The sequence below is a fragment of the Chryseobacterium sp. BIGb0232 genome, assembly GCF_024810195.1.
Classification (GTDB): domain Bacteria; phylum Bacteroidota; class Bacteroidia; order Flavobacteriales; family Weeksellaceae; genus Chryseobacterium; species Chryseobacterium pennae.
Map to the genome: position 1 here is coordinate 115,344 of NZ_JANUEH010000013.1, position 57,671 is coordinate 173,014.

Sequence of the window (57,671 nt, forward strand, 5' to 3'; positions counted from 1 at the left end):
TTCCATCTTACAGTCTGATAATAATTGGGTTCAAAGGACTGAAAGTTATCAATAACCTGACAGCACTTCCAACCTCCCTCTTCCAGCTCCCAGCTTATATATTAAATCTCGCTTAAAGCAGAATTGATGAAGTTTAATTCTTCCTGAGAAAGAGTGATATCCATCGCTTTAGCATTTTCAACAGCTTGCTGGGCATTTCTGGCTCCTGCCAATACTACTGTAATTGCTGGCTGCAGGGTAGTCCATCTTAATACCAATTGAGAAAGACTGGCTCCTTTTTCCTGAGCGATCGGTTCAATTTTTTCTAAGAAAGTTTTTACTTTATTTAAATCAAACTGAGAGAAATATCCGTTTCTGTGGTCGTTGTCTTTTAATTTGTTATCCTTGAAATATTTACCTGTCAAAAGACCTCTTTCCATTGGGCTGTATACGATGATTCCTGAGTTATTTTCTAAAGAATAAGGAACAAGGTCACTCTCGATAGCCCGGTTTAGCATACTGTAAGAAACCTGGTTGCTGGCTAATTTCAACGTTCTGTTAGCTTCCTCCATTTGAGCAACACTATAGTTACTTACTCCGGCAGCACGAACTTTTCCCTGTTGAACTAATAATTCCATAGCTTCCATCGTTTCACTGATTGCTGTTGTGCTATCTGGCCAGTGAAGTTGTAAAAGGTCAATATAATCTGTTCCCAGTCTTTTTAAACTTTCTTCAACTTCTTTGATGATATTTTCTTTAGAAGCGAATTTATAAACAGGAATTGTTTTTCCTTCCTCTTCAGCATCAAAGAAAAATTCTCCTTTTCCGTTGTTGCTTCCGTCCCAAACTAAACCGAATTTAGTTAACAGCTGGATCTTTGAGCGGTCTTTCCCTTTGATGGCTTCACCAATCATTTCTTCACTTAATCCGAAACCGTAAAACGGTGCCGTGTCAATAGAAGTAACTCCATGATCCAGGGATGCATGAATAGAGTTAATAGAATCCTGTTTTTCATTACCACCCCACATATTTCCACCGATGGCAAAAGCTCCGTGCGTAATTGCAGATAGCTCAAGATCAGTGTTTCCTAATTTTCTGTATTCCATTTTTTTGTTTTATTTATTATTGAGTTCTTTTAAAATTGCTTCTCCAACACTCTTGGCAGACTGTGGATTTTGTCCTGTAATTACTCTTTGATCCGTTACCACATGGTTTTGCCAAAGTCCTGACTTTTCAAATTTTGCGCCTCTTTCTTTTAATTTGTTTTCCAGCAAGAAAGGAACTACATCTGTTAATTGTACTGCTGATTCCTCTTCATTGGTAAAAGCATTGATCTTTTTTCCATCTACCAGGTATTTTCCATTATTCAGTTTGATATTAACCAAACCTGCCGGACCGTGGCATACGCCTGCTACAATACCTCCGTTTTCATAAATGGTTGAAGCCATGTTTGCCAGTTCTTTATTATCTGCGAAGTCCCACATCGCTCCATGTCCCCCTGCATAAAAGATGACCGAATAATCTTTTGGATTGACCTGTGATGGCGTTAAAGAATGATCTATTTTGCTTTTATATTCTTTATTTTCCCAAAACTCTTTATTTACAGGGTCTTTTAAATCGAATCCGTCTACTGGTGGAGTTCCGCCTTTCGGACTTACAAAATCAATTTCATAGCCCGCTTTGTGAAGAACTTCCCAAGGATGGGAAACTTCTCCTAAGTAATATCCTGTGTTTTCTCCGGTACTGCCTTTTTTGTCATGGCTGGTGACAACAAACAATATTTTCTTTTTCATAGATTTTTGGTGTTGTGCCTGGATATATCCTATTGTAAAAAGGGTAAGGAATAATAGTGTTAATTTTTTCATTATTAAATAAGATATGTGGTATAAATCTCAGGTTTTTCCTGAAGTTTTTCATCTATCAAAGCTCCGAAAGCTTTAATATAAGGCTGTTCATTATGCTTTGCTAATCCTTCCTCACTTTTCCAGATTTCGTAGAATACAAAATGATTTTTGTCTTCAATCCCCTGATGAAGATTGTACAATTCACAAGCTTCTTCTTTTCTTGTTTCTTTTACCATATTCTGAAGAACTGCCAATACTTCTGCCTGGTGTTCTTCTTTGGCTTTTATAATTGCCGTAAGATGAATTTTCATAACTAAATAAAATTTTCAATTGAGTTGTAGATAGGTTTCCATTGCAGTTCTGTTCTGGCTTTGTCTGCACTACAAATACTATTGGATGCAAAACCGAAATAACCGCCAGCTGGTCCAAAATGATCAACAGCATCCTGTACATTTAAAGATCTGGCGGGCTCCAGGTTATATTTTTTACTGATCACTTCCGCAATATTCCTTAAAGATGATGCTCCGTTTTCAGCATAATAAATGGAACCTCCTTTTGCTTTTTCCAGAGCCAGTACATATAGGTCTGCCAAATCTTCAATGTGTAAGTTGGACCATACATTTTCACCCTCTCCAAAATAAATACCTGCTCCTTTTTCTTTGGAATAATTGATTAAAGCCGGGAGCTGAATACTGTCTTTTTTTAATCCCAGACCTTCCCCGTAAACCATTGTAGGGACAATAACTATACTTCTAATATCTTTTTGAGCAGACTGAAGAACATAATTATTGATAAGTACCCTTGATGCCATTTCCAGTCTTGGTGTTAAAGGAAAATCTTCCTTATAAACGAAATCACTTCTTTTACCGTTTTCTTTACCTCCGAAAATAGCAGATCCTGAAGTAAATATAAATGTTTTATGGCTGCCTTCCAGTGCTTTAATAAAATTATCTACGGCATAGGCATCATCTGCGGAGTCAGCGTTATGAATGACAGCATCGGCATTGTCAACGGCTGTTTTGATAAGATCTTCGTTATGGATATTTCCAATAATAGTCTTTATTCCTAATGATTCCAGTTCCTGTACATGGGCTTCGTTACGGACCAGTCCTGTCACTTCATAATTCCTGTCGAGCAGCTTTTTAGCGACAGTCCCGCCTATATAGCCGGTAATACCTGTTATGAGTACTTTTTTCATGATACTAATTCTGGTTTTAATTCTTTTTCAAAAACGTTTTTCACATGGTCTCTGTAAAGTTTCATATCGCGCTCTATATTGGCGTTTTTTTCCACATCATGGAAGTGGAAGCTATCCATTTTTTCTAAGGATACAAAGGCATTCATTCTATGGAACCCAAATAAAGGACCTTCATCTACACTTTTCTCATCAAAGAATTCTCCTGGAAGTGTAAAAGCTGTTTTAGGGGCATTCCAGCTTGTAGTCAGTATGTATTTTCTTCCGCCTAGCATTCCGCCAGTACCATAATTGATCTCAGGATTGGCAGCATTTCTGCCATCACTCATATAAATCCCTTTGGCATGGCCAGCGGTGAATACTTCATCAATATATTTTTTGAATCCGTTCGGAAGCTGGAACCACCAGATTGGAGTATGGTAAATGATATAATCTGCCCAAACGAATTTTTCTACCTCTTCATGCTTGTCATAACCTTCACTTACGTTGGTAATTTTTACTTCTATATTATCAAATTCTTTAAGAACTGATACCGTATTTTCTGCGATAGTCTGATTATATTTTCCTCCGGAATGTCCGAAATTTTGTCCTCCGTTAATGATTAGTACTTTTTTCATTTTTTTATGATTGTTTAAATTTTACTCTGCAAAGTTAGGAGGGTTGTTTGTATAATAAAAATAATATAAATTATAGTAAAGTATCAGAATATTTATAATTGAATTTATAGGGTGATCAATAGTGAATTCGCTTTGCTTATCAATTTTGATGGCAAACCTCTATTCATTATTCATTTGAAAACAAAAATTGATTGTCAACAAACACTGTTTTATGGTAAAAAGTCATGTCATATCTGAACAGGATTTCCTTTTCGTCTTGTAAATTTGATTAACAAATTGATAGACAATGATACAGATAGCAGTTTTCAGTGATGTACATGGGAATCTTCCGGCATTGGAAGTGGTGTTGAAGGATATTGAACAGAGAGGAATTCATCAGAAGTTTTGCCTGGGAGATCTGGTGGACTTTGCGCCTTGGAGCAATGAAGTTATAGAAAGAATTAAGAGTTTAAATATTCCCTGTCTGCTTGGAAATCATGATGAAAGAATTGCTTTTGATTTACCTGTTTTTCCTTTGCCTAAACATTCTGAAGAAGAAACGGCTGCAAGATTCATTGCGATAGATCATTCTAAAAAATATATTACAGAAGAAAATAAAAAGTTTCTTTCTGAGCTCCCTTTTCATTTAAAACTAAATTATAAAACAGGAAAAACACATTGGAATATTCAGTTGGTACATTCCAGCCTGGAAAGTAATGATACTTATTTGTATGAATCTGAGAACGATGAGGTCTTTATGGATATACTGGAAGATTCAAATGCTGATATGGTCATTATGGGACACACTCATTTATCATTTACAAAACAGTTTGAAAATAAGAAATGGGCAGTTAATTGCGGTTCAGTAGGCCGTTCCAAAGAAAAAAACAGACTGGCTTCTTATCTTGTGCTGACTTTAGATGAAGAAAAGATCATTCCTGAAATTGTACAATTGAACTATCCTCTTGAAGAAACAGCCCGTCAGATCGAGGAAAGCGGGATTCCGGATTATTATGCCTCATTTTTAAGAAATGAAAACATATTAATATTATAATTATTATGTAATTTTGTATCAGAATATTAATAATTAAGTCATGGTCAATTTAGAATGGTATCGTACTTTTAAGGCGATCTATAAAACCGGAACATTGACGGGTGCAGCTGATTCTTTATTCATTTCGCAGCCTGGTGTGAGCTTACATTTAAGTTCATTGGAAGCTTATGTGGGATATAAATTGTTTGACAGAACCGGAAGGAAAATGATTCCAACGGAGAGAGGAAAAGTATTATTCAATGCCGTAGCAGAACCGCTTACCAAGCTGGAAGATGTAGAGAAAAATTTTCAAAAATCTACGGAAAAACATACCCCGACTATCAGTGTGGGAATGTGCTTTGAAACATTTCAGACCACTTTGGAGCAATATGTTTCTTCATTACCCTTCAATCTGATTATCAGCTTTGGAGAATATCCGGAAATGCTGGATCAGCTTGATAAAGGTATTTTGGACCTCATCATTACTCCCAAAAAAGGGTCTTCACCTAATATACACCATGAAGCATTTTCTTCTGAGCAGATCATTTTGGTTGGCGGAAAAGAAGTAGATACAGAAGCGTTCAAAAAAGTTTTAAAAACAAAAGATGGAGAGCAAATCGAGGCGTGGCTGAAGAATGAAAAATGGTATGGAACCACCGGAGATATGGAACACCTTTTCCAATTCTGGACTTTGAATTTTGGTCACAAACCGAATTTTCGACCGAATTATATTGTTCCTAATTTAAATTCAATTATCCGCTGCCTGAAAGGAGGTACAGGATTAGCAGTTGTTCCTGATTTCTTATGCAAGAATGCAATTGAAAACGGAGAGGTGAAGCTGATCTGGGAAGGGAAGAAAAAACTGGAAAATACATTATATTTTGGATGTAGAAAAAAGACCAATTATCAAACAGAGATAGAACATATTAAAGGGTTATTTCGTAAGGTGATGGGCAAAAATTAAATTATTATAATGAAGATAATATTGGAAACCGACCGGCTCTTGTTAAGAGAGTTAACCATAGAAGATGCTTATCATTTTTATGAACTTAATGTAAACCCTAATGTAATACAATATACTGGTGATTCACCTTTTGAGAATGCGGAGGAAGCACTTGTTTTTCTGCAAAACTACAAAGATTATCGTGAGAACGGATATGGAAGATGGGCTGTTATAGATAAATCAAACACTGAGTTTCTGGGATGGTGTGGATTAAAATATGATATATCTAAGGATGAAACAGATATCGGGTTCAGGTTTTTTGAAAGGAACTGGAACAGAGGATTGGCAACAGAAAGTGCCGCAGCCTGTCTGAAATACGGATTTGATCAGCTACATCTTAAAAAGATTGTTGGAAGAGCAATGTCAGAAAATATAGCTTCTATAAAAGTATTACAGAAGCTAGGCCTTAGCTTCGATAAAGAATTTGATTTTGACGGACATAAAGGAGTAATTTATAGCATTGAAAAATCAAAACAAAGTATATACTAAAATAATCATATCCCTCATCTGTAAACCATTTTCATAAATTGGAGATGGGTAATTTTTAATAAAAAAATCTTTACGTATCCCTGTTTTTATGAAACCGTTTCTCTCATAAAACCTGATCTGTTGAAATCCCGTATCTGAAGTTCCGACACTCAGAATTTCATAATGATTGTCAATAGCAATTTCTTTGGCTTTGTTTATTAAAATACTTCCGATTCCTTTGCTTCTGTAACTTTCAATTACTGCAATATTTTTAATCTCAAGTTCAGTATCACTGTTTTGATATAAAGCCATAACAGCAATATTTTGAGTTCCATCATGCAAAAGATAAACATCACATTTGAAAATGTATTGATCGATGGCTTCAGTGGTTTCATCGGCCAGCAATAACAATTCATAAGGGATCTCTGGTTCTTCGGTTATTTTGTTAAAAGTGTACTGTTCCATCTTCAGGTTCATGTAAATGATTTGGTAACCATTATTTTCACAAAAATAAGGAAAATAGAGACTTGAATCCAGTCATAGATAGAATTGTAAATGGGTTTGAGATTGGAAATAGCAAGGACTCAAAGAATTTTAAATAATATGTTGTTTTCAAGGAGCAAGAAAACCGAAGATTTCCAGCAAGGATAAAGCTTCTAATATTTTGCCACGAATGCACGAATTTCTTTTACATTTCCACAAGATCCTTGTGTATATGATTATAATTTTTGAACCACATACATATAGACTTTAACGTGAAGCTATGTACAATTTTATTCGTGCATCCGAGGCCATTATTCAACAGCATTCAATTTTATCGAAGATAAAATCCTGGCTCTTAAAAGCATGTTGAAAAGAAAAAACGTCTTCGCGCCTTAGTGTTTTCTAACCTGTCATAAACACTCGTTAAATAACATTTTTTTAACAAAAACAGTAAAATTGGTAGGCAAAATTTCCGTTTTTTTGTCGCAAATTTGTTTAATCACTTAATTTTAATGATTAAAATAAAAATTTATGCAAAAGAAAACCTACACAGGACAACCTGTAGTAACTTTAAATAACGGAGTAGATATTCCTGCTTTAGGCTTTGGAGTATGGCAAATGGAAGACCTGAAAGAATGTGAAAATGCTGTCATCAAAGCTATTCAGACAGGATACAGAATGATTGATACTGCTGCCATTTATCAGAACGAAACTGCTGTAGGAACAGCGGTGAAAAATAGTGGAGTAGATAGGGATGATTTATTTATCACTTCTAAAGTCTGGGTACAGGATCATGGGTATGAAAAAGCAAAACTTGCATTTCAGAGAACCTTAGACAGATTACAAATGGATTATTTGGATATGTATCTTATCCACTGGCCATACGGTGATTTTATCGGAACGTGGAAGGCTTTGGAGGAGCTGTGTCAGGAAGGGAAAATCAAAGCGATCGGTGTTTGTAATTTTACTGTTGAAAAACTTGAGGAATTAAAAGCGAACTCAACTGGTCTTCCGGTCATCAACCAGATTGAGCTGCATCCGGTTTTCCAGCAAAAGGAATTACAGGTGTATGACAGAGAAAATAATATTATTACCCAGCCTTGGAGCCCGCTTGGAAATGGAAATGCAAATCTTCTGAGCAATACTGATCTGAAATCAATTGCTGAAAAATATAGGAAAACAGTGGCTCAGATCATTCTGAGATGGCATTTACAGGAAGGTTTTGTGGTAATTCCGAAGTCTGTAACTCCATCAAGAATTGAAGAGAATTTTAATGTTTTTGATTTTGAGCTTACAGAAGATGAAATGAATGTTGTACGTTCTTTAGATACAGGAAAGAGACTATTCTTTGATCCTAAAGACCCGGAATGGGAGCAGAAAATGCTGAATTCTGTAGCGGATATTTAAAAATAAAAGATTAAAATATTCCCACAGATCCCACAAATTTCACGGATTTAGAATCTGCGTTATCTGTGAGATCTGTGGGAACTTTATTTTCTGTTCAGGAGTGAGGAATGTCATATCTTATTGAGATTGAAGCATTTTTATTTTTTGTACCTTTTTAATTAAAATAAATTCTTATGGTTTGGCCGGATACAATCAGTAAAAGATTAGGAGTGAAATATCCTATTGTTCAGGCTCCGATGTTTGGGGTGAGTACCATACAGATGGTTGCGGCAGCAGCTCGTGCAGATTGTCTGGGATCTTTGGCATTAGCTGATCTTTCAGCGGATGAATCCATTCAACTGATTAGAGAGACAAGAAAATTAACAGATAAACCTTTTGCCGCTAATATTTTTGTACATCATATTCCTGAAGTAACTGATGCTTTAAAAGATGAATTTATCAGAACCAGGCAGTTTTTGGAACAGCTGGCAAAAGAAAATAATATTGATGTAAGGCTTCCTGATCTGGAAGACCTTAAAGTGAGATCTTACCATGAACTGGTGGATGCCGTTATTGAGGAAAACTGTAAGATCTTAAGTTTGACTTTTGGCAATCTGGATGATCATAGTATTCAGAAATTGAAGGAAAATGGAGTAACGCTGATTGGTACCTGTACTTCTGTAAGTGAAGCATTGCTTTTAGAAAAGTCGGGAATCGATATGATTTGTGTGCAAGGCACAGAAGCGGGAGGACATAGAGGAACTTTTGATACAGAGCATGTTCCTCAGATTGGAGGTTTATCTTTATTGTCGCAGGTATATGATCATGTAAAAATTCCGTTGATCTATGCGGGAGGAATTTATAATGGAAAAACTTTACAGGCAGTAAAAGAGCTGGGAGCGCAGGGATTTCAGGTCGGCAATCTTTTATTGGCTTCTCAGGAAAGTGCTTTAGAGCCTTTTGAAAAAGAAAAACTTAAAAAGGTACAGGAGGATGAGATTATGTTAACGAAAAGTTTTTCAGGAAGATATGCACGAGGAGTTAAAAATAAATTCATCGAAGCCGTTGAAAATACTGAGTATATTTTACCATATCCTTATCAGAATAAACTGACAAACGGACTGCGTAAAGCTGCGAAATCTAAGCAAAATGTTGACTTTGTGGGGATTTGGGTAGGGCAGTCAATCCATAATTACAGTGAACTGTCAACAGAACAGATTCTGAGAAATCTCATATTTCAAATAGATGAGAATTAAATGAGATTGTAGTATCTTAGGGCTTTAAATGCAATTTAAACTTTAATCATGAAAAAAATATTTCTAGCATTGGCTGTATTTTCAGCAATGGTATCATGCAGCAGTGATGATGACAGTCCTAAAAAAGAAGAAGTTTCTTTAATCGGAACCTGGAATCAGTATAAAGGTGATTTTTATACTACTTATGATAACAAAACACAAACTCTTTATCCTAAGGGCTGTGAATCCCAGAACACTGTTGAGTATAATGAAACTGAAGTGAATGTTGTGAACTATGACAGCAATAATGAAGGCACATGTGTACCGGCTGTACATAAAAATGGAAAATACACTTATGATAAGGAGACTAAAAAGCTAACGCACGGTAAAGTTTATATTGTAACTAAAATAACTCCTACTGAGCTGGTTACAGAAGATCATAATACTGACTGGGATGGAGACGGAAAGTATGATGTGACAATAAGGTATTTCAGAAAAATCAAATAAGAATCAAAAATTCCTTTCAGCTTTTGAAAGGAATTTTATTTTGTAGCAAATATTTATTCATTGAACTCTATGATCAGTTGATTCATTGCTGAGCCGGTGAAAGTAGTTGTTGTTCCATTTAAATCATTCCACCTTCTTTCTGTGTTTCCGGCAGTGTTATATATGTGAGTAGATCCTTCAGTTCCTCCGGAATTATTAGGTTCTCCTGTTGCAAACCAATTTTCAGTGGTTGCGGGGTTGGTAGACCAATTCATTCTGAACTCTTCTCCGGTAATCCACTGAAGTCTGTCTGGGTTACCAGGTCTTTGAATTTTATTAAAACCAATCCATATATTATTGGCTAAATTATAGCCTGTTCCTGAAGCTACTATATTAGTTGCAACCCATATTCTTTCCGCATCATTAGGCATGGTAACCAGATACCCTCCCATTTGCTTTCCAAAACTGTATGCATTGAACCAGTTGACTCCTTGTGACAACTGATAAGCACAATAGATATGGTTGTTTCCTGTCCATTTCTTGCAACCGATTTCTGTAGCAGTTCCTCCACCCGGAACAGATCCCGGTGGTTGTGGTCTTGTGGCTAAGGGTTTGGGATCATATCCCAATATAGAATTATTGAATCCTGATGATGTTCCGCCACCAAGGTCACTTCTGGAAATCTTTCTTACATTTCCATTGGTATCAGTAGAGAGTATATCATCCGTTGCTGCACCCTGGGGCAAAGTACGGATTCTTAATTCCCCATTGATATCTAGTGTTTTTGTAGGATTAGCTGTGCTAATTCCGACTTGGGCGCTTAAGAAATAAGGTAAGATAATGAATAGTAAAATTGATTTTTTCATAAGTGGTTTTTATTATTCATTAAATTCAATAATAAGCTGGTTCATGGAAATGCTTGAATTTGTGGTTAATGTACCGTTTAAATCATTCCATTTTCTTTCAGCATTTGCGCTGCCTGCAAATATGTGTGTGGCTCCTTCCACGCCTCCTGAATTGTTAGGCTCTCCGGGATTAAACCAGTTTTCTGTAGTGGCAGGGTTGGTAGACCAATTGATTCTGAATTCTTCTCCTGTAATCCACTGAAGCTGATCCGGATTTCCCGGTCTCTGAATTTTATTAAAGCCAATCCATACATTGTTGGCTAAGTTATAACCTGTTCCTGAAGCGACTATATTAGTATTAACCCATATCCTCTCAGCATCATTAGGTAGGGTAACCAGATATCCTCCCAATTGTTTTCCAAAACTGAATGCATTGAACCAGTTGATTGCTTGTGAAAGCTGATAGGCACAGTAGGTATGATTATTACCTGACCATTTTTTGCAGCCCAATTCTGTAGCAGTACCCCCTCCAGGTACAGACCCTGGTGGTTGTGGCCTTGTAGCGACCGGTTTAGGATCATATCCAAGGATAGAGTTATTAAATCCTGATGAAGATCCTCCGTTTAGATCACTTCGGGAAACTTTTCTCACATTTCCGTTGGCATCAGCGGAAAGAATATCATCGGTTGAGGCGCCGGGATTTAAAGTCCGGATTCTTAATTCTCCGTTGATGTCAAGTGATTTTGTAGGTGCTGAAGTATTTATACCTACCTGTGCATATACAGAATATGGCAAGATAATTAAAAAGAAGAGTGCTTTTTTCATTAATTGTGTTTTTTGTTTTGTCAAATCTATAATTTTTTTTTTAAAATATCGCTTATTTAAATGTTTGATTTTTATTATGTTATGGGTTTTGGTTAAATGTTTTTTATGAATAAATTATAAATTTAATTAAATATTGACTAAATATTTAATTTTTAATAGAATAAATTATTAATAAATTATTTTTTATTAGAATATATTACGTTGTGATATGTTGAAAATATTTTATACTCCAGTATGTATTTTGTGTTAATAAATGTTTTATAGATAACAGATGAAAATTAAAAACCCTTTCAGTTCAAACTGAAAGGGTTTTTAATTTTTTATTGAGAATAGATCATAAAAGTGATCTTATTATCAATTACTTATTAGTATAGTGAAATTATTTCGTCAGATCCAGTCCGCCGAAGTTTCCTGAACTCATCATCAGGTACACCCCGTTTGTTTTATCCAGTGTATTCCAATAAGTATGAAGTTCTTCAGCATTGGTAAAAACTCTCAGGTTTTCATTTCTGAATTTTTCTTTAATAAATTCCGGAGAGATTGGCTCCATTCTTTTGATCTTTAATGCATCTTCAGAATAGAAGACCACAGCCTCATCCAATCCGTCCATAGCATGGTCATATTGCTCTAAAAAGGCAGGATTTAGGCTGGAATAGGTGTGAAGTTCAAGAAAACCATATTTCTTTTCGTTTTTGAACTGCTCATTGAATGCTTTTATAGCAGCTTTTACCTTACTTGGAGCATGGGCAAAGTCTTTATATAATGTACCTTTATCTTCTCTTTCTACTTTTTCAAGACGTTTGGAAGCCCCTTTAAAACTCATGATCGCTTCATAGAAATCTTCATCCATAATGCCCAGTTGTCGGCAGATATGCCTTGCACCTTCCATGTTCAGCAGGTTGTGGGCTCCGAAAACAGATAAAGGAACATCTCCCATTTCGGTTTTTAGATATACTTTCCCGTTGTTGATTTCATATTCAGGCGTTTTGTATGGGATTTTTCTGAAATAATTTTCAGCATTCTCCACTACTTTTACTACTTCCGGATCTTCTTCATTATAGACTAAAACTCCACCTGGAGTAATGCTTGTGACAAATTTTCTGAACTGATCGATATAATCATCAAAAGTTTTGAAAACATTGATATGGTCCCATGCGATACCGCTCATTAAAGCAATATTCGGTTGGTATAACAAGAATTTGGAACGCAGGTCGATAGGAGAAGAAAGATATTCATCACCTTCCAGGACCATGAAATCATTATCCTGAGTCAGTTTTACCATACAGTCGAAGCCTTCCAACTGGGCACCTACCATAAAGTCTACATCTTTCTGGTGGAAATTCAGAACGTGAAGAATCATTGATGTGATGGTTGTTTTCCCATGCGATCCGGCAATGACAACTCTGGTTTTATTCTTAGACTGTTCGTATAAAAATTCCGGGTAAGAATATATTTTTAACCCTAATTCTTTTGCTTTTGCCAGTTCAGGATTATCCTGATGAGCATGCATACCAAGGATGACAGCATCAATATCTGAAGTGATTTTTTCAGGGAACCAACCCATTTCCTGAGGTAATATTCCCTTTTTCTCCAATCTGGATTTTGACGGTTCAAAAATAGCATCATCCGAACCGGTAACCTGATATCCTTTATCTTTTAGTGCGATGGCAAGATTGTGCATGGCGCTTCCGCCAATAGCAATGAAGTGGGTTTTCAATTGTATTTACTGTTTTTTAATATTAGTATTAATGATCTGCTGGAAGGCCTCCAGGATGTTGTTCCAATTGGTCTGATAATTGGGAATAATCATACTCGCATCCGTTTTACTGCCTTCGTTAGGTCCTTTTTTAATATTGATCGAAGTAGAAATATTATCGTATAATTTTTTACGGTCTTCCTGTATTCTTCTGAAATTATTCTGGGAAAGAACCTGATCCAGTTTTTTCAGATCTTCTGTTGAAATTTTAAAATCCTGCTTGTATTTTTTTCCTTGCCCTTCAAATGAGTAATGTACATTATTACCTTTAATCAGCAGGTTTTCATATACAGGAGCATAGCCACCACTTTTCGAATAGCTGATATCGAAATCAGAATATACTTTCTGGCTGTTGCACGAAACAAATACTATGATGGCGAATAAGATTCCAATTATTCTATTCATAATTTTAATTTACTTTAATTATCTGAGTCCTTTTGTTCTAATTTTTTAGCTTTAAGTTCTTCATCATAATTGTGTAATATATTGAAGTCCTCAGTCTGCTCAATGGCTGTCATGATCTTCAATAGGATTTCCGGTGCTTTTTCATTATCATAATCTATATCCAGGGGAGCTTTGAATTCCATAGTAGGTTTTACACCGGTAACCTTTACACGAAGTCCTTTTTTATCAAATGCTCTTCTGAATCCGTTGATTTTAATCGGAATAACAATAGGACGCTGGTTCTTTACCAATTTGGCAGTTCCTCTTCGTCCCTGGGCAAAGGCAGATGTAGTTCCTTGAGGGAAGGTTGCTACCCAACCGTTGTCCAGTGCTTTCATGATATTGTCTACCTCACTCATGTCTACCATTCTGTTGACATTTTTCCCTTCTGCTCTCCATGTTCTTTTTACCGTTACAGCCCCTGCAATTTTGAATATTTTAGGGAGAATCCCTTTATTCATGGTTTCTTCTGCTGCTACATAGTAAAAATCGATCTTTGGATTCAGCAGGTAGATCGGATTTTTAATCGTATTTAAATATCCATTATTTACGGCGCAGAAAGCGTGATACATTGCAGCTACATCAGCAAAATAAGTCTGGTGGTTAGATACAAACAATACATTGGAATCCGGAAGATCTACAAGGTGCTCTGTTCCGGTTATTTTTAACTTATTAAAGCCGTTGAACCTTCTGTAGGATACAACTCCTAAAATAAAAATAATAAACCTTTTTAAAAAATAAGGTGTTCCGAATGCATCGGTGAAAATATTTTTCTTCGCCATTTTTTAATTAAACACGGTAGTGCAAAGTTACATTTTTTTCAGCAACTGGCTGAATTCGCTTAATATCATTGCTGTAGCTCCCCAGATAATATATCCGTTGAAGTTGATAACAGGAACTTCCTGTCCACCGGCACTTGGAAGCGCCATAAGTTCAGGGGTGTCCGACAGATTTAAGAAAGAAGTGATTGGAAATTCTATAGTTTCAACCGCTTCAGTCTGCTGAAGAACGAAAAGTGGATTCTTTTTAGTATACGAAATATAGGGATATACGTAAAAATTACTTGGTGGAATATAGATAGGAGACATTTCCCGGATAACTCTCACATAATGTTTGTCTATCCCAATTTCCTCGGAAGTTTCCCGAACTGCAGTTTCAGCAAAATCCTGATCCATTTCTTCACGTTTTCCGCCAGGTAATGAGATCTGTCCGCTGTGTCTGTCATGTTCATTAATGGTTCTTTGGATCAATGGAAAATACCATTCATTATCCTTCAGATACAATACAATATTCACTGCTGCAAATTTGGGATTTTTTGCCAGTACATCATCATATGTAAAAACGGGACGATAGGGAGGCGAGAATACTCCGTGAGCGGGTTCGCCGGGAAGCTCTACACTTTTTATTTTCCTTAATAAATCTTTTCCAAAATTTTCCATAGCTCAAATTTAACAATATATTCCTGAAGAAATAAAGGCCTTAACATTAATTAACCAATGGGAGAGATCAATAGTCAATTTTGCTTCACAAGTGAATCGTGCATGACTGCTGACTATTATCCCGGTACTCTTAAACCTTAAACTCAATATTGAATAACTATTTCCTATCAAAATCTACAAGCGAAGCGAATTAGTTATTCACAATTGATATTCTATATACCGTGTTTCTACGTAACTGAAATCCATGACCTCATCAATACCATAAATGGTGAGTTTATCAACGGTAAGTAGTGACTTTTAGAATTTACACTTTGATGGTGGTTTTTCACTTGAGTATAGCATATACCTTTGTCTCACTATTAACCAATTAATTTTTACTAAGATGAAAAATTTACTTACAGGTGTATTTACACTAATCGCCATGAGTTTCAGTTTTGCACAATCTAATATTGATGTGACTACCCAAACAGGAAACTTGAACGTAGCTACTGTAGACCAGACAGGTCTTTTGAACATGAATTCTTTAACACAGAATGGGAACCGTAATACTGCAGATATTGATCAGGTAGGTATCATCAATATGAATACAGCCGTGAGTAATGGAAACAGAAACTCGATAGACGTAGATCAGATCGGTATCGGAAACTCAAATAATGTGAGCCAGACAGGAAACAGAAATGATGCTTCAACCTGGCAGCTTGGTCTTTTTAATTCAACTCAACAAATTCAGCTCGGAAGAAGAAATGATGTTTCTTCAGTACAAATAGGTCTTGGTAACGGTGTATTTCAATATCAGGACGGAAGAAGAAATGATGCTTCAGCCGTTCAGGTAGGTAGCGGTAATATGGCTTACCAAATCCAGACAGGAAGAAGAAATGAAGCTGACGCCCTTCAGTTAGGTGCTAATAATATACTTGTTCAATATCAGGCAGGTGATGATAACAGTGCAAACCATACTCAAGTGGGAAGCAGTAATATCGCAATTGCTGCTCAGATTGGTGATGATAATACTGCTGTAGGAGTACAGGTTGGTAATGCTAATCAGCTATACCAAGTGCAATTAGGAAACTCTAATACAGCAATTGATCTTCAGGCAGGTAATGGTAACTTTACTTGGGTAACTCAAACTGGTGATTCCCATTTTCATCTTGGAACTCAGGTAGGAAATGGAAACTCAATGATCGTGAATCAGTCGAATTAAGCCCTTTCAGATACTGTAATCTTTAAAGTTGAGGAGAAGCTACAGGTTGGTTTCTCCTTTTTTTCTAAAGATTGAATATGCCGGGAAATCATGATTTGTCAAATTGATTATAACCGGGTCTCTATGAATGTTCTTTAATTTAAATATCAATGCCATGTTTAATTTGAAATGGAGTGTTTTAGCTCTTTGTATGGTATTGCCATTGCAGGCTCAGGAAATCGACTGGGATAAGGTGAACAGTAATACAATCTTTACTCTTATAGCCAGACAGAATATTGAGATGAATGCCAGTTACTCCAATAGTATTCAGCTGGGTGACTATAACAAAGCGGAACTTTCTCTTAATAACAAAACAATTATTACTGTAAAGCAACTTGGGGACTATAACGCTCTTTATTTTATCAATTCATTCTCAGAAAAGGAAACCAAGGCAGCTATTATTACACAGGGAAGTAATAATATCATTGACATTACGGGAAGCAACAGCATTTCTGACGGAATTCAGATCAATGTAAAAGGAGATAACAGGACCATTTTTATGAGAAATTATTAAAACACAAATGATGAAATCTCTATCTATCCTGAGTTTTAATACTTTTTTATTCTTTCTGTCTGTATTGGGTTATGGGCAGGAAGATAAAAAAGTAACCGCAAGAATTGAGAACAGCACTCTGGAAAACCAGATAAAAATAAAAGCTGTGGTTATTAATAATACAGCGGTCTATAAAGAACTGAATTACCTTTTAATAACCATAAAAAAAGGAAATGGAGGGAATCTTTCCAATAACCAGCAGAGTGGTAAGTTTTCTGTGAATCCGAATGAAGTAAAAGTGTTATCTGAAATCAGTGTGAATCTTGAATCCAAAGATGCCCTGAAAGCCTTCCTCTATATAAGAGATGAAGAGTCCAAAGCTTTAGTGGCGAAGGATAGCCTTGAACTGAACAGTGATCTTTTTAAAAAGAAAACAGCCAGAATTGAAGATGATGCTGTTTATGAACTGAAAGGACTTACGATTGACGAAACCAAAACCAAGGTTGGAAAAGACTTTTATGATATGTTTTATATCCAGTATAGTCAGCTTCCGGATAAAAGTGTAAGTGCCATTACGATTTCCGAGCTTCCTCTTCGGGGGACAAGCGGCCAGATCAATATCCAGATTGATGATAAGATTATTTACAGCTTTATGACCAATCCTGGAGAAGATTATTTGAAAGAACAATTAGCTTTCAGCTTAAAGTATATCAAAGAATTTACAGCAAAGAAAAATCTTATAAAAAATGAATTTATCTATTAAAATCGTCCGCCATGAAAACTTTTATTATTCTTTTAATTTTTGTTGCGGGTATTTTCTCAGGGAAATCTCAACAACTTGTTTATAAGCCTATAAATCCTGCATTTGGAGGAGATACTTTTAATTATCAATGGCTTTTAAGCTCAGCCAATGCACAGAATCAGTTTGATGAAAAAAACGATTACAGCAATCTGCTTGATAAAGTAAATTCCCTTGACAGTTTTACTCAGAGTCTCAACAGACAGATCCTCAGTGAACTTTCAAGAAAGCTTTTTGATGAGCAGTTTGGTGATGGAAACATCCAGCCGGGTAACTACCTTTTCGGGTCGCTTTACCTGCAGATTACCAATACCAATCAGGGACTTTTGATCAATATTTTGGATACCAGTACAGGCGATCAGTCCGAGGTCGTAATTCCAAAATAAAATAAAAACTTAAAACCAGACTTATCATGAGAACTTACACTTACACCAGAATTTTTTTCTGTAGTTTTCTGCTATGTGCTTTACAGGCTTGCAGTTCGATCTTTGGATTACCCTCAGATCCGGAAAAGCCAACAATGGGAGAGGTGACTTCTTCTACGGAAGAGCTGAAAAAACTACCTCTGCCCAAAGAAAAAATAGTCATAGGAGTTTATAAATTCAGAGACCAGACCGGTCAGTATAAACCTTCTGAAAATGGGAATAACTGGAGCACAGCAGTGCCTCAGGGAACAACAACTATTCTTATCAAAGCACTTGAAGACAGCCGTTGGTTTATTCCTATTGAAAGAGAAAATATAGCCAATCTGCTCAATGAAAGACAAATCATCCGATCCACCCGTCAGGAATACATTAAAGATGCAGATAAAAACACTCAGTCACTTCCTCCGCTTCTATACGCTGGGATTCTTCTGGAAGGAGGAGTCATTTCCTATGACAGTAATATCCTGACCGGAGGCCTTGGTGCCCGTTATTTTGGCATTGGAGCTTCCACTCAATACCGTCAGGACAGGATTACCATTTATCTGCGTGCTGTTTCCACTCTTAACGGAGAAATTCTTAAAACAGTTTATACTTCCAAAACCATTCTTTCCACAAGTGTTAACGGTAGCTTTTTCAGGTATGTAGATACAGAAAGGCTGCTGGAAGGCGAGGTGGGATTTACTCAAAACGAACCCATTCAGTTAGCTGTAACCGAAGCTATTGAAAAATCAGTAAAGTCTCTTATTGTAGAGGGGATTCAGGATAAAATATGGGGAAAAGCTATTGATGATACCACAAGCTATCAGGCGTTAATCAATGAGTACAACAAAGAACAGGAACATAATAACGGAAGAGTAATCGGAAACAGATATCCCGACAATTACAGACAGAAAGTTTCTGTATTTGCCCATGTAGAAGCACAGAAGGTCAGAGATGATTATGTAAATCCTAAAATGAATATCGGTGGAAAAATCGGATTCAAATACTTTCTCACTCCTAATTTTAATGTTGAGGTGAATGGAAATTACTTCACTCTGGAGAATGAAAATATAGTGAAAAGAAACTATTACGGGCCGGAAGTGAATCTTGAATATCTGCTTTTTCCAAAATACAAATTCAGTCCCTACATTTATGGTGGGGCCGGAGTCATGTATTCCAAATATAAACCTCAGTACAAAGGACAATTTGGAGGCGGTCTTGAATATATGATTGATCATAATTTTTCACTGAGGGCTTCTGCTCAATATGATCTTGGCTTTAAAGACAATTGGGAAGGGCTGATCAACGGAAAAAGAAAAGATCAGGCTCTCCGCTTTGCATTGGGAATCAATTTTTACCTGGGAAACAAATAAAAACACGAATTATGAAAACTTTAATTAAAATACTCAGCATATTCATTCTCACTTTTTGTCTGTTTTCATGTAATGAAGACCTTGTAGAACAGGCTCAGACAGGAATTTTGAAAGGAAAAGTAGTAAAAAGAGGCAGTAATGTACCGCTTGCGAACGTGAAAATTTTTACAAACCCTACAACGCAAACCGTTTTTAGCGGTACGGATGGTTCCTTTGAAATTGCGGCAATGCCTATAGGGAACTATTCTGTAAAGGCAGAACTTTCAGGATATATTACAAGTTTCCAGTCTGTCAACATGCAGAATCAAAATCAGCTGGTAACAGTGGTATTTGAAATGGACGATGATACTTCACTGAATTCTCCGCCTACAGCACCGCAGCTTCTAAGTCCGATAGATAATGCGGTCAATCAGCCATTAAGTGTTGAACTGACCTGGAGTGCAACAGATCCGGATACCGCAGACGTTTTAAAATATAGTTTAACAATTAAAAATAATCTTGACACTAATGTGATTCAGGTTAATGATTTGAAGGCTAATCATTATACACTTTCAAATCTGAAGTTTGGTGTAAGTTACTTCTGGCAGGTGTCTGTTTCGGACGGCATTCACCAGCCAGTTTTAAGCTTAATCGGAAAATTTACCACTAATACGGTTCCTGCCAACAGATATCATTATGTGAGAAAACTGAACGGTAACTTTGTCATCATGTCAAGTGATGAGCAGGGAAACAGCTTTCAGTTCACAGACTCTTCTTATAACAGTTGGCGACCGCGGAAAAATAATAATGCAGGGCTCATTGCATTTCTCCGAACAGAAGGTGGAAGTACCCATATTTACACAGCAAATCCTGATGGATCCAATCCATTTAAAGTAACAACCGTTCCTGTGGCTGGGTTTAATACCTACGAAATGGATTTTGCCTGGAGTACCAACGGTAAAGAAATTATTTATTCAAATTTCAATAAGCTGTATAGGATCAATAAAGATGGCAGTGGCCTGGCGTTGGTTTATACAACTCCGGATGGCAGCCTGATCTCAGAATGTGACTGGAGTTATGACGGAAGTAAAATTGCCATAAAAACCAACGACTACAACGGTTATAATGCGAATATTTATGTCATTGATATGATGGGAAATACTCTTAAAACAGTATTGTCTGGATCTGTGGGAGCCAGCGGAGGACTGAATTTCTCTGTAGACGGACAGCTTCTTCTGTTTACCCGCGATATATCCGGCTATCAGGATGGAAGCGGAAATTATCGCCAGCTGGATTCTCATATCTTCATTTATAATCTTACCAATGACAGTGTTAGTGATATTTCTGTAGAAAGCGAAAAGACTATGGGAACCAATGATCTTGATCCGCGATTTTCACCTAATAATGCACAGGTTATCTTTATGAATACCTCCAACGATAACATTTCGCAAAGAAATGTTATGACGATAGATCTTAACAGCAATCTGACAGACCTTTCACGAGCTGCCCTTTTCAATAATGGGGAAATGCCGGATTATGAATAGGAGAAAGAAGGTTTGAGGTTTTTAAAGTTGATATATACTAGAAGTCAATAGTGAACTTTCACTGTCTAAGAAAAATTGACAAGCGAAGCGAATTGACCCTTCACTATTGACTTCTACTCAGAAACATTACATTAATAATCACTTCTTTGCCAGGTTTTTATTAATGGGAATTTTGGGATAGGCAAAAAAAACCGGATCATATGATCCGGTTTTTTTCATCATTTGATGTTTTCTCATTCAGTCGATGATATGGTTCTCAATCGCATATTTTACGACTCCTGCTGTGTTTTTTACATTGAGTTTCAAAAGAATTCTTTTTCTGTGTGTTTCTACCGTATTGATGCTGATAAAGAGTTTTTCGGATATATCTTTGCTGCTGAAGCCGTCACATATAAGTTTAAGAATTTCCATTTCGCGACGGGTAAGCGGATCTCTGATGTGTAAATTCCGTGTTCCTTGTTCATTACTGATGAAGCTTATCATCCTTTCTTTTGCATGGTCACAAATATAAATTTCATTCAGTAGCAATGCATTAATGGATTTTATAAACTCATTATATCTGCAGGTTTTATCGAGGTAACTTTTGATACCTTTATTGAAAAGCTTTCGGATGTCAATCACATCATAGCAGTTTCCAATGATGATAATTTTGATATTGTTATGTTCCGAGATGATGGTCTCTACAGACTTGAACAGCTCGGTAAGCATGAACATATTGGAGCTTATGACAAGAATTTCGGGTGGCTCATCTTTCAAATGTTTGGAGAGTGTCTCCAGTGAATTACAGATATCTATCGTGTTGAAAATTTTGCTTTGTGTCAGTAATTTCGAGAGTCCCTCTGTGTATAACATTGGCTCATCAAAAATAGTTAATCTTGGTTTCATCATGGTCAGTTTTGTTTATATAAAAATATAAAAAAAATCTAACATTTTGAATAAAATTGATAAATAATTTAACTTTTTTATAAATATTTCATCAGTAAAATATTATTTTTATTGATTATTATCTAAATAAATCTCTTTTTATTGAATTTTGATTGTTAATTGTAGAGTTATTTTTGATGGATTACTAGTTTTATTGGTGTTTTTAATGGTCCTTTTGAAAATAATTTTGTTATTTAACTAACACTATAGGGATATGTTTCACTGGAAAGTTAACAGAATTGGCAATAAAGCAATATTCATTTGCCTGATGATGAAATTTTTCTGCTTTTTCAATCATAGACTCTTCGGAAACAGTAACAGTTGGGTGTAGGGTAACTTCTGTAAAATGACCGCTTCCATTGGATGTTTCTTCCATGATTCCGGTGGCTTCATCTGTATAATCTATAACGATAATACCTGCTTCAGAACAAAAATGAAGATACCAAAGCATGTGACAGGAAGAAAGAGAAGACAGAAACATTTCTTCAGGGTTGTGTTTTGTTTTATCTCCGCGGAAGGAAGGGTCAGATGAACCATCAATGATAGCCTTATTTTCTACGGAAATGGTATGGTTTCTATCATAGTCCCTATAACCGCTGGTTCCGGTTCCCTTATTTCCTGTCCATTGGATGATAGCTTTGTAGTGGTGAGTTTTCATAATTAAAAAAAATGTCATTAAAATTCAATAAGAGTAGGCTTTAACCTTCTCTCAAAAATAGATAAATAAATCCAATAGCTTTAGCCAAAACCTGAAAATATGAAATCCCTATGATTGTTAACCAGATAAAAAAAACCTCCGGTAAAAACCAGAGGTAATATTTTAATTCTTAATAAGCTTCTTACTAATACTGCTTCCGCTTTCAAAAGTTACTTTAGTGATATAAATTCCTTTGGGTAATTCCGAAACCTGAGTGCCGGAATTCTTTATGGTTTTTATTGCTTTACCATCCAGAGAATAAATTTCAATCTTATTTACTTTTTCTTTCGATTGGTAAACCAGATTTTGCTTCACAGGATTTTCAAAAGAAATAGTATGAGCAGCCTTTGTAATATCCGCTGTTGATAAAGTTCCACTATTAAGCAGATATTTTACAATGTTGTTGTTTCCCTTTACAATAATATTATTGTTATTGATAATCATTTCAGTAACTGAGAAAAATTTGGAAATTAAACCTGTCTCGTCATAATTGGTTTCTATATGATACCCAAATGTAGAATTGAGTGAACCGTTCGGATTAAGTTTTGAAATGAAATAATTATTGTTATACATAGAATCTCCGGCAGCTCCACCAATATAGTAATATCCGTCTTTTTCAGTGATGTTTAAGATTCTGGGACCTGAAGGAAGACCAAGACTGGTCTGGAGATCATAATTAAATGTATTATCAAGGCTTCCATCTTGATTAAGCCTGAACATATTGTTATTCTGAAAAGTAGAAAAAACAATCTTATTATTACTGTCCAGGAATACATCGCCAACATCACCCACCGACGTACCGTTAATACTTATTTGTGCCGTTCCGTTATTTCCAAAGTTTGCTATAGGATGTCCATCAGGATCAAATTTTTCAATAACGCTGATATTATCACTGAAACTGATAATATTGGATTGATTATCAATAAAGACAAATGTTCTGCCTGTAAGATTTCCCTTTGTGGTCACAGATCCGTTGTTGCCAAAACTGTTATCTAAATTTCCATCAGCATTGAGCCTGTAAATAGTATGATGCGGATCTTGGCCTCTACGGATGCCATGTACCAGTATTTTTCCATTCTGAAGAATAAATTCATACGAATTGAAGTAGTCATCATGATCTGCATCTATTTCCTGTGAAATACCATTTGTTCCGAAAGTAGGATCTATCTGACCATTAGGAAGCAGTCTTAATATTTGAGCATTGGCCAATAAACTAAAAATTAATAGTTTCCCGTCTGCCTGTAACTTTATCTGAGTCATAGAAGGTTCAGAAGGTAGTTTCACTGTTCCATTATTTCCAAAAGCTGGATCTGGAGTCCCGTTGGGAGTAAGCTTGGTTACAAATCCATGAGTAATTCCTATGGCAACATCCATATTATAAGTGAAATAGATTTCTCCATTAGAATTCTGAACCATTTGATAAGAATTGGTTATAGAATTGCTTGGAATTTCAGCAACTCCGTTCGAAGCAAAGTTGGAATCTTTCGAAATAATCTGTGCGAAAGTAATCTGTACTGTAAGAAGCAGTACTAGAAATAAATTTTTTGTCATTGTATTTTGAGTTTTAAATTGATAATAAAAAATATCTGCTCAGAGTAGGCAAATACTTTTGATCATCCATATATTGTTATTGTCAATTTTTAATAATTTTTTTGGTACTGATGCTTCCATCTTCAAAAGTAACTTTAGCTACATAAATACCTTTAGGCAAATCTGAAACAGGAGTATGGGATTCTTTTGTTGTTCTCATACGTTCACCAAGAGCAGAAAAGATCTCAATTTTAGCTACTTTATCTTTAGTGATGTATATCAGGTTCTGGCTTACATGATTTTCAAAAGCAATATTGTTGTTACTTTTTGTAATTTCTTTAGTAGCAAGCGTTGTGTTGTTTACGATGTATTTGACAACATGAAGACCTCCGATTGTAATAATATTATTGTTGTTTACAATCATATCACCAATGCCTCCTAAATTAGAATCCGATTCTGAATAATAATTAAAGCTGGGATCTATATTTCCGTTTTGGGTAAGTCTGGAAATAAATGCAGTATGGGCAAAATCACCTTCACCATTTCCGCCAATATAATAATAGCCGTCTTTTTCAGTAATGTTTAATATCCAGGCACCACCATTTATCCCTGAGTGATCAGGTAGATTATAATTAAAAGTAGGATCAGAAGTACCGTCCGGATTGATTCTAAACACTTCATCATTAAGAGTTGAATATACAATCCTGTTATTACTATCCATCATTACTGTACCCGCAAAGCCTAATCCTGAAGCCATCTGTAACACGCCATTATTACCAAAACTGGTGTTGGGATTGCCATTGGAGTTAAATTTCTCCATAATACCATTATTAGTAACTGCTGTTATATTGTTTTGATTATCAAGTAATACAAATGATCCGGGTGACCAGCCTCCCTGCGTAAAGACAGATCCGTTGGCTCCAAAAGTGGTGTCAATAGTTCCATTATTGTTGAGTCTGTATATTCTGTGTTTGAAATTCAGTCCGTCCGGGCTATCAACTCCATGAACAATAATTTTATCGTTTTGAAACACAATTCCGTAAGAACGATCATTGCCATCTGGGTAAAGTTCAGGAATTATTACAGTTCCATTGTTGCCGAAAGTGATGTCTGATGTTCCGTTGGGAAGGAGCCTTGTTACAGCTGCTCCTGTATTAGAAAACCCCATAACCAATAGTTTTCCGTCAGATTGCTTTTTGAGTTGGCTATTATATGCATAATAAGGAAGCTGAAGGGTTCCGTTGGTTCCAAAAGAATAATCTACAGTTCCATTTACGGTAAGTTTAGATAAAAAAGAATCTCTAAGCCCGGATGTGGTATTCTCTTTAGCATAAGTAAAAAAAATGCTGCTGTCAGAATTTTGTACCATTGCGGACCAAACTGTATTTTCCACCATGGAATAAATGCCACTTGTTGCAAAAGCTTGATCTTTAGAAATAATTTGAGCGGAAAGACTTTGAACAATCAGAGTAGCTAATAATAAATTTTTTTTCATATTGTTTGAGTTTTTTGTTATGATAGAAATTTAGCCTCTTATCGTTATAATATTATTTACCTGTTTTTTAAACAAGGCATACTTAAAGATAAGAGGCTGTTCTATTAGTTTTTTATCAGTTTTTTAGTTGCTTCTTTCCCGTTGGCGAATCTGATTTTTACCAGATAAACTCCACTCGGAAGATCAGAAAGGTCTGAATGGTTGCTTCTTACTGTTTTGATAATCTTGCCTCCGGAATAGATGTCTATAGAGTGTACAGTTTCCTTTGTGTCATAAATTAAGTTCTGCTTAACCGGATTTTCGAAGGAAATCGTTGGCTGGCTGATAATAGGCTGGGCGGCTGTGGCTAATGTCGCGTTATTGATTAAAAACTTCAGAATATGAGACCCTTTCCCTGCAACGATGTGACCGTTGTCTATGATCATATCTGTAATGCCGTCTGAATCTGCAGTTGTTTCTGAGTAATAATTGAAAGAAGAATCTACAGATCCTGTAGGGTTGAGTTTGGAAATGAAGAATGTTTCCCCGGTTGTACCGGTCTGGCCGGCTATAAAATACTGACCATTTTTTTCAACTACAGAAGTTATCGTAATGATTGTAAAAGGATAGGAGTTAATAGGATCAAATGTGAATGAGCTATCATAAGTTCCATTGGGGGTGATTCTGAATATTTCATTATTCATATTGGTACAGACAATATTGTTACTGCTGTCCATAGAAGCTGTTCCTACCAATCCGGGGCTGGTAGTGAAGACTAGAGATCCGTTGTTTCCAAAGCTTGTCAGCGGTTGTCCGTTACTGTCATATTTTTCCATTCCTCCGTTAGGATAGGTCACATTGGCGTTTGTATTGCTGTAATTAGTGACAAGGCTTACGATATTTGACTGATTGTCTAAAAATACAAAGTTCCCCATAGTCTTTATAGATCCATTGGTTCCGAATGTATTGTCGATACTTCCATCGTTATTAAGCCTGTAGATACTTTTATAATAATTATACGGTCCTTCAATCGTCAGGCCATGAATGATGATTTTATCATTTTGCAGATACAAACCAAAACCAACACTATTAAAATCATTAAATACATTTGAAATCTTCGAAACTCCGTTAATCCCAAATGTAGTATCAGGCTGCCCGTTGGAAGTCATTCTGATGATAGCTGCACCATCATCATAGAAACTAAACAGGAGAATTTTACCATCCGGTTGTCGAGTGATTTGGCTATAGGCAGCGGTGTAATAATCAGGGATAATAGTTTCTCCATTATTTCCGAAAGAAGAATCTATGGTTCCATTAGCGTTAAGCTTTGAAACAATATATTCAGGGCCGGCTGGAGAAGAACTACTTCTGGTGTAAGTAAAATAAATGCTCTTGTCGGGATTTTGAATGATTCCGGTTCTGTAGATGTTATTGTTGTTTGTGATAGCATATCGCCCGCTTGAAGCAAAGCTGTTATCATAGGAAACAATCTGAGCAGATACACTTTGAATCATCAAAATGCATGGCAGTAATAATTTTTTAATCATCGTATCTAATTTTAAATGTTTTTCATGGTATTACTGTTTTTCAGAGCAGACCTCTGTAAACTCTACAGGTCTGGGGAATATTTGAAAAACATAAGTTTCTTTGGGAAATAGTTTATATTACCCTCTTTCTGATTATTGAATGAAAAGGATTGTTTTGAAATAATTGGGGTATGGGGTAGAGGTATTCCGAACACCCGGAATGATCAGGGGTAATTTTTTTTTCATTTGTTTGAGTTTTATGTTGTTACAAATATAATAAAAAAAACCTTCAGTAAAAACTGAAGGTTTTAAATTTTGTCTTAATTAGAAAATTCTATCAATTCTTCTTTTTTCGAATTGTAGATTTTATATTCTAAATATTTAAAAGAATCCCTTGGAACAATGGTTACCCATTTTTTATACTTGATAAACCATTTCATCTGGATACTTTTGATGCCTTTTGTTAGATAGGCTTCTACAAACGGGTGCACATGCAGGTAGATTTTTCCTTTCTCTTTCTGCAGGATGTTTCTAAGTGTTTCTCCCATTTTTTCCACGATCACAATAGGAGCTACAATTTCTCCGTCTTTGTTCGGGTTTTCTTCTTTGGTTTCGATCTGTTTTTCCGGACGGTTTCTTTGTCTGGTGATCTGGATCAGACCGAATTTACTTGGAGGAAGTATTTTGTGGCGAGCTTTGTCTCGCTTCATTTCCTCTTTAAGGTGTTCATAGAGCTCTCTTCGGTGCTCTGAGTTGGTCATGTCGATGAAATCGATCACAATGATACCTCCCATATCGCGGAGGCGGAGCTGTCTGGCAATCTCTGTGGCTGCCATTTTGTTCACTTTAAGAGCGTGTTCTTTATTGACAGCGGCTCCGGTAGTAATATTGTTTCCGGAGTTAACGTCTACGACGTGAAGTGCCTCGGTGTGTTCAATAACAAGATAAGCGCCTTTGGAGCTTGGTATGTTTACATGTTTTCCGAAGCTCTGTTTAAGCTGTTTTTCAACATTGTAATATTCCAGGAGTGGAATATGAGAATCATAAAACTGGACAATATTTTTCTTTTCAGGGGCAATTACTTCAACGTAATTTGTCATTTCGTTCACCATTTGCTCATCATCGCAGATGATATTCACGAAATCCTGATTAAAATTGTCTCTTAAAATAGCTGAAGCTTTGTCTTCTTCGCTTAAAACCTTAGACGGAACTTTATTTCTCTGGATATTTTTAAAGGTGGTCTCCCATTTCTGAATCAGCTGATTCATGTCATTATGAAGATCCGCTACCTTTTTTCCTTCGGCTACTGTTCTGATGATCACTCCAAAACCTTCAGGTTTGATGCTGTCGATTAGAGTTCTCAGTCTTTCCTTTTCCTCAGAACTTCTGATCTTTTTGGAAATGGAAACCTTGTTATCGAATGGAATTAAAACCAAAAAACGTCCTGTGAGTGAAACCTGAGTAGAAATTCTGGGACCTTTTGTAGAAATAGGTTCCTTGGTGATTTGTAAAAGAACAAGATCGTCTTTTGCAATCACTTTTTCTACCGTTCCGTTTTTATCTATTTCGGGCTGTATCTCGAAATTTTTTAAGCTTGAAGTATTTTGTTTTTTAGAGATCGTATCTTTTAAAAACTTTCTGTATGTAAGATACTGTGGGCCCAGATCCTGATAATGCAGGAATGCATCCTTGTCATATCCTATATTGACGAATGCTGCATTCAGGTTTGGTGCCAGTTTTTTTACTCTACCTATAAACAGATCTCCAACTATAAAATCGCTTTTGTCCTCTTGCTCATGAAGTTCACATAGTCTTCCGTCTTCCAGCAGTGCAATCTTTGTAAGATCATCTTCATGCGAAACTATTAGTTCTTTCTTCATTTTGTTATCAGATAAAAATTGTTAAGATTTTAGGAAATTGGTGTTGTTCTCGATTAATTCATCTACTAAATATAAGGATTTAGAATGAAAATCATTATATTTTTGTTAAAATAATATTTGAAACCATCCGTTTTCCGCGGAATCTTATAGTTGCAAACAAAAATATAGTCGGTGAACTTTAAAAATTTAAAACCACCAACTATATTATTATATTGTAAATCTCGAGAAAAAGAGATTATTTTTTCTTATGTCTGTTTGCTCTTCTTCTTTTCTTTCTTTTGTGAGTTGCAACCTTGTGTCTTTTTCTTTTCTTTCCGCTTGGCATAATTTTAATTTTTTAGTAACTAGTTAATATTCAGTTAATGTTCTTATTTTACTGCAACTTTCGTTTTTACTTTCTCAACAAAAGATTTTGAAGGTTTGAAAGCAGGAATGTTATGAGCAGGAATCTCAATCGCAGTGTTTTTAGAAATATTTCTTCCTGTTTTAGCAGCTCTTGTTTTAATGATAAAAGATCCAAAACCTCTCAGATAAACGTTATCCCCATTATACATAGAAGTTCTGATCTCCTGCATAAAAGCTTCTACAACTTTCTGTGTTTCATTCTTTTCTGTTCCCAACTTATTTGAGATGGTGTTTACCAATTCTGCCTTTGTCATTTCCTTATTTTAATTTTAAATTTTAGGTGTGCAAATTTAGTTAAAAAAATTGAATACTAGCAAATTAGTGGCGAAATATTTTTGTTCAATAAGTTGAGATATTAATGTATATGCTATGTTAACGCTGCTTGAAGATAATTTAATAATAAAATAATATTGCAATATAATGATAAAAAAACACTGATAATTCGAAAAAAACGGAACAGGCAACACTAGCCATACCAGTGTTTTCTGTCTCTCATTTTGTATCCTGTAATCACTACATACTGGAGTTGTAGTACCCATTTTCCACACAGAAACGGATGAGGTGAAGTTTGGTCTTCAGTCCCAGTTTTTCCGTAAGGCGGTTAATGTAAGTGTCAATAGTTCTTGTACTCAGATTCAGTTTTTCTGCAATTTCCTTATTACTGAAGCCTTCGTAGCAGAATCTCATCAATTGTATTTCAGCCGGGGAAAGTTCTTCCTGTCCCTTTTTCTGTCTGTCCATATATTCCTGTACAGCCAGTGGCTGCTGCTCCCATTCTTTTGAATAGGCTTCGAAATCAAACTCGTCAGAGGCTATACTTCCTTTAATGATGTCTTTAATAATAGTACTGTTCTTCTGACAATAATAGATATTAGGTATCTTCGACAGAATTTCAGCCATATCTTCCTGGTAAGTCCCGGAATAAGTGATAATAGGTGTTTCTGTGTTATTTTTCCTTATATATTTAATAGCTTCAATCCCGCTTAATACCGGCATAAACAGCTCTATGATAAATACATCTTCCTGCCTCCTGTAGATTCTGTTCACAAGCTCATGGCCATTGTTACAGTCGTTCAAAAGCATATAGAAAGGGTTTTCCATCAGGGTTTTGATCATTATTTTTTTAAAATAAAAATCACTGTCAGCTATGGAGAAACGCACGGTATTAGATAATATTTTACTCATTCTTAATATCGATTTGGCGAATGATATTTGAAATTCAGAGGCCTAATTTATGAAAAACTTATGAAAGTTTAAATTAATATTAATTTAAACCGGGATTTTACGAAACCAGAGCAGGGAAAATACGTATTGTGCATAAAAAAAAATTTTTATACTTTCACAGGCCAAACAAATCGCAAATATATGTCTTCGAACAGGGAAAAAAAATTGAACAAATCTGACGTCAGAACGGGCATTTGGAAGTTTATCCTTTCATTTGTTGTTTTGTCTATGGTATCCTTTAGCTGCCTGTACCTCTTCTTTAAGAGCTATGATATACAGCGCGAAGGGATAAGTCGTGAAGCAGAAGCTTACAAAGAATTAATGCGCCGAAGTGATATGCTGAAAGATAATGTGGATGATATTTACGAAAAAATGACCCAGCTTGACATGAACAAGGTGGAAAATGATGTTTTTCTTAGAACGAATATCATGGATAACGTAAGAAATGTTAAAAGTATTATGGGAAAAGACAGTACCGAAAGCTTTAAACATTATGCCACACTGATGAAGCAGATAGGACCTATGCTTACGTTAAAGACCAAAATTATTGGAGTAGAATACAAAAAGAAAACAGTTCTCAGAGATCTGGATGAATGTATGGGAAAAGTAAACAGAGCCAATACTGAGCTTAGAAAAGACCCTACAAGAAATTTCACCGGAGGTAGAAGACGATAAAAAAATAAAGATATGCAAGGACAAATTACACTATCTAAAAAAGAAAGGCATTATCAGTTTTTTTATTTGATACTGATGCTTGTGACTGCTATGATATTTCTGGGAATTCTCTTTTTGAAAGGTTTTGAATCCCCGTTTTCTGATGAAGATGTAAGAGGAATTCAGAATCTCGAACAAAAGGCCGAATTTGAGCAACACCAAAAAATCATTATTCCGATCATGGACAGTACTTATACCATGATTACCAAACTTACCGATGAAGCTCCACAGCCTTTTGTGGAAAATAATATCTTTGTAGGAGTGAATGATCTTAATGGCTATTTTAAAGGGCATGATATCGTTGATACCAGAAAAGATGCCTATCCGCAAATTGCCCGCTTCTACAAGATGTATTACGAAGATAAAAAGGTAATTTCAACCACTTCAGAAGATATCAAGAGATTTGAAAAGCAGGTAGAGGAGTGCAGAATTGGGTTTAAAGATAAGCAGGATAAGATTTATCAGCGTCAGAATGAGTTGAAAGCTCGCACCCAATAAACTAATAATGAATTTAGGAACTTTAAATAAAACACATCACAATTATTAACTATGAATTATTTTCAAAAAAACAAAAAGAACATTATTATCGGTGTTATTGCAACATTGCTCATCGCTGCTCTTGTTGCACTTTGGCTGCAGAAAAAAGTGATCCATTCTGCTGATGATATTGTTGGAGTAGTCTATCCATCTACATTGTCGGTAGGAGATACACTTTTATTTGAAGATAAAACCCAGTTTGCAAAAACCAAAAGATGGAATTTTGGAGACGGAACAACTTCTGATAAAAACAGTGGGATCCACTTCTATAATAAGCCTGGATATTACCAGGTAAGTTTGATCGTTGACAGTAAATACACTAAATCATTTCCTGTAATGGTGTCTGCAAGAAGCGTAAAGCAGGCTAAAGACACTACAAAGTCTAAGACCACTATTGAAGCTCAGACACAGGCCATGCAGAATGAGAATGTACAGTTCCGTGCCGTTTCCAATGCTACACAGTTTGCATGGAAATTTGGAGAAACAGGAAATACGGATGCTAAAGAAAAATTAGCCATCTATGCCTATAAAAAACCGGGAGACTATGTGGTTACCCTTTATACCGAAGAAAGCCAGGAACCTATCTACCACCGTATCAAAATTCTTCCTGCTTACAACTCTTTAGAACAGGAGGAAGTATCTGTAGAAGACTCTTATGCAAAAGTTGATAACGATTTCAAATATCATTTACAGCAGATTGCAAATGGAAACAGTTTCAATATGCACTACAATTACCTGTTGAAAACATACCTGTGTAACAATGAAAACACAGTGGTAAAAGTAAATGACAGTAAAGTAAATAACTTCTATATGTACTGTGCAGGTCTTCAGTTTGACAAAAATACTGTGATCCAGACCGTAAAGGTGAATTTAGATGATACACAGAATTGCGTAACGAAAGTAGATATAAACCAAAGCAAATAATACCGTCCGGTTCTTCGGATGTGCCAATCATAAAAAGATAAATAGGATGAAAAATAAATTTCCTCTAGCAGCATATTATATAGGGTTATCAGTATTGTTGACGAGTTGTCAGGTAAAACTGCCATCAAAGAAAACTCCTGAGCCTTCCCAATACGGAAAAGTAGATAATTCAACGGTTGTTAACGGCTATCCAAAAAAATCCGTTCCGTGGATCGTGATTTCGGACCGATCAAGAAATACGGCCTATCTGGATAAAGATGATGAAAAATCATATAAAGAAGTAAAATTTCTGGAGCCTTTAATGGTTCTGAAACATAGAGACGGAATGGTAAAAGTAGCGGAATACGTTCCGGATGCTTTAATGAAAAAAGTCTCATCAAAATCTATTAAAACATATGGCTGGATCCCTGAATCTGACCTGCTTTTATGGAACCACTCCCTGAAAAGCGAGAGAACCGGGTATCCTATAAGAGTGGCTGTAGTGCCTAATAACAGCGAGGTGATCAAGAGTGCTGAAAGATACTATAAAAATGACTCGATCATGGTGTTCAATTCACCGAGCCTTATTGAAACAGCTAATGTTAAGATCCCTAACGGACAGGTGGTGTATGTTTACAAGCAGGCTGAAAATAATAAAAGATTTCTGGTAGGTAAAAAACCATCTATAGATATAGACAGTATTGGAAAAGGCCTTTATGGATGGGTGAGCTCCAATGTGATTTCCACATGGGGTGAGCGTTCAGCAATTAAGCTTAAAAACCCGACAGGAATTAACGATACAGAACTGGGAGTACATGAAGGGTATCCCGGAGCATCAGGATCAGATGCGGAAAACAGAACCGCGATTCTTCTTACGGATGTAAACAAAAGAAAACCTTTAGAAAATATCTTCCCGGTGACTCTGCCTTTAAATGAAGCTCCAACCCCGGATTCCAAAACGAAATATTTTACAAATATCCTCGATTATAGTAAAAACTATGTCTTTAATGTTTTAGGGGAGCCTATTTATTTCGACCGTTACAGAGAAATTACAGACAGAGATAAAAATATCAATATTGTTTTTGCATTGGATATAAGTGCCGGAAATGCCCCTTATGCCCCTATTGTAAAATCATTATTGCAGGATCTTCAGCTTAGATTTGAAAAACCATCCTATTTCAATAACGTAAAATACGGTGTAGTTTTATATAAAAATAACCCTTGTGGGACCAATACTGCCGTTTCTAACCTAAGTCCTGATTACAGTAAGATTACAACGTTTATCGATCAGAAAACAAATGAGATGAACTGTGCAAGTAATAATGGCTATCAGCCGGTAGGAGAGGCCCTTTCTGCAGCAGGAAACCTTCTTTCCAACGTTCCTGATGAAACCAATATTGTAGTGACTGTAGGTACATCTGCTAACCAAAGCGGAAATATGTACAGTGTTATCGGTTCTCTTACTCAGGCTCAGGCAAGACTGATTATGTTCCAGACCAGTGCAAGATCTTCAGATACCTATAATGATTTTGTATTGATGGCAGAGAACATAGTGACCAATACCGCTAAAAATATTGCTGAGCTTAAAAAACAAAAGATCATTAACCAATCTGACGTTCTTACCAAGAACAACTTCAGCCTTGTAGAAGGTGATGAAGGATTCTTCTCCTTAGCTTATCCTAAACAGAGTATGTCTCAGGGATTTGTAATCTTCCCTAAAAAAGGAGATATTGCGACTCCTGGATTCCTGAAAAAATCAGTGGATAGTCTTATCGCGCAGGTAACTTTAGATAATCAGAATGTAGATAAGTCTCTGAATGATTACTTCCACTCTTCCGTAGGAGCAGGAAAAACAGATGTGGATTTGAAATATAAATATCTGTATCCGGGACTTACCAATCCTGTTTCTGCAGGAATTGCAGCACAGTTGATCAATTATGGAAATCCGTTCCTTGTGAAAGGATATCTGCCAAAAGAGTTGAAAGAGATTACTCCGAGTATAGAAAAAGGAATTCTTATTTCTGAATCGGAATATGATAATTTAAAAGCTTTCTATTCTGAAGTATACAGAAATACAGCTCCTGATAAACCGGATTTCAATCAGTCAAAAGCGATCAAGGAATATGTAAGATTGTTAAAGAAATACAATCCAACGATCAAATTCCTGGATAAAGGAGATCTTTATGAGTTACCAATGTCTTATGCAATTGGAATGAGCACAGGATTCGACCTTTCTGAGGAAGAGATCATGGCGAAGTACAAACTTAAAGGATGGAGAAAATCAAAAATTGTTCGTAATGAGACAGTAAGAAACTATTTCCATCACTATAAGGATCTGGCAGAAAGAATGCTGAACCACAGAAATAATCCTGCAGTAAAGATTCAGCAGAATGGACAAACGTTCTATTGGCTTAACGAGTTCTTTACTCCAACTATGGTTCCGACAGAAGCTCCGGAATACACTAAACATTAATTGTTAGTTTTAACATATAAAAAGCAGAAGTCATTTTACTTCTGCTTTTTTATTTGTGCCCCCAAAAAAAACTCTTTCTTAAGATTTTTTTTCTCCTGATTTAGGATCTTAAATCTCGAGAAAAATCCCCGAATTTTAAATTCATAATGCTGTTTATTTCTCACTTAAGTGTAAAAATATTTTTTTTCATGATTTGGAGATAAAATACAAAGTGCTTTATTATTGCTAGTTATGAGAGTGCTTGTAAATCCAAAGTCGTAGAATTACTACAAAAAGTCGTAGAACTACTACAATTTTTCAAATTTATGGTGAAAAGTTTTTTTTAGCGAAAAAGACCCTCTATATTTGCTAAACAATCACTGAATCACAAAATATTACTAACGATTAAAATTTACAAATCATGGCAGAAAGAAATTCAAGAGGGATTTTAAAATTCAACAACGGAGAAGGTCAGAAATTATTAAAAATGAACTACAGCGTATCAAGATCAACTGATGTATCAGGACGTGTAGCTTCAGACCCTTCTAACGCATTAATCAAAGTTACAGTAGAGGCTACTGAAAAATCAGACATCCTTGAAAGCTTACTGAACGGAAAGTATAAACCTACAGTGGGAGAAATTGTTTTCAACAAATCTCACGAAGAAGGAACATTAATCACTTTGAACTGGCAGAACGGATATGTGATCCAGCATCAGGTGGAATTTGATGCAATCGACAGCAACAGTATGTTTATCAGCTTTGTAATCAGTGCTGAAACTATTGACTATGGTACTTCTCAGTACGCTGGACTTTGGCCAACAAGCTAAAATTGTTACACATTATCAACATTCATACAAAGAAAGACTGTCCCTTATAAAGACGGTCTTTTTTGCCCTGTTATGAAAAATTATATTGATCAATTGTTGTCTATCTCACTGTTATGTTGATTATTTCGTAAAATACTACTATCTTTAATACTAAACTAAACACAAAGCATATGAAAACCGAAACAAAGACAAAGGGGTCTTCCTTCCGCCCTTCACAAAATGCTGATGGAATTTCTGAAAACCATCACGCAGGGATCAACCGGTTGGTAAAACTTTCCCTGGTTGTTGAGGGAAAAATTATAAAATATTACAAACATTTTACTCTTAAACAGAACTCTGGTAAGCATCACGAATTCAGTCTTGTCCTTGCACATGATGCATTGGGAGACCGTCAGAGCCATACCCTTGAAGAAGCGAATAAATTTTTAGGGAAACGCCTTACGGCAATCATTTCCTATAAAGATATTGATAACAGTCCCGAAAGAAATTTTGTAGGATTGATCACCAAAGTAGGCTTTAGCCAGGAAAAGATGAGCCTTGGCAATATTGTACTTTCCGGATACAGTCCAACGATTCTGTTGGACGGAGCTCCACATATTCAAAGCTTTGGCGGCGGACAGCCCGTTAATATGGGAATCATCGCCGAAGAAGTAATCAAACAGGGAATTGATAAAAGTCGTTTTGATATCAGAGTGGATACCAACGATTATTCTCAGATTATCTACAGCAGCCAGTACAACGAAACGCATTACAATTATCTGGCAAGAATGGCTGAAGCCTATGGCGAGCAATTTTACTATGATGGTGAAGTGCTTCACTTTGGTAAGCTTCCGCCTCAGAATAAACCTATAAAACTTATTTATGGCAGTAATGCTGATGACATTAGGGTAGAACTGAAAGCAGTTCATACCAAACCCCAATACTACGGTTATAACAGCAGTAAAAATGAAAAACTGACATCAGGTGAAACCCCTGTAAACCATTTAGGAGATCTTGCTAAAACCGCATACAGCCATAATGATAAAATCTATAAAACCCCGGCTCTTCAGGTAGCCCCTATCAAGGCATCTACCCATTTGGATGTAGAAAACTCTCAGAAAAGTACTTCTGGAAGTGAAGCCGTGAGTGTATTTTCAGTATCCGGTTCTACAACTGTACCCTTCCTTCATCCGGGATGTGTGGTAGATATCCACATGAGAAAGCCGGACAGCAATGAGACTTCTTACTTTACCAAAGTAATGGTTACAGAAGCTGTACACGAAATCGATACCATCGGTCACTATAAAGGAACCTTCGAATCTATTGCCGCAGATACGGGATTTTTACCCAAGCCTGAATTTATGGTTCCAGTAGCCCAGCCTCAGATTGCCACAGTAATCGCGAATGCAGATCCTGAAGGCCAGGGAAGAGTACAGGTAAGGTTCGACTGGCAAATGAATGATACTACTCATTTTGTAAGAGTCATGACGCCTGATGCGGGAGGAACTGATCAAATCACTCAAAACCGTGGGTATGTAGCGATTCCAGAAATAGGCGACCAGGTAATGGTCAACTTTGTCCACAGTCATCCTGACCGTCCATTCGTGATGGGAGGAATGTTCCATGGAGGAATTGGTTTGGGAGGCGGAATGGATAACCGTGTAAAATCCATCCAAACCAGAAGCGGACACCGAATTGTTTTCACAGAAGATGAAAGCATCATCATCACCGATAAAAGTGGTAATGAGATCCATCTGGATACTACGGGAAGCAATATCAATATTACCGCGCCGGAAACCATGACCCTGAATTGTAAGAATATGAACATCAACGTTGGGGAAAATATGACAACCACGGTGGGAATGAATAAATCTGCCAGTATCGGCTTAAACAATACAGAAAGTGTGGGCGCTATGAAGCTTACCTCAGTCATTGGAAATGCGAGTACGTTTATTACCGGAAAATTGACAGAGATTATAGAAGGTGATGTACATAGTGAAACGAAGAAAGGAAAAACCGTGGTAAATAGTGAAGGAGGAATAGAGACAAGTTCAAGTGGCTCTATTAATAGGCATGCACAAAATGAAGTTCAGAATAATAGTGGTGAAAGAAGTAAAAATTATTAATACCTTTAATTATGAGCAGAACAAGAATTGTAAAAGGTAAAATAACGGAAATTGTCGAGAACGATTATAATATTTTTTCTGAAAGCAATATTGTAGATAATGCCGCTGAAATGGTTACTGACAAAGGGGAGCGGAATGGTGTAATTTATGGAAAGACTAAAACATTTGAAGGTTTAGGAACTAAATCATGTGATTATATTCCACCATCTGTAGGAAAAGGAAGTTGTAATTATTATGTGGATCGTTTCAAAAATTTTATGAAGCGACATACTGATTGTCTGCATACCCCACCTGTATATTATTATGGTCCTTTAAGAGATATAAAGGAAAAAGGTAAATTGTCTGAATATGAAAAAGCAGTCATACGTCTGAAAGTATTGGCACAGATGAAACTCAGTATATTTGGAAATGTAGATGGGCATGTAGAAATAGACGCAGCCGAGAAGAAAAGATTGCAGGAAGACAACGCATTGCCTCAGTATACTAAAGGGAATAAAAACGTAATCCCAACACCAAATGGAAGCTACGGCTATAAATATTGTACATCTTTTACCAATGAACTGATGCCGAGACTAACTAAAGCCGGACAGGCTTGGTTAAATCAAGCAAAAATGGATTTACAAACCTATATGGAACAAGGGGTGGTTGATAAGTATTATATTTCTAAATATAATACTACATATAATATTAAAAATAATTTAACTAAATCAAATGGAGTAACTCCATTTGAGCCAAAAACAAAAATAAACTTATTTTATAACAATATAGAATTGAATAATACAAAATTTCAAAGCTTTGCCTTTGCTACTCATCCAGATGCATACAATCCAAAAAAAATGTCAATTTTGCCTGTACAAGATTTATTTAGAATATTATTGACTCCTGATATGAAGGAGTGGATGGGGAAAGAGACTTGGGAGCAAGCTTGGACCATGGCAAAAAATATGGACTACGGAAGTGTAACTAAAGCTTCTTGGGAAGAATTAAAAAAAGACACAAAAGAGTCGCTAGAAAGTGCAGGAAATAAATTAAAAAGTTATTGGGATGAAATTTTTAAATAGAATAATTGCAATATGCATCTTGATAGTATCCATAAGTATGAACTCATGCCAAAATAATAACGGACCAAAAATGGATTGGAAAATAATAGATTTTAATAAAATACCAAGAGAGACTAAAGTTGACACTTATTTTGATGCACTCACTCGGTATGAATTCAATCAAATAATTAATTACAATAAAAATATTTTCTTTCTACTGGGAGACGATAGCGGAGAAAATAAGAAAGATAAAAATTCTGTAATTTATAGTAGCTTAGATTATGGAACCACCTTTCATAAAACTTCTTTAGGAAAAGGTACAATAAGAGAAGGTTTCTTTGTAGAAAAAAAAATGTTTGTTGTATTGGATGATACCATAAATATTGATGGTATAAATAAGCCAAATAGTACTTTATTTACCTCTAAAGATTTTGGCAAAACTTGGGTGAAAATTAAAACGTTTGAAGGTGAAGATTTGTATAATGTGAATTTTTATACTGAAAAAGTAGGAATAGTTTGTCTTTCAAAGGAGAAATCAAGATATTTATTTACAACAGATGGAGGGGAAAATTGGAAGGATTTTGAGCCTGATTCTGACCAATTTGATTTAGGTTATATTTTTAAAACAGAAAATAAAATCATATTCGTAGAAAATAATAGTATTGTAGAATATGATTTAATTTCAAAAGAAAAGAAACAGATAAAACAGATGAAAATTCCTGAAGGAATGAAAATAGAAGACCTTAAAAAAGATATAAAAACGGGAGAAATATTTGTTACTCTAGTAAGTAATGATTATACTGAAAAAAAGATATCATTATACTATGTAAATAATGATGAATTGGTTAATCTTCCTAATGGCTATTATGTTAATACTTATGGCAATTATTATTTTACAGAATTATATAATACTCCTTATTCATACTATGTATGGAGCGAAGATAGAGGGAAAACCTGGCACAAAGAAAAATTGGAAGACTTTTTTATTGACCCCCGTCCAATAGGTTATGCAGAAGATGGCTATATCTATATGATAGCAGCCATGTTTAAAGGTAATCAAGACGAAAGAGGAGCGAGATTAGTTATTGGGCATCCCAAGAAGTAATTATCATGATATTGAATAAAATTTTATTATACGTTTCCATGTTTATTTTGGTAATAAACACTAGTTCTTGTCAAACCAAAAACGAACCAAAAATGGATTGGAAAATAATAGATTTTAATAAAATACCGGGAGAAAAACCTTTTAATACTTACTTTGATGCATTAAGTAGGTATAAATTTAACCAAATAATTACCTATAATAAAGATATTTTTTTCTTATTAGGAAGCGATGGGGCAGAAAATCCTGATAATGAAAACTCTATAATATACAGAAGTTTAGATTTTGGTAAGACTTTTCATAAAACAACTTTAGGTAAAGGAAAAATATCTGAAGGATATTTTACTGGGAAAAACTTATTTGTGGTTTTGGAAGACCGAAATTATGTTGATGGGTTAAGTCAAATATCTTCCTCTCTTTTTATTTCCAAAGATTTTGGAGAAACATGGCTAGAAATTGGAGGTTTTGATGAAAGTGTAAGTAGAATTAATTTTTACTCAGAAAAAATAGGAATAGCTTCTTTTTTTAAGGAAGTTAAATATGGTGAAGGAAAAGAAGAATATCGTTATACCATAGATGGAGGAAAAACATGGATTACATTTGAAATTAATAACGAAGATTTTGATCCCAGTACAAATTGCATGTTCAGAACAAACAGTGTTATTTGGTTTATTAGTGATAATAGTCTGATTTCATATAATTTGATTACGAAAGAATTAAAAACAGAAAGAAAACTTCCTGTTCCTCAAGGAATGAAAGCTGATGTTATAGACAAAGATGGAAAAACAGGAAATCCTATTAGCTTTTTCGGATATGATGATAATGATGAAAAAGGAGAAATGTACTATATTCTTGAAGATAAACATGTGGCAATAAATAATGGTTTTGGATATGTTTATGGTAATTTTATGTACAAGTTTATTGAAGGAAAACCTTATTCAAGTTATATGTGGAGTGAAAATCTTGGGAAAACATGGCAAATAGAAAACATGGAAGATTTCTTTCCAGATCCCATACCTATTGGCTATTCTCAAGACGGTTATATTTATATGATTGTAGCAATGTTTAAAGGAAGCGAGGAAGAAAGAGGTACAAGATTAGTTATTGGGCACCCCAAGAAGTAATTATAATGATATTGAATAAAATTTTATTATGTATTTCCATGTTTATTTTGACAATAAATACAAACTCATGTCAAACCAAAACAGAAAAAATGGATTGGGAAAATAATAGATTTTAATAAAATACCTAGAGAAAAACCTTTTATTACTTACTTTGATACATTAAGTAGGTATAAATTTAACCAAATAATTATCTATAATAAAGATGTTTTTTTCTTACTAGGAAAGAACAAGTTTCTATAAAAAAGAATTCACAAAATTATGTACAAATAAAAGATATTCTATATAAAGATAATAAAGGAAATTTTTATTTTAAAACAGTTTCTCATGGTGATATATCTGAAGGTATTAAACCTGAAGATATTTATATAGATGAAATAACTTTTGATACTGGTAAAATAGAAGAACTAAAAAATAGTATTGATACTATTTCATTTAGAAGGCTTAATTATATCTACTATAAGGATAATAATCATGTTTTTGTAGAAAATCCTATGGCTTATGGTTCAACTTTTATGATTGTCAGTGATGCCGATAGTAAAACTTTTAAGAGCTTAGATGATAGTTACTACGCAATAGATAATAAAAATTGTTATTACAGAGGAAATATTATAAAAAAAGTTCTACAATGAATGTTATATCATATGAGAATCAGGTGGACAATGAAACTATGAAAGCCTACAAAGAGAAGCTTATTGGAAAAGGGAAAAGCTATGAAGGTGGAATTATTATTTTATGTGATTTTGAAGCTGATGATGAGAATACTGGGGCGTATAGTAGAACTTCACCTTTGGATCATTATATGTTAATGGTGTATTCTACCAATATTGATTCTAAAGATACTTATGCACATGAAATTGGTCACATGCTTGGGCTACCTCACTTATTTTTTGGTGTAAAAGAAAAAGATGCATATAAAAACGCAAGAGAGGATATTTTGGGAAATGAGCAATTAGAGAAAAATACTGATGGATCAAAAAATGATAATTATAAAGCTGGAATAAATAAAGATATATTAGTTGCTAAAAGTAAAGATACTTACTATATTATGAGTAAATTTTATTCTAATAAAAAATCCTTAACAACATATTTGAATAACTTTATTGCATCTTATCAAGAGAAACTAAAAACGGTAAACTACACAGAGGCAGCAAAAAAAAATATTAATAAAGAAATTTCAGAAAACGAAAGAGCTTTAAGAAAGCTATTAAGTGTTAGTGATTGTAGTTATAAAGAATATGAATTAGATTGTTATTTTTTTAAAAATGATTATGTTAAATTTCTGGAAGAAAAAAAACAATATTTGAACGAGGTTTTGGAACAAATGGAATTGAGCATTTTATTATACAAACAGAATACTACCCATAATATTATGGATTATTATAATTCTAGATTACGATTCAATCATAACCAAATTAAAATAATGCGAGATGATTCCAAAAATTTTCTGGAAGAATTTTGTAAATGTAAAGCACCTGTTAAAAAGAAATAAATGAAATATACTTTTGTTTTTTTAGTTTTATTAACTTCTTGTAGTTTATTCAAGAAAAAATATGTTGATCATGAACCGCCAACGATGATTAGAAGTAGTATTATGAACCCAAATACTTTCTTTAAATATAATTTGGATTTTCCTGAGAAAAAGATAAAAGAAGATAAAGATGTTAATGTTGAGGATAAATTTGCAGAAGGGGGAGAACGTTTTGGGAGAATTATAAAAGGGAAAAAAGAAGGTAAATGGTTAAGCGGCGATGCTGATTTTGATCAAAACGGAAATGTCTATGCCAAAGGCAAAATCTGGAGAGAGGAAAATTTTAAAGACGGATTAAGAGATGGTGTCTATAAGCGCTTTGATAATAATGGTAAAGTCATTTACGAAACCACTTTCAAAAAAGGAACAGGTCTTTGGAAAGAATTCCACAGCAATGGAAAATTGTATTTTGAAATGTATACCAAAGAAGGATACTTCACTGATACTTTGAGATTGCACGATGACAACGGAAAGATTGTAGGTAAAAGATTATATAAGAAAGATTCCTTGGTATACAGTGAAGGATTACCTTGTTTTCCTTATCGACCGGAGAGTGTTCCAAGCGATTAATGAATTTTTATTCAACTATGGGAAAAGACTATGAGAATTATTAATTATATTTCTATTCTTGTTAATTTCATGTAGAACTAAGAAGAATATAGTATCAATGGATCCCTTTCCTTGTGTCAAAATGGTATACCCTTTTGATAAAAAACAATATATTTTTTATAATTGGTATAAGATGAAATATTCTATCTGTGAAGTAAGTCGTTTTAAAATAAGGGTATATCAAAGTTTTAGCCTATCTTAATTTTCAACATTTATGAATATTTCCAAATCAAAAAATATACGTTTAATCGGGCTTGTATTAATATGTTGTGCTCCTGGTATTGCCTGTCATTCCAACAATCCTAAAATAGAGGAAAATAATAAGGTGGCAGAAGTATTTAACAATACAGAGCTTTATCCGGACCAAAAAACAGCCTATATTAAAAAAGAAAATGCGATTCTGTTTTATTCTCCAACTTCAGACCATAAGCTGTATCTGGAAACCAACCTGAAGACGCACACTCTTACCATACACGAACCTGACTTACTGAATCTTACCGGATTATTAAAAATTAATAATTTCAGATACATTTTTCCAAAGAAATATACAGACCATTACCTGTTTCCTTTAGGAACTGTAGGGACGGGTGGCGGAGACTTTGCAACCTTGATAGAAGTCAATGAATTAGGTCTGATTAAAACCATAGAAAGAAATTTTCCGGAAGGCAAAGACAAATACCTTTATCAGTACAACAAATACGGGCAGCTCTTGAAACTGATTGAAGATAAGCTGCTCGATAAAGTAGTGTTGGAGAACAGATATGATGAAAAGGCGAGGCTTATCTTTCAGAAAAAAAATGATGAGAGCTATGAATCGGAAAGAAACCTGGTTTACAGTAAAAACAATCAGATACAGAAAGAAACAATCTGGCAAAAAGAAGTAGCACCCAATGGAAACGTAATTAAGGATGACATAAAAACATTTCTCTATGCGTATAATAATCAGGGACAACTGATAAAAAAATATACCCCAGACCGGAATGATGTTATTGAATATACTTATAACAGTGAGCATCAACTGACCGGTATCCTTGAATATTCAGGAACCATAAGCACAGATGATCCTCAAAAAATAGTCAATCATTTTGTTAAAAAAACATATGCTTATCTTAAAGATGAAGTTATTGAAGAAGTCACGAATGAATACAATATTGTAAATTCCTCTGTTTTAATGAACGGAAAATGGAAAACAATATCCATTGAAGAACAAAAGAAGCAGGCATGGGGAAACCTGAAAAACCAATCCGCAATTCCTTTACAGAGTACTGAAATAAAATATTCTTATCAGCCTGCCGAAATCAATATAATAATCAATAAATACCACATTTATACAAACTATAACGGAAAAAAAGGTCCAACCAGACAACTTGTTGATTCAGATTCCATAAAATACAGACCAGATCATACAGGCAGGATCATTAAAAAAGAAACCTATAATCACGATACAAAAGAAATGGAGGTACAGAAACTTTTCTATTGAAAATATGGGATTATTACGGATTCCTTTAAGATAAAAATATTGATTATATTGTACCACTTATTAAGGAAACCCCTTAATTCTCATAAAACTAATACCATGTTATTAAATTAAACGTTAATGAATAAGATCACAGATCATCTGAAATATTTTTCAAAACTATCGGCTGTATTTATCTTCAGTTTATTTAAAATTTATGCCATAGGAATTCTTTCAACCGTCATTACTTTCTGTTTGGGAATCTATATTATGGCTGAAAGTTTAGGTTCATCATTAGGACATAGTGGAGCTCTTGCATTTCTGATAGCAACAGTGATGGCAAAACCGGTTTCTGCAGGTCTTTTCTACCTGTTAATGATTGCAGCACCATTTTGTATTGGTATTTTTTCTACAAAATATGGGATGGCGAGGATCATCAGCAGGCTTGTACAGGATCATTCCAAAACGATTTTGGTTCCCTTTATCGATAAGATTATTAATAAGATTAAAAACAACGAGCCGGTGGTAGTCCGTAACAGTACAGATTATGCCTTGGCAAAAGTCAGGCTCTTGAATGAATTTAAAAACAGTTCAGAAAATAAAATACTTAAACGTGTGATAGGATACGCACTGAATAAAGTGAAATTTGATGAGCTGAACCTGGGAGACGAAAATCTCGACTTTTATGATATCATCAAAACCACACTGATCGAAAAATTGCACGAACTGGCAGAACCTTCAGCTATGTTGTTTTATATCTATATCGGACTTCAGTGGGTAAGTCTTATCCTGTTATATTTTTTAAAGATATAAGGAAAATAGAACTTTGATAACAAAAATCCGGGATTTTAGAACAGGACTGAGAAAGGGTTAAAGATAAAAAAAACCGGTTATTACTTCTCTAATTGAAGAATTAACTATCTTTATCACATTTAGAATAAAATATTTAATTTTAGCAAAATAAAGAACCGCTTTGATTCCTGAACCATCAGTGATGAAAAGTAAAGGTTCAAAAATAGAAAAAACATCAAATCATCTCGTAAAAATAGAAAACAGAACGCAAATATTAATATAAGAAAAATTATAAATGGGAGTACTAGTAACCAACGAAACAGTAAAGCAGCTATTTCATATTGCTCAGTCGATAGCGAGGGAAAATTATAATGGCACTTATGGAGGTCCGCATATTTTGCAGGCTCTGATGCATAAAGATATTGGTCTTAATGAATTTTTAAAAAGCATAGACAAAGATCCCGGCTATTTCTACGAATGGGCAGATGTACGTATTGAGGAATATCCTAAAACCAGCCATCTACCTGATGAGGTAGGTCAGGATGAAGCCATGGATACACTTATAGAAGAAGCTGATGATATCCGTTTAAAACTGGGACTGGATGAGATCACTCCGATCTGTATCCTTACCGCTATTGTAAAACCTCAGGTAGTATTTTCACTTCAGCAATTGAAGTCTTTGCCATTGAGAGAACATGATATCTTTAATTTATATAGAAAAGATACTCCGTTTACAGTTTCTGAAGACGGTGACTTTTCATCATTATTTTCCAACGGATCAGACTTTGCAGATGCGTCTCTTCCATCCATTAAAAGCTATTGCGTAGACAGAACAGCACAGGCCAGAAAAGGTGACCTTGAAAACATTATCGGTAGAGATAAAGAGCTGAGAATGTTAGTAGAGATTCTTTGCCGAAGAAGTAAACCCAATGTAATAATCATCGGAGAACCTGGAGTTGGGAAAACAGCCTTGGTAGAAGGATTCGCTATAGAAATTACTAAAGGGAACGTTCCGGAAATGCTTAAAAACGGAACCCTTTTAGAACTGGACACCGGAGCATTATTAGCAGGAACATCTTATAAAGGTGAAATAGAAGACCGTCTGAAAAAAGTCATCACCGAGTGTAAGAAAATTGAAAAAGCGATTCTTTTCATTGATGAAATTCATACCCTTTTAGATCCGAAAGGAAGCATCGGAAATGTGGCTAATCTTCTGAAACCTGAATTGGCAAGAGGAGAAATTACCGTAATCGGAGCAACTACTCAGGAAGAATACAGAAAAATTATTGAACCGGAACAGGCTTTCAACCGTCGTTTTGAGGTTCTGACTGTAAACGAACCGGATGAGCAGACTTGTGTAAAAATGATTGACGTTCTTCTTGAAGGCTACAAAAAGCACCACGGCATTGAAGTTGAAAAAACAGCCATTCCGGAATGTGTACGTTTAGCGAAAAGATATGCAAAAGGTAAAAAATTACCGGATGCTGCCATCGATTTGTTAGACAGAACCATGGCAGCGATCAAAATGCTGGACGAACTTTCTGAAAAAGAACTGGACAGCTGGAAAGAAAGCTATGATGCTGTTTTAAAAGAAGAATACCTTGACAATAAAGATAAGGCAGATGAGCTAATCTGGACTTATAATCTATTGAGAGATAAAATAAGCCCTATTTTATGGGGATCATTGAATGAGCAGCCTGCTCTTGATAATTCAATGCCGGTAGATCAGATCCAGAAGATCATAGAAGATACCTATGCAGAGCTTTTACAGCATGCTGCTAAAAAAAGAGAAAAAGTAGACCGTTTGGAACTTGCTGCTGTAATGGCTGCTAAAACTAATATTCCGATCGGGAAAATCCAGGCTCAGGAAAAAGAAAAGCTTCTGAATATGGAATCCCTTCTATTGAATAGGGTAGTAGGGCAGGATCATGCATTAAAGATCCTTTCCGATGCTATTGTTGAAAACCGAAGCGGATTAAACAAACCGGGACAGCCAATTGGATCTTTCTTCCTGTTAGGACCTACTGGAACCGGAAAAACAGAACTTGCCAAATCAATGGCAGAACTATTGTTCAACGATGAAAAGGCAATGGTTCGTTTCGATATGTCGGAATTTAAAGAAGAACATTCAGCTGCATTATTATACGGAGCGCCTCCAGGATATGTAGGATACGAAGAAGGAGGGATGTTGGTTAATAAAATCAGACAGCAGCCGTATACCGTTGTTTTATTTGACGAAATTGAAAAAGCCCACCACTCTGTATTTGATGTATTCCTTCAGATCATGGACGAAGGAAAAGTACATGATAAACTTGGAAAAGAAGGAGACTTCAGCAATGCTTTGATTCTATTCACCTCCAATATCGGAAGCGAAGAAATCGTAAAGCAGTTTGAAGAAGGAAAAATTCCTGAATCATCTTCACTGATGCAGATCATGTCAAGTTCAGGAAGATTCAGACCTGAATTTTTAGCCAGAATTACAGAGATTATTCCTTTTGCACCGATTACGGAATCTATCGCAGAAAGAATTTTCAATATTCAGCTGAAATCACTTCATACCTCATTAACGAGACTGGGAATTGCTCTAAAGATCACTGATGAGGCCGTGAAAAATCTTGCTCTTGGGGGATTCAGCAGTAAATATGGAGCCAGACAGATTTCCGGAGTTATTCGTTCGCAGCTGGCGAGACCTATTTCCAAAATGATCGTAAGGGAAGAAGTGAAAACCGGACAAACCATTCATGTAGACTGGAATAAAGAAGAAGAAAAACTAAGCTGGAAAGTAGATTAATAAGAAAGTAAATAGCAAAAAGGCAATTGATAAATTCGCCTTTTTGCTTTATAAATAACATTAAGATGAAAACAATTGTCAGAAATATATTTACAGGGGTAATGCTTTTCGGAACTGTTGCTTTGGCAAACGGACAGTTTCTTGCGGCATCAGATACCTCGGAAAGCAGTGTGAGAAAATACCAGGGAATCATTAATTCAAACAAAGATCTTGTTGAATTTATTGAACAGTTGCTTCTTCAGAAGGGGCTTCCCAAGCATTTAAGAAACCTTGCTTTGATTGAATCTCATTTTGACAAAAATATTACCTCCGGAGCCGGAGCTGTAGGAGTATGGCAGCTGATGACAGCACATGCCAACCAGTATGGTCTTGCAGAACATCAACGTACAGATGTGTATAAAAGTACAAAAACAGCCGTTATTTCACTGGCAAATCTGTACAAAAAATATAATAATTGGGTAACAGTAGTAGCTGCTTATAACTGTGGTGAAGGAAATGTTGCAAAAGCTATGCAGGCGGCGGGCTCCAGTCAGTATCATGAATTCTATAAATACCTTCCCGGAGAAACCGTTAATCACGTTAAGAAATACTTGAATGCATGCTATGCAACAGGAGAACTTCAGAGTGTATTAAACAATTATAATTCAGCAAGAATTAACAAAGTTTTCTTTGAAGACGGAAACAGAAAGGCAACCGGCGATGCTCTATCAGAAACAGAGATTAATGCAGGGTTCAGCCTGAGTGTAATTGCTGATGAACTTGATGTGAAAGTAGATGAAATTCTTGCCTGGAACCCGGGAATCACAGAAGAACTTCAGAGAAAAGGAGAAAGTTCTTTCTACCTTCCCACAGACCTGATGCCTGATTTTCTTCTGAGAAAAAATAAGATCCTTACCAGATCAATAAAAGAAAATGCCGGAGCTGGCATACAGCCATAAAATTAAATCATACCAGCCAAACCTTATTAAAGGTTTGGTTATTTTTTATTCAATAACCGTTTTTCAATAAAATATATCAGAATCTTTGTGGCGGTTTTGGAAAATTACTTTTGAAAATTGCAGACATTGAGCTTTATAAGCTCTTGTACAGTACATTTAGAAAATATCCTTAATAATACTTCTTTGGCAATGAAAAAGATACTTGTTTGTATTCTTGGATTTATTATGGTTTCCTGTAATAAGGGAAAAACAGAATTTGTACAGTCTCAGGTGTATAGAAATCTTTATCTGGTAAAAAATATGCCTGATAATCTTATTTCAAGACAGAAAGTTATTCAGGAATTCATCATCGGAAATTCATTGAATAATGATACTGAATTCTATAAATACTCGGGGGATACTAAATATTTCCTGGATCATGAAGAGGATCCCGGGGGATTTTCCAGTGAAGAACTTCAGAACTATCGGGAAAATGATGGTATTGCTTCCTTGTTTTTCATGAAGTGTAAAAAAGATTCTATGAAAAAAGAAGGAATTTTAAGATATTATCAGGATGAATATACAAGATTTTATGCTCCTGATACTATTATTTTTGAGTGCAGATGATAAATGTTAATATATGTTAATTTTTACTTAAAGAGTATTAATATTTCTCGTTGATGTGGAAAATGTTCCTTTTAGTCAGTGTTTTATGAGGTTTTTAAAGCCTTTATTATAGCGCTATTGAGTAGAGTTATTAAATCCAAAGTCGTAGAATTACTACAAAAAGTCGTAGAACTACTACAATTTTTCAGATTTATAGTTAAAAGTTTTTTTTCCGAAAAAAGACCCTCTATATTTGCTAAACAATCACTGAATCACAAAATATTATTAACGATTAAAATTTACAAATCATGGCAGAAAGAAATTCAAGAGGAATCTTAAAATTCAACAACGGAGAAGGTCAGAAATTATTAAAAATGAACTATAGCGTATCAAGATCAACTGACGTATCAGGACGTGTAGCTTCAGATCCTTCTAACGCACTTATCAAAGTTACAGTAGAAGCTACTGAAAAATCAGACATCCTTGAAAGCTTACTGAACGGAAAATATAAGCCTACAGTAGGAGAAATCGTTTTCAACAAATCTCACGAAGAAGGAACATTAATCAACCTTAAGTGGGAGAATGGATACGTTATCCAGCACGAAGTAGATTTCGATGCAATCGACAGCAACAGTATGTTGATCAGCTTCGTAATCAGTGCTGAAACTATCGACTACGGTACTTCTCAATACGCTGGACTGTGGCCTTCGGCAGGTAAATAAGCCTATTCATCATCTTAGTAAAAATAAAATTGGTACAGGACAGTGCGCTCGGAAGAGTATGCTGTCCTGTTTTTATATATAAGGACATCATAGATTTTAGGAATCCATTTTTTTCATAAACAGATTTTGTAGATCTAACCTTATATTTTTTGATTCTGTTGCTGTATAATCAGCAGTTTATTTAATTTTTAATTTAAACACAAGCACTATGTTTCAGGATGACAAAACAATTAAAGTAGATAGCCCAAAGGCTGATATCAAAAGCAGCAAAGAGCAGTTGAAAAATGCAGCCGAAAATGTTGCAGGAAAAGCAGAAGAAAAGATAAATAAAACGGGCAGTAAAGTGAAGAAAGCTGTAAAAGCTGGACAACAGGGCATGAGCACTGTACAGGGAGCCAATATGTTTATGAATCAAACATTTGTTCCGAATAATCCTTCTATCATTGAAAATAAGGTGTGGGCCAAGCAGCCTACCTCAAAAATACATAATGCCGAAGCCATTCCTCAAAGTATTATTGCCGGAATCAACCGTGTGGTAAAACTGGATGTGGTGATTGAAGGGCAGATTATCAAGCATTTTAAACATTTTAAATTGGTGCAGAGCGCTGCCAAGCATCATGAATTCAGCCTTACTCTGGCTCATGACACGCTGGGGAGTGTAGAAAACCATAATCTTCAGGAAGCTCAGAATTTCCTTGGAAAAAGGATAACGGTGGTTTTCAAATATAAAGATATCATACAGGGTGCCGAACGTAACTTTGTAGGCGTAGTAACAGAAGTAGGGTTCAGCCAGGAAAAAGGAAGCCTTGGAAATATCGTTCTTAAAGGATACAGCCCTACCGTACTTTTGGATGCGGCCCCTCACATTCAGAGTTTTGGAGGAAGCCAACCCATGAGTTTGAATAGTATTGCATATCATGTCATCAGTGAAGGACTGGGACATAATAAATTTGATTTCAGAGTAGATGCGCAGCATGGAAACGTTTCCTACAGCTCCCAATACGAAGAAACGCATTACAATTATCTGGCAAGAATGGCAGAAGCTTATGGTGAGCAGTTTTACTATGATGGAGAAGTGTTGCATTTTGGAAAACTTCCGCCTCAGGAAAAACCGGTGAAACTTACTTATGGAAGCAGTGTAAGTGATATTGCGATCAAAATGAAAGCTCAGCATGTAAGCCCTTCTTTCTATGGTTACAACAGTAGTAAAAATGAGAAGATGACGGGTGGAAGTGCAAAAATTAGTCATACCTCAGATATTGCAAGACGTGCTTATGAAATATCAGAAAAGACGTTTACCACCCCTTCATTAAGAGTGGCTCCTATAAAAGCTTCATCTTTTATGGATATTGATGCTTCTCAAAAAGGAACTGCCGGAAGTAAGGCCTCTGAGGTGTTCATCACTTCAGGAACTACCACTGTGCCTTTCCTATATCCGGGATGTACTGCAGATATTGAAATGCGTAAATCCGATAGCAATGAAACTTCTTATTTCACAAAACTGATGATCATCGAAGTTACCCATGAGGTAGATGCCAGAGGATATTATGATGGTAAATTTGAAGCCATTGCTGCAGATACAGGTTATATTCCACGTCCGGAGTTTGAAACACCGAGAGCGGAAGCGCAGTTTGCCAAAGTGGTTTCCAATACAGATCCTCAAAATCAGGGAAGAGTTCAGATACAGTTTGACTGGCAGAACGGGCCGGATATTACCGAGTTTATCCGCGTAATGTCTCCTGATGCCGGAAGCAGTGATAAAGTAAATAAAAACCGAGGATTTATGTCTATTCCTGAAGTAGGAGACCAGGTGATCGTCAATTTTGTACACCAACACCCGGATCGCCCGTTTGTAATGGGAGGAATGTTTCATGGTGGTATTGGTGCCGGAGGTGGTGCCGGGAATAATGTGATGAGCTTTAGCGGAAGAAGTGGAGCAGAGCTGAAATATGACAATGGAGCAGGATCTATGAACCTTAAAGATCAAGGAGGTGCTCATATGTTCTTTGATGGATCAGGAAATGTGGTACACAATGCTAATAATGACAGTAATAAAACCGTTGGAAACGATAAAACAGATAAAATCGGTAATAATAAAAAATTAGAAGTTGGCTGTGATCATATTGCAGATGTTGGAAATACTCATAAAGTTGCTGTAGGAGGTAAGAATAGCGTGTTTACAATGGACAATAAGGGAGTAATTGATTTGACAGGAATAGATAAAATAACTCTTAAAGTAGGGAGTAGTGAGATTGTAGTGACAGGAACTAAAATTTCAATAATAAGTAGTGAGATAGATATCAAGGCAGGAAAAGCTACAGCCAATTTTAAAGGTAATACAAAGATAACGGGAGGGCAGGTTGATATTAATTGATTGAAAGATTAATAGGAATTTATAGGATGGTTTTTTATTTATAATATAATAAAGAAGTTACTCTTAAAACTTTAGTTTTTTCATTTTTTAATAAAGCTTTTGAATTTTAAGACATGTGAGATGCTAATGGTCAAGATTCTTCTTAGAATACTTAGATCAATCAATTCATAATCAGATATTATCTATAATTTACTATAAAATAAATATCAACTAAGATATAATGATTGAAAAAAAGACAGTAGAATTATTGAAATTAAACATAAGGAATGAAGTATATTGAATATCAAATAAAACAAGGAGATACGTTAGATTCTATAGCAGAAGAGAATAATATAGATATTGATGAGCTTATAAGCTTTCATAATGAACATTGTGGAATAACTCAAAAGATTTATACTAATGATATACCTACTACTCTCAGATTTATTTATATAAGCTATTCTTTAAATGATAGTAATTACAAACCAATAAAAACACTTAATATAAAATTTAATGATTTCAGTAAATTAAATTATCAAAGTAATCACTTCACTGAAATGTATATTAATGGCGGAGAATTATCTAAATATAGTCAGTCGCAGAAATTTTATCTAGATTTTAATTCTAGTCGGAGAGTTTATAAATTGGATATTTATGATAACAATATTGGTGATAGTTTAGAGCTATACGAGAAATTTGATGGATTAATAGAAAAAATTGTTAAATTAAAAGATAATCTGGATATTTTAGTAGACGAAGTTGGTGAAATTAAAGATGTTCTGAACAAAGAAGAATTAAAGGAGAACTGGGATTTATTTAAAAAAGATTTAAAAGAAAATATAATATTAAAAGAAATTCCACAAGATAATTTTGATGCTATGTTGGAAAAGGGTGATACTGAATTTTCAAAAGAATATCCTTTAGCTGATGAATTAAAGAAGTCAATTTTTCATTCACATTTGTTTTTTCCACTCTACAATCAAGAATTTAAAGCAGATTTTACTAATAAATTAAGTAATAGTAGTATACCTTCTTCATTATTTCCAAATACTATTATACCTCTCACATCTGTTTTGTTGTTGATTGATAATGAATATGATAATGAATACATATTTAAAATTGAATCTCAAATAGATAAATCAAAATTAAATTATTCCAAGTTAGAAAAACTATATCATAATAATTATCCCTTTCTAAAAGATAAATTTGTTAAATATACTTTAGATATTAATCGTTTTTATGCAATAAATAAAAAGACTCTGCAGATAGAATTTGTTGATGTAGAAATTGAAGAGGTTGTTAATAATAATCTTGAAGCTTATCAAAAATTAGAAATTGAAAAATTAAATACATATGAGTCATAAAGGATATGTTCATAATGAAGTAACTTTAACTTGTACCAATGGGTTTAAAACCTCAAAAATGCTTGTTAAAGATAGAGGAGTGCGAATTGCGAATGGAAAGTTAATTGCTACAGAAGAAGATAAACCTTGTAATTTTGCATGTAAGTGGGCTGGAGTTTTAGCAGCAATTGTAGCAGCAGCTTGTATTGCTGCCCCGTTTATTGTGGCTGTGTTATTAGCTTTTGTAGTAGGTATGGTCGCAGCACTAACGTTAGGTCAATTATTATGCTGGGTTGCACTTAGAGGAAGTAAATGGACGGATTTTCATCCAAAAGTTGAAATTCAAGGTAAAAAAGCTTTGGTAGAAACTTCCCAATTAAATTGTTTATTATTTAGTGGAACTATTAAGATATTTTATGATTTTGGAACAGCTCAACAAGAATTAAGAAACAATCAATTTCGTAATACTATTGAAATATTTGGTGCCGCTTTTATAGGTAGAGCCTTTTTTTCTTCAGCAATGAGTATGGGATGGTCTGGAGCAATTAAGGGTTTTTTAATGAGTATGCCCAAAAATTTAATAATTGGCTATGGTATTGTTGAAGGTGCAAATATAATAACTAATATTGCTACAGGAAGGGAAGTAAGTGAAAATGTCGGAAATAGCATTCCTATAATAGGTAAAAATGATAATGTTGGAGATATTCTTCAAAGTGATTATGCAAAAACAGCAACGATACCATTAGATGTTGATTCTGAAACCAAAATAATTGTGGATGAAAAAGTGAGTAGCGGAAATGGAAGATTTAATGATTTTGAGCAAAAGAAAATAGATCAGTATAAAAGAGAAAATCCAATTCATAAATATAAAAACGGGAAGAAAAGCCCACATTATGGAAGGCAACAACGAAACAGACAAAAACTGAATACCCGGGCAAAGACTTATGGTGCCGGACAACGTTCAAGATTAAGTCAAAGATATCAAAATCAAGTACAATCAACTACTAATAAGAATTATACTAGAGCAAATTATGGTTTATTAGGCTTTTTTGCCTTATCCGAAATACTTGCTCAGTACTCAGAGAAAACATTAGATAATTCATTGCAAAACGAAAATCATCCAGAAAACAATGCCAGAAAATCAGTTAAAGTATTCGCAGCTAATTTATAGATCACTAATCTTTTTGCTTGTAGCATTGGTACTGTTGTTTATTTTAGCGAACAGTAATAATGAAATAAGTGGTAAGTATTACTTTTCTAAAATAAGAATCACAAAAACTTTTATTTTTCATACCCTGATAATTTTTAGTATTTGGCTTTTGTATTTAGTATTTGTGACAAAAGATAATAGTATTAATAAAATAATTAATGTTGTCAAATTAAGAGGAACATTTAGTACACCAAAGGAAATATTGATTAGGTGGTATGTACTTTTTATTCTATTAGTGGTTCCTTTAATTTTTTCTCAAAATATTATTATTTATCTTAATTCGTTAAATAGTAGCCTTCTATATCAAGGAAGTATAGAAGCACAATCATCTATAACAAAAAATGAGTTTGATAAAAGATTTAGTAGGATAAAAATTAATTACCAAAATAAGGAAATAGAATTATTCGGAAATAAAAATGATGTAAATAATGTTATTGGTAAAAAAGTAATTGGTTCTATATACCAAGGGCTATTTTATGAGTATGCTGTAATTGATGAAAAAGAAAATATTAAAAAATAATTTTATCTTGAAAGTAAATGTTAGTCCAAGAGTTATCAAGTTCTGTTTCTGTTACTTCAGATAAAATTGTCTCATCAAATTATTAATATAGTGAAAGGCTTAAATGTGTTAAAAATTGTTGTTATTTCTATTGTAACTCTTTTAATCATGTATTTGTTGTATGGATTTATTAAGGGATTTTTTGTAAATATTGATACTTATATAAGCAATTCTAAAAAAATAGAACTTAATAACGTACATTTAATTTCAAAGCAAAGATTGGGTTATGGGCTAGGAACCGGAAGCGGAACCGGAAAGCAAGAGGTTAAGATTTTTGATGGAAAAAAATATTATAATTTATGTTATTACGAAAAAAATAAAGCTGATAATCAATTTCTGAAATTTGAATATAACAATATTCCCAGTCACATTTTTGTTATCGTTAATTCGGATGAAATGAAAGACAATAAAGGTACCTTAGAAAATCCTATTCCTGTATTCAATTTCTCTGTAAATTCAAAGGAGATGATTTGGGATGATCAATCTTATCAAGAAAATATCAGGAAATATTTGACTTATGAAAAGTAAAAGACTAAATAATAACAAAATAATAAGACTTTCATCCTTCAAGTCAATGAACTAGGCAATATGATTATTTAAGATAAAATATTTACTATTTGTTATATCCATTTTTTATCTCTAAAGGTTCAGGAAGGTAAGCAAACTGCTGTTATAATAAAAAGAGCAAGTCTTAATGACGATTTTTATTTTACTGATAACAGGGATTTGTTTACCTAATGTTTGTTTGAATTTAAAGAAGAAAAAGTATAGAACTTGAAACACTGAAACAAATTCTATATTCATTCAACAGTATCTATCCCGTTTTATATCTAAGGAAGAGTATAAGGTAATGTTTAATAAGTAAATGAAGAAATTATCAGATGGTTATATCATTGGATTATCAGTTCTACTAACCTACCATGAAAAAAATAGCATCCATCATCATAGGAATTATTGCTGCTTTAGGAATAGTAGCTATTGCAAAGAATAATTACGTCTTCTCGTTTGGGGACAGTGAACGGCTGGATAAAGGCTGGAAAGCATATGAACGTAAAGAATATAATTTTGCAATTACTCAATTTGTAACAGTAGATTTAAAGGAACATCCTGAAATTGTATTGCCATTAGCTGATTCATATCTGGAAGTAGGGGAACCCTATAATGCGATCCGGTATTTGGAACCTGCGTATAAAAATAAAAGCTACAGTACAGATGATCATACCAAGATTATCAATCTATTAGGAATTGCCTATATCGAAGATAAAGATTACAAAAAAGCCAGACTTTTCATAGAAGAATCCCGTACATTGGGTAATCCATACAGTGAAAGGAATTTAAAAATCCTGGATTCTTTGGAACGAAATCAAAATAAGTAAAGCATTCCTAAGCAGAAATTAAAAATAGTGATAACAGAAACCAATGAAAGACAGAGAATTTAGTTTCCAGGGGTTAGATTTTAAAACAGAATTG

Annotated in this window: 57 protein-coding genes (1 of these 57 only partly in view); 37 read left to right on the forward strand and 20 right to left on the reverse strand. The window is 34.8% G+C overall.

Annotation, left to right across the window (positions count from 1 at the left end; all coding sequences use genetic code 11):
• Nucleotides 1-101: 101 nt before the first annotated feature.
• The 5 genes from M2372_RS22260 to M2372_RS22280 are packed head-to-tail and all read right to left on the reverse strand — an operon-like array spanning nt 102 to nt 3,635.
• Nucleotides 102-1,085, reverse strand: coding sequence for an aldo/keto reductase (locus tag M2372_RS22260; protein WP_123321328.1), 984 nt, complete (start codon nt 1,083-1,085; stop codon nt 102-104).
• 9 nt (nt 1,086-1,094) lie between these two features.
• Nucleotides 1,095-1,844 carry a type 1 glutamine amidotransferase domain-containing protein gene (locus M2372_RS22265; RefSeq protein WP_228455794.1) on the reverse strand — a complete coding sequence of 250 codons (750 nt, stop codon included), beginning with the start codon at nt 1,842-1,844 and terminating at the stop codon, nt 1,095-1,097.
• Nucleotides 1,845-1,846: 2 nt separating this feature from the next.
• Nucleotides 1,847-2,134 (reverse strand): putative quinol monooxygenase, encoded by a 288-nt coding sequence (locus M2372_RS22270; protein ID WP_123321327.1) that lies wholly within the window; start codon nt 2,132-2,134, stop codon nt 1,847-1,849.
• A 2-nt stretch (nt 2,135-2,136) separates the two neighbouring features.
• On the reverse strand, nt 2,137-3,021 hold the full coding sequence (locus tag M2372_RS22275) for an NAD-dependent epimerase/dehydratase family protein (RefSeq protein WP_123321326.1): 885 nt from the start codon (nt 3,019-3,021) through the stop codon (nt 2,137-2,139).
• Complete coding sequence (locus M2372_RS22280) at nt 3,018-3,635, reverse strand: NAD(P)H-dependent oxidoreductase (RefSeq protein WP_123321325.1); 618 nt, start codon at nt 3,633-3,635, stop codon at nt 3,018-3,020. Before M2372_RS22280 ends, M2372_RS22275 begins: the two co-directional genes overlap by 4 nt.
• Nucleotides 3,636-3,921: 286 nt before the next feature.
• On the opposite strand from M2372_RS22280, the gene M2372_RS22285 reads away from it, so the two are divergent.
• The 3 genes from M2372_RS22285 to M2372_RS22295 are packed head-to-tail and all read left to right on the forward strand — an operon-like array spanning nt 3,922 to nt 6,139.
• Nucleotides 3,922-4,668: a metallophosphoesterase gene (locus tag M2372_RS22285; protein ID WP_123321324.1), complete on the forward strand. Its 747-nt coding sequence runs from the start codon at nt 3,922-3,924 to the stop codon at nt 4,666-4,668.
• Between the two features lie 40 nt (nt 4,669-4,708).
• Entirely contained in the window at nt 4,709-5,611 is a 903-nt protein-coding gene (locus tag M2372_RS22290) for a LysR family transcriptional regulator (RefSeq protein ID WP_115973884.1), read from the forward strand.
• A gap of 9 nt (nt 5,612-5,620) precedes the next feature.
• Nucleotides 5,621-6,139, forward strand: a complete 519-nt coding sequence (locus tag M2372_RS22295; protein WP_123321323.1) for a GNAT family N-acetyltransferase — start codon at nt 5,621-5,623, stop codon at nt 6,137-6,139.
• Here M2372_RS22295 and M2372_RS22300 read toward each other — a convergent pair.
• Nucleotides 6,119-6,595, reverse strand: a complete 477-nt coding sequence (locus M2372_RS22300; protein WP_228438992.1) for an N-acetyltransferase — start codon at nt 6,593-6,595, stop codon at nt 6,119-6,121. The genes M2372_RS22295 and M2372_RS22300 overlap by 21 nt on opposite strands.
• A 537-nt stretch (nt 6,596-7,132) precedes the next feature.
• Between M2372_RS22300 and M2372_RS22305 the strand changes: the two genes are divergently transcribed.
• From M2372_RS22305 to M2372_RS22315, 3 genes are all read left to right on the forward strand, one after another.
• Complete coding sequence (locus tag M2372_RS22305; RefSeq protein ID WP_123321322.1) at nt 7,133-8,008, forward strand: aldo/keto reductase; 876 nt, start codon at nt 7,133-7,135, stop codon at nt 8,006-8,008.
• A 173-nt stretch (nt 8,009-8,181) separates the two neighbouring features.
• Complete coding sequence (locus M2372_RS22310; protein WP_123321321.1) at nt 8,182-9,243, forward strand: nitronate monooxygenase family protein; 1,062 nt, start codon at nt 8,182-8,184, stop codon at nt 9,241-9,243.
• A gap of 48 nt (nt 9,244-9,291) precedes the next feature.
• A complete protein-coding gene (locus M2372_RS22315; RefSeq protein ID WP_123321320.1) occupies nt 9,292-9,729 on the forward strand; it encodes a lipocalin family protein in 438 nt (145 codons plus the stop codon).
• Between the two features lie 53 nt (nt 9,730-9,782).
• On the opposite strand, the gene M2372_RS22320 is transcribed toward M2372_RS22315, so the two are convergent.
• The 6 genes from M2372_RS22320 to M2372_RS22345 all read right to left on the reverse strand — a co-directional run bounded on the left by M2372_RS22320 (nt 9,783) and on the right by M2372_RS22345 (nt 15,017).
• Nucleotides 9,783-10,574: a C-type lectin domain-containing protein gene (locus M2372_RS22320; RefSeq protein WP_123321319.1), complete on the reverse strand. Its 792-nt coding sequence runs from the start codon at nt 10,572-10,574 to the stop codon at nt 9,783-9,785.
• 12 nt (nt 10,575-10,586) lie between these two features.
• Complete coding sequence (locus M2372_RS22325; protein WP_123321318.1) at nt 10,587-11,378, reverse strand: C-type lectin domain-containing protein; 792 nt, start codon at nt 11,376-11,378, stop codon at nt 10,587-10,589.
• Nucleotides 11,379-11,757: 379 nt separating this feature from the next.
• Entirely contained in the window at nt 11,758-13,095 is a 1,338-nt protein-coding gene (gene murC / locus M2372_RS22330) for a UDP-N-acetylmuramate--L-alanine ligase (RefSeq protein WP_123321317.1), read from the reverse strand.
• 6 nt (nt 13,096-13,101) lie between these two features.
• Complete coding sequence (locus M2372_RS22335; RefSeq protein ID WP_115973827.1) at nt 13,102-13,539, reverse strand: hypothetical protein; 438 nt, start codon at nt 13,537-13,539, stop codon at nt 13,102-13,104.
• 14 nt (nt 13,540-13,553) lie between these two features.
• On the reverse strand, nt 13,554-14,360 hold the full coding sequence (locus M2372_RS22340) for a 1-acyl-sn-glycerol-3-phosphate acyltransferase (protein ID WP_115973826.1): 807 nt from the start codon (nt 14,358-14,360) through the stop codon (nt 13,554-13,556).
• 27 nt (nt 14,361-14,387) lie between these two features.
• Entirely contained in the window at nt 14,388-15,017 is a 630-nt protein-coding gene (locus M2372_RS22345) for a CoA pyrophosphatase (protein ID WP_115973825.1), read from the reverse strand.
• A gap of 382 nt (nt 15,018-15,399) precedes the next feature.
• Here M2372_RS22345 and M2372_RS22350 point away from each other — a divergent pair, with 382 nt between their 5' ends.
• The 6 genes from M2372_RS22350 (at nt 15,400) to M2372_RS22375 (ending at nt 20,849) form a co-directional block, all read left to right on the forward strand.
• A complete protein-coding gene (locus M2372_RS22350) occupies nt 15,400-16,218 on the forward strand; it encodes a hypothetical protein (RefSeq protein WP_115973824.1) in 819 nt (272 codons plus the stop codon).
• Nucleotides 16,219-16,372: 154 nt separating this feature from the next.
• Nucleotides 16,373-16,771 carry a hypothetical protein gene (locus M2372_RS22355; RefSeq protein ID WP_123321396.1) on the forward strand — a complete coding sequence of 133 codons (399 nt, stop codon included), beginning with the start codon at nt 16,373-16,375 and terminating at the stop codon, nt 16,769-16,771.
• A 7-nt stretch (nt 16,772-16,778) separates the two neighbouring features.
• Nucleotides 16,779-17,513 (forward strand): curli production assembly/transport protein CsgE, encoded by a 735-nt coding sequence (locus tag M2372_RS22360; protein ID WP_228455793.1) that lies wholly within the window; start codon nt 16,779-16,781, stop codon nt 17,511-17,513.
• Nucleotides 17,514-17,524: 11 nt separating this feature from the next.
• Nucleotides 17,525-17,935: a curli production assembly/transport component CsgF gene (locus M2372_RS22365; protein WP_115973823.1), complete on the forward strand. Its 411-nt coding sequence runs from the start codon at nt 17,525-17,527 to the stop codon at nt 17,933-17,935.
• A 26-nt stretch (nt 17,936-17,961) separates the two neighbouring features.
• Nucleotides 17,962-19,326, forward strand: a complete 1,365-nt coding sequence (locus tag M2372_RS22370; RefSeq protein ID WP_123321316.1) for a CsgG/HfaB family protein — start codon at nt 17,962-17,964, stop codon at nt 19,324-19,326.
• An 11-nt stretch (nt 19,327-19,337) separates the two neighbouring features.
• Complete coding sequence (locus M2372_RS22375) at nt 19,338-20,849, forward strand: carboxypeptidase-like regulatory domain-containing protein (RefSeq protein ID WP_123321315.1); 1,512 nt, start codon at nt 19,338-19,340, stop codon at nt 20,847-20,849.
• 237 nt (nt 20,850-21,086) lie between these two features.
• Here M2372_RS22375 and M2372_RS22380 read toward each other — a convergent pair whose 3' ends face one another.
• The 8 genes from M2372_RS22380 to M2372_RS22415 all read right to left on the reverse strand — a co-directional run bounded on the left by M2372_RS22380 (nt 21,087) and on the right by M2372_RS22415 (nt 30,470).
• Nucleotides 21,087-21,737 (reverse strand): response regulator transcription factor, encoded by a 651-nt coding sequence (locus tag M2372_RS22380; protein ID WP_228438977.1) that lies wholly within the window; start codon nt 21,735-21,737, stop codon nt 21,087-21,089.
• A gap of 226 nt (nt 21,738-21,963) precedes the next feature.
• A complete protein-coding gene (locus tag M2372_RS22385) occupies nt 21,964-22,431 on the reverse strand; it encodes an OsmC family protein (RefSeq protein WP_123321394.1) in 468 nt (155 codons plus the stop codon).
• A 162-nt stretch (nt 22,432-22,593) separates the two neighbouring features.
• On the reverse strand, nt 22,594-24,021 hold the full coding sequence (locus M2372_RS22390; RefSeq protein ID WP_123321314.1) for a T9SS type A sorting domain-containing protein: 1,428 nt from the start codon (nt 24,019-24,021) through the stop codon (nt 22,594-22,596).
• Between the two features lie 82 nt (nt 24,022-24,103).
• Nucleotides 24,104-25,495 (reverse strand): T9SS type A sorting domain-containing protein, encoded by a 1,392-nt coding sequence (locus tag M2372_RS22395; RefSeq protein WP_123321313.1) that lies wholly within the window; start codon nt 25,493-25,495, stop codon nt 24,104-24,106.
• A gap of 104 nt (nt 25,496-25,599) precedes the next feature.
• Complete coding sequence (locus tag M2372_RS22400) at nt 25,600-27,021, reverse strand: T9SS type A sorting domain-containing protein (protein ID WP_123321312.1); 1,422 nt, start codon at nt 27,019-27,021, stop codon at nt 25,600-25,602.
• A 299-nt stretch (nt 27,022-27,320) separates the two neighbouring features.
• Nucleotides 27,321-28,880 carry a ribonuclease E/G gene (locus M2372_RS22405; protein WP_115973817.1) on the reverse strand — a complete coding sequence of 520 codons (1,560 nt, stop codon included), beginning with the start codon at nt 28,878-28,880 and terminating at the stop codon, nt 27,321-27,323.
• A gap of 368 nt (nt 28,881-29,248) precedes the next feature.
• Complete coding sequence (locus tag M2372_RS22410; protein WP_002984212.1) at nt 29,249-29,539, reverse strand: HU family DNA-binding protein; 291 nt, start codon at nt 29,537-29,539, stop codon at nt 29,249-29,251.
• A gap of 259 nt (nt 29,540-29,798) precedes the next feature.
• Entirely contained in the window at nt 29,799-30,470 is a 672-nt protein-coding gene (locus M2372_RS22415) for a response regulator transcription factor (protein WP_123321311.1), read from the reverse strand.
• A gap of 204 nt (nt 30,471-30,674) precedes the next feature.
• On the opposite strand from M2372_RS22415, the gene tssO reads away from it, so the two are divergent.
• From tssO to M2372_RS22535, 25 genes are all read left to right on the forward strand, one after another.
• A complete protein-coding gene (gene tssO / locus M2372_RS22420) occupies nt 30,675-31,184 on the forward strand; it encodes a type VI secretion system TssO (protein ID WP_228455792.1) in 510 nt (169 codons plus the stop codon).
• A 12-nt stretch (nt 31,185-31,196) separates the two neighbouring features.
• Complete coding sequence (locus tag M2372_RS22425; RefSeq protein ID WP_115973814.1) at nt 31,197-31,721, forward strand: type VI secretion system transmembrane protein TssO; 525 nt, start codon at nt 31,197-31,199, stop codon at nt 31,719-31,721.
• 51 nt (nt 31,722-31,772) lie between these two features.
• Nucleotides 31,773-32,684, forward strand: coding sequence for a PKD domain-containing protein (locus M2372_RS22430; protein ID WP_115973813.1), 912 nt, complete (start codon nt 31,773-31,775; stop codon nt 32,682-32,684).
• Between the two features lie 46 nt (nt 32,685-32,730).
• The gene (tssR, locus tag M2372_RS22435; RefSeq protein ID WP_123321310.1) at nt 32,731-35,136 is read left to right on the forward strand and encodes a type VI secretion system protein TssR domain-containing protein; all 2,406 of its coding nucleotides are present in this window, start codon (nt 32,731-32,733) and stop codon (nt 35,134-35,136) included.
• Between the two features lie 400 nt (nt 35,137-35,536).
• Nucleotides 35,537-35,944: a type VI secretion system tube protein TssD gene (tssD, locus tag M2372_RS22440; protein ID WP_115973811.1), complete on the forward strand. Its 408-nt coding sequence runs from the start codon at nt 35,537-35,539 to the stop codon at nt 35,942-35,944.
• Between the two features lie 170 nt (nt 35,945-36,114).
• Nucleotides 36,115-38,049 carry a type VI secretion system Vgr family protein gene (locus tag M2372_RS22445; RefSeq protein ID WP_123321309.1) on the forward strand — a complete coding sequence of 645 codons (1,935 nt, stop codon included), beginning with the start codon at nt 36,115-36,117 and terminating at the stop codon, nt 38,047-38,049.
• 11 nt (nt 38,050-38,060) lie between these two features.
• Entirely contained in the window at nt 38,061-39,110 is a 1,050-nt protein-coding gene (locus tag M2372_RS22450) for a hypothetical protein (protein ID WP_123321308.1), read from the forward strand.
• On the forward strand, nt 39,094-40,194 hold the full coding sequence (locus tag M2372_RS22455) for a hypothetical protein (RefSeq protein WP_123321307.1): 1,101 nt from the start codon (nt 39,094-39,096) through the stop codon (nt 40,192-40,194). Before M2372_RS22450 ends, M2372_RS22455 begins: the two co-directional genes overlap by 17 nt.
• 92 nt (nt 40,195-40,286) lie before the next feature.
• Nucleotides 40,287-41,315 carry a hypothetical protein gene (locus M2372_RS22460; protein ID WP_185018944.1) on the forward strand — a complete coding sequence of 343 codons (1,029 nt, stop codon included), beginning with the start codon at nt 40,287-40,289 and terminating at the stop codon, nt 41,313-41,315.
• 512 nt (nt 41,316-41,827) lie between these two features.
• A complete protein-coding gene (locus M2372_RS25685; protein WP_409013151.1) occupies nt 41,828-41,944 on the forward strand; it encodes a DKNYY domain-containing protein in 117 nt (38 codons plus the stop codon).
• Nucleotides 41,941-42,804 (forward strand): hypothetical protein, encoded by an 864-nt coding sequence (locus tag M2372_RS22465; RefSeq protein ID WP_123321304.1) that lies wholly within the window; start codon nt 41,941-41,943, stop codon nt 42,802-42,804. Before M2372_RS25685 ends, M2372_RS22465 begins: the two co-directional genes overlap by 4 nt.
• Complete coding sequence (locus M2372_RS22470; RefSeq protein ID WP_123321303.1) at nt 42,805-43,413, forward strand: toxin-antitoxin system YwqK family antitoxin; 609 nt, start codon at nt 42,805-42,807, stop codon at nt 43,411-43,413.
• Nucleotides 43,414-43,666: 253 nt separating this feature from the next.
• Entirely contained in the window at nt 43,667-44,932 is a 1,266-nt protein-coding gene (locus M2372_RS22475; protein ID WP_123321302.1) for a hypothetical protein, read from the forward strand.
• A gap of 117 nt (nt 44,933-45,049) precedes the next feature.
• Nucleotides 45,050-45,721 carry a hypothetical protein gene (locus M2372_RS22480; protein WP_115973955.1) on the forward strand — a complete coding sequence of 224 codons (672 nt, stop codon included), beginning with the start codon at nt 45,050-45,052 and terminating at the stop codon, nt 45,719-45,721.
• 274 nt (nt 45,722-45,995) lie between these two features.
• Nucleotides 45,996-48,491 carry an ATP-dependent Clp protease ATP-binding subunit gene (locus tag M2372_RS22485; protein WP_123321301.1) on the forward strand — a complete coding sequence of 832 codons (2,496 nt, stop codon included), beginning with the start codon at nt 45,996-45,998 and terminating at the stop codon, nt 48,489-48,491.
• A 65-nt stretch (nt 48,492-48,556) separates the two neighbouring features.
• On the forward strand, nt 48,557-49,429 hold the full coding sequence (locus tag M2372_RS22490) for a lytic transglycosylase domain-containing protein (RefSeq protein WP_123321300.1): 873 nt from the start codon (nt 48,557-48,559) through the stop codon (nt 49,427-49,429).
• A 189-nt stretch (nt 49,430-49,618) separates the two neighbouring features.
• Entirely contained in the window at nt 49,619-50,035 is a 417-nt protein-coding gene (locus M2372_RS22495; protein WP_148060822.1) for a hypothetical protein, read from the forward strand.
• A 287-nt stretch (nt 50,036-50,322) separates the two neighbouring features.
• Entirely contained in the window at nt 50,323-50,736 is a 414-nt protein-coding gene (gene tssD, locus M2372_RS22500; protein ID WP_089739778.1) for a type VI secretion system tube protein TssD, read from the forward strand.
• Between the two features lie 208 nt (nt 50,737-50,944).
• On the forward strand, nt 50,945-53,110 hold the full coding sequence (locus tag M2372_RS22505) for a type VI secretion system Vgr family protein (RefSeq protein WP_123321297.1): 2,166 nt from the start codon (nt 50,945-50,947) through the stop codon (nt 53,108-53,110).
• Nucleotides 53,111-53,376: 266 nt separating this feature from the next.
• Entirely contained in the window at nt 53,377-54,453 is a 1,077-nt protein-coding gene (locus tag M2372_RS22510) for a LysM domain-containing protein (protein ID WP_123321296.1), read from the forward strand.
• Nucleotides 54,443-55,603, forward strand: coding sequence for a PAAR-like protein (locus tag M2372_RS22515; protein WP_123321295.1), 1,161 nt, complete (start codon nt 54,443-54,445; stop codon nt 55,601-55,603). The genes M2372_RS22510 and M2372_RS22515 overlap by 11 nt, the downstream gene beginning before the upstream one ends.
• Nucleotides 55,563-56,162, forward strand: coding sequence for a hypothetical protein (locus M2372_RS22520; RefSeq protein WP_123321294.1), 600 nt, complete (start codon nt 55,563-55,565; stop codon nt 56,160-56,162). The genes M2372_RS22515 and M2372_RS22520 overlap by 41 nt, the downstream gene beginning before the upstream one ends.
• A gap of 66 nt (nt 56,163-56,228) precedes the next feature.
• Nucleotides 56,229-56,729 carry a hypothetical protein gene (locus M2372_RS22525; protein ID WP_148060821.1) on the forward strand — a complete coding sequence of 167 codons (501 nt, stop codon included), beginning with the start codon at nt 56,229-56,231 and terminating at the stop codon, nt 56,727-56,729.
• A gap of 392 nt (nt 56,730-57,121) precedes the next feature.
• The gene (locus tag M2372_RS22530) at nt 57,122-57,577 is read left to right on the forward strand and encodes a hypothetical protein (protein ID WP_123321292.1); all 456 of its coding nucleotides are present in this window, start codon (nt 57,122-57,124) and stop codon (nt 57,575-57,577) included.
• 43 nt (nt 57,578-57,620) lie between these two features.
• Nucleotides 57,621-57,671, forward strand: the start of a protein-coding gene (locus tag M2372_RS22535; RefSeq protein WP_123321291.1) for a hypothetical protein. 636 nt of this gene lie beyond the right edge of the window; only the first 51 of its 687 coding nucleotides appear in the window; its start codon is at nt 57,621-57,623; the stop codon falls past the right edge of the window.

Excerpts from the sequence above, each read along its gene's own strand:
- M2372_RS22345 (WP_115973825.1), bottom strand. The coding sequence starts at position 15,017 with ATGGAAAATTTTGGAAAAGATTTATTAAGGAAAATAAAAAGTGTAGAG.
- tssR (WP_123321310.1), top strand. The coding sequence starts at position 32,731 with ATGAAAAATAAATTTCCTCTAGCAGCATATTATATAGGGTTATCAGTA.
- M2372_RS22320 (WP_123321319.1), bottom strand. The coding sequence starts at position 10,574 with ATGAAAAAATCAATTTTACTATTCATTATCTTACCTTATTTCTTAAGC.
- M2372_RS22380 (WP_228438977.1), bottom strand. The coding sequence starts at position 21,737 with ATGATGAAACCAAGATTAACTATTTTTGATGAGCCAATGTTATACACA.
- M2372_RS22390 (WP_123321314.1), bottom strand. The coding sequence starts at position 24,021 with ATGACAAAAAATTTATTTCTAGTACTGCTTCTTACAGTACAGATTACT.
- M2372_RS22370 (WP_123321316.1), top strand. The coding sequence starts at position 17,962 with ATGAGAACTTACACTTACACCAGAATTTTTTTCTGTAGTTTTCTGCTA.
- M2372_RS22445 (WP_123321309.1), top strand. The coding sequence starts at position 36,115 with ATGAAAACCGAAACAAAGACAAAGGGGTCTTCCTTCCGCCCTTCACAA.
- M2372_RS22360 (WP_228455793.1), top strand. The coding sequence starts at position 16,779 with ATGATGAAATCTCTATCTATCCTGAGTTTTAATACTTTTTTATTCTTT.
- M2372_RS22465 (WP_123321304.1), top strand. The coding sequence starts at position 41,941 with ATGAATGTTATATCATATGAGAATCAGGTGGACAATGAAACTATGAAA.
- M2372_RS22425 (WP_115973814.1), top strand. The coding sequence starts at position 31,197 with ATGCAAGGACAAATTACACTATCTAAAAAAGAAAGGCATTATCAGTTT.
- M2372_RS22300 (WP_228438992.1), bottom strand. The coding sequence starts at position 6,595 with ATGAACCTGAAGATGGAACAGTACACTTTTAACAAAATAACCGAAGAA.
- tssD (WP_089739778.1), top strand. The coding sequence starts at position 50,323 with ATGGCAGAAAGAAATTCAAGAGGAATCTTAAAATTCAACAACGGAGAA.
- M2372_RS22355 (WP_123321396.1), top strand. The coding sequence starts at position 16,373 with ATGTTTAATTTGAAATGGAGTGTTTTAGCTCTTTGTATGGTATTGCCA.
- M2372_RS22305 (WP_123321322.1), top strand. The coding sequence starts at position 7,133 with ATGCAAAAGAAAACCTACACAGGACAACCTGTAGTAACTTTAAATAAC.
- M2372_RS22325 (WP_123321318.1), bottom strand. The coding sequence starts at position 11,378 with ATGAAAAAAGCACTCTTCTTTTTAATTATCTTGCCATATTCTGTATAT.
- M2372_RS22295 (WP_123321323.1), top strand. The coding sequence starts at position 5,621 with ATGAAGATAATATTGGAAACCGACCGGCTCTTGTTAAGAGAGTTAACC.
- M2372_RS22285 (WP_123321324.1), top strand. The coding sequence starts at position 3,922 with ATGATACAGATAGCAGTTTTCAGTGATGTACATGGGAATCTTCCGGCA.
- M2372_RS22430 (WP_115973813.1), top strand. The coding sequence starts at position 31,773 with ATGAATTATTTTCAAAAAAACAAAAAGAACATTATTATCGGTGTTATT.
- tssD (WP_115973811.1), top strand. The coding sequence starts at position 35,537 with ATGGCAGAAAGAAATTCAAGAGGGATTTTAAAATTCAACAACGGAGAA.
- M2372_RS22315 (WP_123321320.1), top strand. The coding sequence starts at position 9,292 with ATGAAAAAAATATTTCTAGCATTGGCTGTATTTTCAGCAATGGTATCA.
- M2372_RS22495 (WP_148060822.1), top strand. The coding sequence starts at position 49,619 with ATGAAAAAGATACTTGTTTGTATTCTTGGATTTATTATGGTTTCCTGT.
- M2372_RS22400 (WP_123321312.1), bottom strand. The coding sequence starts at position 27,021 with ATGATTAAAAAATTATTACTGCCATGCATTTTGATGATTCAAAGTGTA.
- M2372_RS22410 (WP_002984212.1), bottom strand. The coding sequence starts at position 29,539 with ATGACAAAGGCAGAATTGGTAAACACCATCTCAAATAAGTTGGGAACA.
- M2372_RS22260 (WP_123321328.1), bottom strand. The coding sequence starts at position 1,085 with ATGGAATACAGAAAATTAGGAAACACTGATCTTGAGCTATCTGCAATT.
- M2372_RS22275 (WP_123321326.1), bottom strand. The coding sequence starts at position 3,021 with ATGAAAAAAGTACTCATAACAGGTATTACCGGCTATATAGGCGGGACT.
- M2372_RS22395 (WP_123321313.1), bottom strand. The coding sequence starts at position 25,495 with ATGAAAAAAAATTTATTATTAGCTACTCTGATTGTTCAAAGTCTTTCC.
- M2372_RS22280 (WP_123321325.1), bottom strand. The coding sequence starts at position 3,635 with ATGAAAAAAGTACTAATCATTAACGGAGGACAAAATTTCGGACATTCC.
- M2372_RS22270 (WP_123321327.1), bottom strand. The coding sequence starts at position 2,134 with ATGAAAATTCATCTTACGGCAATTATAAAAGCCAAAGAAGAACACCAG.
- M2372_RS22290 (WP_115973884.1), top strand. The coding sequence starts at position 4,709 with ATGGTCAATTTAGAATGGTATCGTACTTTTAAGGCGATCTATAAAACC.
- M2372_RS22350 (WP_115973824.1), top strand. The coding sequence starts at position 15,400 with ATGAAAAATTTACTTACAGGTGTATTTACACTAATCGCCATGAGTTTC.
- M2372_RS22450 (WP_123321308.1), top strand. The coding sequence starts at position 38,061 with ATGAGCAGAACAAGAATTGTAAAAGGTAAAATAACGGAAATTGTCGAG.
- M2372_RS22505 (WP_123321297.1), top strand. The coding sequence starts at position 50,945 with ATGTTTCAGGATGACAAAACAATTAAAGTAGATAGCCCAAAGGCTGAT.
- M2372_RS22490 (WP_123321300.1), top strand. The coding sequence starts at position 48,557 with ATGAAAACAATTGTCAGAAATATATTTACAGGGGTAATGCTTTTCGGA.
- M2372_RS22375 (WP_123321315.1), top strand. The coding sequence starts at position 19,338 with ATGAAAACTTTAATTAAAATACTCAGCATATTCATTCTCACTTTTTGT.
- M2372_RS22415 (WP_123321311.1), bottom strand. The coding sequence starts at position 30,470 with ATGAGTAAAATATTATCTAATACCGTGCGTTTCTCCATAGCTGACAGT.
- M2372_RS22335 (WP_115973827.1), bottom strand. The coding sequence starts at position 13,539 with ATGAATAGAATAATTGGAATCTTATTCGCCATCATAGTATTTGTTTCG.
- M2372_RS22485 (WP_123321301.1), top strand. The coding sequence starts at position 45,996 with ATGGGAGTACTAGTAACCAACGAAACAGTAAAGCAGCTATTTCATATT.
- M2372_RS22310 (WP_123321321.1), top strand. The coding sequence starts at position 8,182 with ATGGTTTGGCCGGATACAATCAGTAAAAGATTAGGAGTGAAATATCCT.
- M2372_RS22460 (WP_185018944.1), top strand. The coding sequence starts at position 40,287 with ATGGATTGGAAAATAATAGATTTTAATAAAATACCGGGAGAAAAACCT.
- M2372_RS22530 (WP_123321292.1), top strand. The coding sequence starts at position 57,122 with ATGAAAAAAATAGCATCCATCATCATAGGAATTATTGCTGCTTTAGGA.
- M2372_RS22520 (WP_123321294.1), top strand. The coding sequence starts at position 55,563 with ATGCCAGAAAATCAGTTAAAGTATTCGCAGCTAATTTATAGATCACTA.
- M2372_RS22515 (WP_123321295.1), top strand. The coding sequence starts at position 54,443 with ATGAGTCATAAAGGATATGTTCATAATGAAGTAACTTTAACTTGTACC.
- M2372_RS22475 (WP_123321302.1), top strand. The coding sequence starts at position 43,667 with ATGAATATTTCCAAATCAAAAAATATACGTTTAATCGGGCTTGTATTA.
- M2372_RS22510 (WP_123321296.1), top strand. The coding sequence starts at position 53,377 with ATGAAGTATATTGAATATCAAATAAAACAAGGAGATACGTTAGATTCT.
- M2372_RS22385 (WP_123321394.1), bottom strand. The coding sequence starts at position 22,431 with ATGAAAACTCACCACTACAAAGCTATCATCCAATGGACAGGAAATAAG.
- M2372_RS22455 (WP_123321307.1), top strand. The coding sequence starts at position 39,094 with ATGAAATTTTTAAATAGAATAATTGCAATATGCATCTTGATAGTATCC.
- M2372_RS22340 (WP_115973826.1), bottom strand. The coding sequence starts at position 14,360 with ATGGCGAAGAAAAATATTTTCACCGATGCATTCGGAACACCTTATTTT.
- M2372_RS22470 (WP_123321303.1), top strand. The coding sequence starts at position 42,805 with ATGAAATATACTTTTGTTTTTTTAGTTTTATTAACTTCTTGTAGTTTA.
- M2372_RS22365 (WP_115973823.1), top strand. The coding sequence starts at position 17,525 with ATGAAAACTTTTATTATTCTTTTAATTTTTGTTGCGGGTATTTTCTCA.
- M2372_RS22405 (WP_115973817.1), bottom strand. The coding sequence starts at position 28,880 with ATGAAGAAAGAACTAATAGTTTCGCATGAAGATGATCTTACAAAGATT.
- M2372_RS22265 (WP_228455794.1), bottom strand. The coding sequence starts at position 1,844 with ATGAAAAAATTAACACTATTATTCCTTACCCTTTTTACAATAGGATAT.
- M2372_RS25685 (WP_409013151.1), top strand. The coding sequence starts at position 41,828 with ATGATTGTCAGTGATGCCGATAGTAAAACTTTTAAGAGCTTAGATGAT.
- M2372_RS22480 (WP_115973955.1), top strand. The coding sequence starts at position 45,050 with ATGAATAAGATCACAGATCATCTGAAATATTTTTCAAAACTATCGGCT.